46 protein-coding genes (2 of these 46 only partly in view) are annotated in these 57,671 nt (G+C 43.5%); 28 read left to right on the forward strand and 18 right to left on the reverse strand.

The window, feature by feature from the left end; all coding sequences use genetic code 11:
* On the forward strand, nucleotides 1-655 hold the 3' portion of the coding sequence (locus C6Y02_RS09455) for a glutamate-5-semialdehyde dehydrogenase (RefSeq protein ID WP_066030789.1). It extends 614 nt beyond the left edge of the window; only the last 655 of its 1,269 coding nucleotides appear in the window; its start codon lies off the left edge, out of view; its stop codon occupies nucleotides 653-655.
* A gap of 63 nt (nucleotides 656-718) precedes the next feature.
* Here C6Y02_RS09455 and C6Y02_RS09460 read toward each other — a convergent pair whose 3' ends face one another.
* Nucleotides 719-1,288 (reverse strand): GNAT family N-acetyltransferase, encoded by a 570-nt coding sequence (locus C6Y02_RS09460; protein ID WP_106031109.1) that lies wholly within the window; start codon nucleotides 1,286-1,288, stop codon nucleotides 719-721.
* Nucleotides 1,289-1,378: 90 nt separating this feature from the next.
* Here C6Y02_RS09460 and C6Y02_RS09465 point away from each other — a divergent pair, with 90 nt between their 5' ends.
* Nucleotides 1,379-2,200, forward strand: coding sequence for a MerR family transcriptional regulator (locus C6Y02_RS09465; RefSeq protein ID WP_060596522.1), 822 nt, complete (start codon nucleotides 1,379-1,381; stop codon nucleotides 2,198-2,200).
* A 49-nt stretch (nucleotides 2,201-2,249) separates the two neighbouring features.
* On the opposite strand, the gene C6Y02_RS09470 is transcribed toward C6Y02_RS09465, so the two are convergent.
* From C6Y02_RS09470 to gltC, 3 genes are all read right to left on the reverse strand, one after another.
* Nucleotides 2,250-4,079, reverse strand: a complete 1,830-nt coding sequence (locus C6Y02_RS09470; RefSeq protein ID WP_106031110.1) for an ABC transporter ATP-binding protein — start codon at nucleotides 4,077-4,079, stop codon at nucleotides 2,250-2,252.
* A complete protein-coding gene (locus C6Y02_RS09475) occupies nucleotides 4,076-5,809 on the reverse strand; it encodes an ABC transporter ATP-binding protein (RefSeq protein WP_106031111.1) in 1,734 nt (577 codons plus the stop codon). The genes C6Y02_RS09470 and C6Y02_RS09475 overlap by 4 nt, the downstream gene beginning before the upstream one ends.
* Nucleotides 5,810-5,903: 94 nt before the next feature.
* Nucleotides 5,904-6,806 carry a glutamate biosynthesis transcriptional regulator GltC gene (gene gltC / locus C6Y02_RS09480; RefSeq protein WP_034660886.1) on the reverse strand — a complete coding sequence of 301 codons (903 nt, stop codon included), beginning with the start codon at nucleotides 6,804-6,806 and terminating at the stop codon, nucleotides 5,904-5,906.
* A gap of 153 nt (nucleotides 6,807-6,959) precedes the next feature.
* On the opposite strand from gltC, the gene gltB reads away from it, so the two are divergent.
* Both gltB and gltD read left to right on the forward strand, forming a co-directional pair.
* Entirely contained in the window at nucleotides 6,960-11,531 is a 4,572-nt protein-coding gene (gene gltB, locus C6Y02_RS09485) for a glutamate synthase large subunit (protein WP_106031112.1), read from the forward strand.
* A 16-nt stretch (nucleotides 11,532-11,547) separates the two neighbouring features.
* Nucleotides 11,548-13,032 carry a glutamate synthase small subunit gene (gltD, locus tag C6Y02_RS09490; RefSeq protein WP_034660884.1) on the forward strand — a complete coding sequence of 495 codons (1,485 nt, stop codon included), beginning with the start codon at nucleotides 11,548-11,550 and terminating at the stop codon, nucleotides 13,030-13,032.
* A gap of 62 nt (nucleotides 13,033-13,094) precedes the next feature.
* Here the strand turns inward: gltD and C6Y02_RS09495 are convergent, their stop codons facing one another.
* Nucleotides 13,095-14,297 (reverse strand): nitrate/nitrite transporter, encoded by a 1,203-nt coding sequence (locus C6Y02_RS09495; RefSeq protein ID WP_106031113.1) that lies wholly within the window; start codon nucleotides 14,295-14,297, stop codon nucleotides 13,095-13,097.
* A gap of 169 nt (nucleotides 14,298-14,466) precedes the next feature.
* Between C6Y02_RS09495 and nirB (C6Y02_RS09500) the strand changes: the two genes are divergently transcribed.
* The 9 genes from nirB (C6Y02_RS09500) to C6Y02_RS09540 all read left to right on the forward strand — a co-directional run bounded on the left by nirB (C6Y02_RS09500) (nucleotide 14,467) and on the right by C6Y02_RS09540 (nucleotide 27,167).
* Nucleotides 14,467-16,725, forward strand: coding sequence for a nitrite reductase large subunit NirB (gene nirB / locus C6Y02_RS09500; RefSeq protein WP_106031114.1), 2,259 nt, complete (start codon nucleotides 14,467-14,469; stop codon nucleotides 16,723-16,725).
* Complete coding sequence (nasC, locus tag C6Y02_RS09505) at nucleotides 16,722-18,860, forward strand: assimilatory nitrate reductase catalytic subunit NasC (RefSeq protein WP_106031115.1); 2,139 nt, start codon at nucleotides 16,722-16,724, stop codon at nucleotides 18,858-18,860. Before nirB (C6Y02_RS09500) ends, nasC begins: the two co-directional genes overlap by 4 nt.
* An 87-nt stretch (nucleotides 18,861-18,947) precedes the next feature.
* Entirely contained in the window at nucleotides 18,948-21,362 is a 2,415-nt protein-coding gene (gene nirB, locus C6Y02_RS09510; protein ID WP_223256533.1) for a nitrite reductase large subunit NirB, read from the forward strand.
* Between the two features lie 23 nt (nucleotides 21,363-21,385).
* Nucleotides 21,386-21,709: a nitrite reductase small subunit NirD gene (gene nirD / locus C6Y02_RS09515; RefSeq protein ID WP_034660879.1), complete on the forward strand. Its 324-nt coding sequence runs from the start codon at nucleotides 21,386-21,388 to the stop codon at nucleotides 21,707-21,709.
* 27 nt (nucleotides 21,710-21,736) lie between these two features.
* Complete coding sequence (locus tag C6Y02_RS09520; protein WP_189318255.1) at nucleotides 21,737-22,480, forward strand: DUF421 domain-containing protein; 744 nt, start codon at nucleotides 21,737-21,739, stop codon at nucleotides 22,478-22,480.
* An 82-nt stretch (nucleotides 22,481-22,562) separates the two neighbouring features.
* Complete coding sequence (locus C6Y02_RS09525; protein WP_060596514.1) at nucleotides 22,563-23,543, forward strand: pectinesterase family protein; 981 nt, start codon at nucleotides 22,563-22,565, stop codon at nucleotides 23,541-23,543.
* Nucleotides 23,544-23,670: 127 nt separating this feature from the next.
* Entirely contained in the window at nucleotides 23,671-25,155 is a 1,485-nt protein-coding gene (dacB, locus tag C6Y02_RS09530) for a D-alanyl-D-alanine carboxypeptidase/D-alanyl-D-alanine endopeptidase (RefSeq protein WP_106031118.1), read from the forward strand.
* Nucleotides 25,156-25,174: 19 nt separating this feature from the next.
* The gene (locus C6Y02_RS09535) at nucleotides 25,175-26,542 is read left to right on the forward strand and encodes an MATE family efflux transporter (RefSeq protein ID WP_106031119.1); all 1,368 of its coding nucleotides are present in this window, start codon (nucleotides 25,175-25,177) and stop codon (nucleotides 26,540-26,542) included.
* Nucleotides 26,543-26,606: 64 nt separating this feature from the next.
* Nucleotides 26,607-27,167 (forward strand): CatB-related O-acetyltransferase, encoded by a 561-nt coding sequence (locus C6Y02_RS09540; RefSeq protein ID WP_106031120.1) that lies wholly within the window; start codon nucleotides 26,607-26,609, stop codon nucleotides 27,165-27,167.
* Between the two features lie 20 nt (nucleotides 27,168-27,187).
* On the opposite strand, the gene C6Y02_RS19475 is transcribed toward C6Y02_RS09540, so the two are convergent.
* Nucleotides 27,188-27,523: a BclA C-terminal domain-containing protein gene (locus C6Y02_RS19475; protein WP_106071668.1), complete on the reverse strand. Its 336-nt coding sequence runs from the start codon at nucleotides 27,521-27,523 to the stop codon at nucleotides 27,188-27,190.
* A gap of 415 nt (nucleotides 27,524-27,938) precedes the next feature.
* Nucleotides 27,939-28,235 carry a hypothetical protein gene (locus C6Y02_RS19480; RefSeq protein WP_223256523.1) on the reverse strand — a complete coding sequence of 99 codons (297 nt, stop codon included), beginning with the start codon at nucleotides 28,233-28,235 and terminating at the stop codon, nucleotides 27,939-27,941.
* Nucleotides 28,236-28,464: 229 nt separating this feature from the next.
* On the opposite strand from C6Y02_RS19480, the gene C6Y02_RS09550 reads away from it, so the two are divergent.
* Nucleotides 28,465-29,484: an LLM class flavin-dependent oxidoreductase gene (locus tag C6Y02_RS09550; RefSeq protein WP_060596504.1), complete on the forward strand. Its 1,020-nt coding sequence runs from the start codon at nucleotides 28,465-28,467 to the stop codon at nucleotides 29,482-29,484.
* A 38-nt stretch (nucleotides 29,485-29,522) separates the two neighbouring features.
* Here C6Y02_RS09550 and C6Y02_RS09555 read toward each other — a convergent pair whose 3' ends face one another.
* Nucleotides 29,523-30,143, reverse strand: coding sequence for an acetate uptake transporter (locus tag C6Y02_RS09555; protein WP_060596503.1), 621 nt, complete (start codon nucleotides 30,141-30,143; stop codon nucleotides 29,523-29,525).
* 142 nt (nucleotides 30,144-30,285) lie between these two features.
* Between C6Y02_RS09555 and C6Y02_RS09560 the strand changes: the two genes are divergently transcribed.
* The gene (locus C6Y02_RS09560; RefSeq protein ID WP_060596502.1) at nucleotides 30,286-31,107 is read left to right on the forward strand and encodes a uroporphyrinogen-III synthase; all 822 of its coding nucleotides are present in this window, start codon (nucleotides 30,286-30,288) and stop codon (nucleotides 31,105-31,107) included.
* A gap of 40 nt (nucleotides 31,108-31,147) precedes the next feature.
* Here the strand turns inward: C6Y02_RS09560 and uptA are convergent, their stop codons facing one another.
* The gene (gene uptA, locus C6Y02_RS09565; RefSeq protein WP_095285257.1) at nucleotides 31,148-31,750 is read right to left on the reverse strand and encodes an undecaprenyl phosphate transporter UptA; all 603 of its coding nucleotides are present in this window, start codon (nucleotides 31,748-31,750) and stop codon (nucleotides 31,148-31,150) included.
* 357 nt (nucleotides 31,751-32,107) lie between these two features.
* Here uptA and C6Y02_RS09575 point away from each other — a divergent pair, with 357 nt between their 5' ends.
* Nucleotides 32,108-32,338, forward strand: coding sequence for an excisionase family DNA-binding protein (locus C6Y02_RS09575; protein ID WP_034660863.1), 231 nt, complete (start codon nucleotides 32,108-32,110; stop codon nucleotides 32,336-32,338).
* 79 nt (nucleotides 32,339-32,417) lie between these two features.
* A complete protein-coding gene (locus C6Y02_RS09580; RefSeq protein ID WP_223256525.1) occupies nucleotides 32,418-33,407 on the forward strand; it encodes a hypothetical protein in 990 nt (329 codons plus the stop codon).
* Between the two features lie 12 nt (nucleotides 33,408-33,419).
* On the opposite strand, the gene C6Y02_RS09585 is transcribed toward C6Y02_RS09580, so the two are convergent.
* The 6 genes from C6Y02_RS09585 to C6Y02_RS09610 all read right to left on the reverse strand — a co-directional run bounded on the left by C6Y02_RS09585 (nucleotide 33,420) and on the right by C6Y02_RS09610 (nucleotide 41,151).
* Complete coding sequence (locus tag C6Y02_RS09585; protein ID WP_106031121.1) at nucleotides 33,420-34,520, reverse strand: Ger(x)C family spore germination protein; 1,101 nt, start codon at nucleotides 34,518-34,520, stop codon at nucleotides 33,420-33,422.
* The gene (locus C6Y02_RS09590; RefSeq protein ID WP_106031122.1) at nucleotides 34,517-35,617 is read right to left on the reverse strand and encodes a GerAB/ArcD/ProY family transporter; all 1,101 of its coding nucleotides are present in this window, start codon (nucleotides 35,615-35,617) and stop codon (nucleotides 34,517-34,519) included. Before C6Y02_RS09590 ends, C6Y02_RS09585 begins: the two co-directional genes overlap by 4 nt.
* A gap of 12 nt (nucleotides 35,618-35,629) precedes the next feature.
* Nucleotides 35,630-37,117 (reverse strand): spore germination protein, encoded by a 1,488-nt coding sequence (locus C6Y02_RS09595; protein ID WP_106031123.1) that lies wholly within the window; start codon nucleotides 37,115-37,117, stop codon nucleotides 35,630-35,632.
* Between the two features lie 73 nt (nucleotides 37,118-37,190).
* Nucleotides 37,191-38,534 (reverse strand): (Fe-S)-binding protein, encoded by a 1,344-nt coding sequence (locus C6Y02_RS09600; RefSeq protein WP_106031124.1) that lies wholly within the window; start codon nucleotides 38,532-38,534, stop codon nucleotides 37,191-37,193.
* On the reverse strand, nucleotides 38,531-39,940 hold the full coding sequence (gene glcD, locus C6Y02_RS09605; protein ID WP_106031125.1) for a glycolate oxidase subunit GlcD: 1,410 nt from the start codon (nucleotides 39,938-39,940) through the stop codon (nucleotides 38,531-38,533). The genes C6Y02_RS09600 and glcD overlap by 4 nt, the downstream gene beginning before the upstream one ends.
* Before the next feature lie 77 nt (nucleotides 39,941-40,017).
* Nucleotides 40,018-41,151: a CdaR family transcriptional regulator gene (locus C6Y02_RS09610; protein ID WP_106031126.1), complete on the reverse strand. Its 1,134-nt coding sequence runs from the start codon at nucleotides 41,149-41,151 to the stop codon at nucleotides 40,018-40,020.
* Nucleotides 41,152-41,276: 125 nt separating this feature from the next.
* Between C6Y02_RS09610 and C6Y02_RS09615 the strand changes: the two genes are divergently transcribed.
* A complete protein-coding gene (locus C6Y02_RS09615) occupies nucleotides 41,277-41,855 on the forward strand; it encodes a branched-chain amino acid aminotransferase (RefSeq protein WP_106031127.1) in 579 nt (192 codons plus the stop codon).
* A 24-nt stretch (nucleotides 41,856-41,879) separates the two neighbouring features.
* Here the strand turns inward: C6Y02_RS09615 and C6Y02_RS09620 are convergent, their stop codons facing one another.
* Entirely contained in the window at nucleotides 41,880-42,650 is a 771-nt protein-coding gene (locus C6Y02_RS09620) for a DeoR/GlpR family DNA-binding transcription regulator (protein WP_066030806.1), read from the reverse strand.
* Between the two features lie 122 nt (nucleotides 42,651-42,772).
* Between C6Y02_RS09620 and C6Y02_RS09625 the strand changes: the two genes are divergently transcribed.
* The 10 genes from C6Y02_RS09625 to C6Y02_RS09670 all read left to right on the forward strand — a co-directional run bounded on the left by C6Y02_RS09625 (nucleotide 42,773) and on the right by C6Y02_RS09670 (nucleotide 54,884).
* Entirely contained in the window at nucleotides 42,773-43,579 is an 807-nt protein-coding gene (locus C6Y02_RS09625; protein WP_060596491.1) for a tyrosine-protein phosphatase, read from the forward strand.
* A gap of 24 nt (nucleotides 43,580-43,603) precedes the next feature.
* Nucleotides 43,604-45,142, forward strand: coding sequence for a glycoside hydrolase family 10-like protein (locus tag C6Y02_RS09630; protein ID WP_106031128.1), 1,539 nt, complete (start codon nucleotides 43,604-43,606; stop codon nucleotides 45,140-45,142).
* Between the two features lie 142 nt (nucleotides 45,143-45,284).
* Nucleotides 45,285-46,427, forward strand: coding sequence for an acyl-CoA dehydrogenase family protein (locus tag C6Y02_RS09635; RefSeq protein ID WP_106031129.1), 1,143 nt, complete (start codon nucleotides 45,285-45,287; stop codon nucleotides 46,425-46,427).
* Nucleotides 46,428-46,469: 42 nt separating this feature from the next.
* Entirely contained in the window at nucleotides 46,470-48,107 is a 1,638-nt protein-coding gene (locus tag C6Y02_RS09640; protein ID WP_106031130.1) for an AMP-binding protein, read from the forward strand.
* An 8-nt stretch (nucleotides 48,108-48,115) separates the two neighbouring features.
* Complete coding sequence (locus tag C6Y02_RS09645; protein ID WP_060596487.1) at nucleotides 48,116-49,465, forward strand: acetyl-CoA carboxylase biotin carboxylase subunit; 1,350 nt, start codon at nucleotides 48,116-48,118, stop codon at nucleotides 49,463-49,465.
* A complete protein-coding gene (locus C6Y02_RS09650) occupies nucleotides 49,462-49,677 on the forward strand; it encodes an acetyl-CoA carboxylase biotin carboxyl carrier protein subunit (protein ID WP_106031131.1) in 216 nt (71 codons plus the stop codon). Before C6Y02_RS09645 ends, C6Y02_RS09650 begins: the two co-directional genes overlap by 4 nt.
* Nucleotides 49,678-49,688: 11 nt before the next feature.
* Nucleotides 49,689-50,597, forward strand: a complete 909-nt coding sequence (locus tag C6Y02_RS09655; protein ID WP_060596486.1) for a hydroxymethylglutaryl-CoA lyase — start codon at nucleotides 49,689-49,691, stop codon at nucleotides 50,595-50,597.
* 14 nt (nucleotides 50,598-50,611) lie between these two features.
* A complete protein-coding gene (locus C6Y02_RS09660; RefSeq protein ID WP_106031132.1) occupies nucleotides 50,612-51,394 on the forward strand; it encodes an enoyl-CoA hydratase in 783 nt (260 codons plus the stop codon).
* An 18-nt stretch (nucleotides 51,395-51,412) separates the two neighbouring features.
* Nucleotides 51,413-52,936, forward strand: coding sequence for an acyl-CoA carboxylase subunit beta (locus C6Y02_RS09665; RefSeq protein WP_106031133.1), 1,524 nt, complete (start codon nucleotides 51,413-51,415; stop codon nucleotides 52,934-52,936).
* A 13-nt stretch (nucleotides 52,937-52,949) separates the two neighbouring features.
* Nucleotides 52,950-54,884 carry an AMP-binding protein gene (locus C6Y02_RS09670; RefSeq protein ID WP_106031134.1) on the forward strand — a complete coding sequence of 645 codons (1,935 nt, stop codon included), beginning with the start codon at nucleotides 52,950-52,952 and terminating at the stop codon, nucleotides 54,882-54,884.
* A 29-nt stretch (nucleotides 54,885-54,913) separates the two neighbouring features.
* On the opposite strand, the gene cysI is transcribed toward C6Y02_RS09670, so the two are convergent.
* Both cysI and C6Y02_RS09680 read right to left on the reverse strand, forming a co-directional pair.
* The gene (cysI, locus tag C6Y02_RS09675; protein ID WP_106031135.1) at nucleotides 54,914-56,632 is read right to left on the reverse strand and encodes an assimilatory sulfite reductase (NADPH) hemoprotein subunit; all 1,719 of its coding nucleotides are present in this window, start codon (nucleotides 56,630-56,632) and stop codon (nucleotides 54,914-54,916) included.
* Nucleotides 56,633-56,669: 37 nt separating this feature from the next.
* Nucleotides 56,670-57,671 carry the 3' portion of an assimilatory sulfite reductase (NADPH) flavoprotein subunit gene (locus C6Y02_RS09680; RefSeq protein ID WP_106031136.1) on the reverse strand. It continues 819 nt past the right edge of the window, so the window shows 1,002 of its 1,821 coding nt (coding positions 820-1,821); its start codon lies beyond the right edge, outside the window — the gene reads right to left on this strand; its stop codon occupies nucleotides 56,670-56,672.

Here is a 57,671-nt window from a genome sequence, read left to right on the forward strand (position 1 = left end):
CTTAATTCCGCGAGGGGGAGCTTCTTTAATCAAAACAGTGGTTGAACAATCCACTATTCCCGTCCTTGAAACAGGGACAGGAAACTGCCATGTCTTTATTGATCAAACAGCCAATGTAAAAAAAGCCATTGAGATTGTCATCAATGCAAAAACGAATCGTCCGGCTGTATGTAATGCACTTGAGACGCTGATCATCCATCGCGATTGGCTGAAAGAGAATGCGGCATCATTGAATGAAGCCCTGCTGGAGCACCATGTCACCGTACATGGTGACGAGGCAGCATTGTCTCATTTTTCAAACGCCATTCCTGCTGAGGAAGTGGACTGGACAGATGAGTATTTAAGTCTTGATCTTGCAGTAAAGGTAGTCGATTCAATCGAGGAAGCCATACACCATATTGATCAGTACGGTACAAAACATTCAGAAGCCATCGTGACAGAAGATGAAAAGCAGGCACTCACGTTTTTAAACGCAGTCGATGCGGCGGCGGTTTATCATAACGCATCTACCCGCTTTACAGACGGCGGCGCACTTGGATACGGGGCTGAAATTGGCATCTCCACTCAAAAACTGCATGCAAGAGGTCCAATGGGACTTCCTGCACTCACGACAACGAAGCTGCTTCTATCTGGCGATGGCCAGATTAGAGGCTAGAAGAGATGCAAAAAACACTACCTTTTTTATGGGGTAGTGTTTTTTAGTGTATGATGAAGATTTTCATTTGCTAGAGCAAGTTTTCTTCATGACTTTCTCAAATTTAAAGAATTCAAATTCCTCAGGTGCTGAAAGCTCATTTTCTTGATCATCTGCATGAGGTGCGTTCGGATCTGGATGTTTCATGTGATAAAATTCAACAATTTGAAAGCCGCACTTATTGACATAAAAATGAATGTTGCGTTTTTCAAAATAGGGGGTCACAACCTCCCATACAATCGTTTCTGGATATTGCGCCTCGATGGCTTTCCATGCTGCCTGACCAATGCCTTTTCCGTGTGAGGATGAAGAGATGTATAACAGGTCAACTGAGTTGCGCTGTGTCTCTTGATTGATTTTGATGACAACGCCGCCTGCCTTTTCACCATTTAGCATAATATGATAAACAATGTGTACATTTGATTGAAAAGATTCATCAATCACTTCATCTGGAGGAATCGGTCCATCATGCGCATCGCCAAATGCGTCGATCACGCCAGCTGTAAAAGCTTTCTGCAGCTCTTTTTTCATAAAAGGGAAATCCTCTTTATTTGCATGTGCTAATGTCACTTCATGTTGAGTTATGTTGTTCATATTTTTATCCTTTCCCAGCGTAGTGGTGGTTCTGCATGTTATCATGATAAAGGGTGGAGTAACTCCATAGTCAAGAGAGGAGCCTTAATCATGATCAATGATGTGCAAAAAACGTTTTTCACTGGAGAATTTGCCAAGCTATTTGATGTAAAAAAAGATACCCTGTTTTATTACGATAAAATTGATTTATTTAAGCCAGCTGGTGTCCATGAAAATGGGTACCGTTACTATACACTCGAGCAATTTGATCATTTTATAGCGATTCAATCCCTTCGAGCTGTTCAATTTCCGATAAAAGAGTTAAAACAATATTTTACAGAGCCTTCCCGCGAAAGGCTTCAAAGCCTAGCAGCCGAACAAATAGAAAAGGTCAAACAAGAGATTGAAAAACTTCAAGATATCCAGTCTTTTCTTATGCGGGTGATGGAGACGACGCAAGAACTATCATCTATAAAAATAGGGGAGGTTCAGTTTCAAGAGATGCCAGAAGAACCTGTTGTATTAAGTGCATCGAACCCAATTGACATGAATACATCCGTAGAAGAAATATCACGTATTGTTGGAAAATTTCTAAAGGGAATTGGTATAAAAGGTGCTGCGGCAAATGGTGCTGTCTTAAAAAAGGAGCAGTTTCTTCAGCGTCACTATCATCAGTCAGATCGGCTGTTTTGCCGAATGGAAGCGCCGGGAGCAGTTAAAAAACCTGCCGGCCTCTATGCGGTGATGTATGATCAAGGATCATATGAGGAGATTGAATCTGCTTATTCGCGCTTGTTAGATGAAATCGAGAAAGAGGAAATGATGCTGGATGGAGATGTATTTGAGGAGTATTTGCTTCATTCACTCATGTCTAAAGATGAAGCAGAGTATATAACGAAACTCAGTGTAAAAGTGAAAAAGCGAGCTGATTAACAAAAAAGAGGATAGACCGCATGAGCGCGTGTCTATCCTCTCTTTATATTTAACCCACTTGATTCTCCGAAAATTGGCTCATATATAAGTCTGCATAAAAGCCTTTTTGTTTCAAGAGTTCACTGTGCGTTCCTTTTTCAATGATGGTGCCATCTTTCATGACTAGAATAAGGTCTGCATCCTTGATCGTCGACAGCCTGTGTGCAATGACGAAGCTCGTTCTGCCTTTCATCAATTCATTCATCGCTTTTTGAATGTGCATCTCTGTCCGTGTATCCACACTGCTCGTCGCTTCATCTAATATCAAGATCTTTGGATCAGATAAAATCGCACGGGCGATGGTTAACAGCTGGCGCTGACCTTGGGACAGATTGCCGGCATCTTCTGTTAAGAGTGTGTCATATCCGTCTGGTAGTGTGCGGATGAAGTCATCAGCATAAGCATGTTTGGCGGCTTTGATGACATCCTCTTTTGAGACGTTCTGCCTGCCATAGGCAATATTGTCGTGAATCGTTCCTTCAAAAAGCCACGTATCCTGAAGAACCATCGCAAATAAGTCGCGTACTTGCTGACGGCTGAGGTCAGTTGTTTTGACGCCGCCGATGCGGATAGAGCCTTGATCTAATTCATAGAAACGCATTAAAAGATTGATGATGGTTGTTTTTCCAGCGCCTGTTGGTCCGACAATGGCAACCGTTTGACCTTCTTGCACATCTAAAGTCAAATCTTTAATAATCGGATGGTCTTTTTCATATCCAAATTGAACTTGTTCAAAGCTCACATCGCCTGAAAGTGATTCAAGATCAACTGCTGCATCTACTTCAGTGCTTTCTTCTTCCTCATCCAGGATTTCAAATACCCTTTCAGCAGAAGCAATCGCTGATTGAACCAAGTTGGCGACGCTTGATGCTTGCACGAGCGGTTGAGACATTTGCTGCGTGTATTGGATAAACGCCTGCACATCTCCGACACGAATATTCCCATTAATGACAAGAATACCGCCGGCTACACTGACTGCCACATAGCCAAGGTTCCCGATAAACGTCATCAGTGGCATCATTAAACCAGAAATGAACTGCGCTTTCCTCGATGATTCATACAGCTGTTCGTTTAATTGATCAAATGTATCAATCGCTTTCTTTTCGTAGCCATACGCTCGAACCGTTTGATGCCCTGAGAACATTTCATTAATATGTCCGTTGATCATCCCGAGCTCTTTTTGCTGCGCTTTAAAATGCTTTTGAGAAAATGACGTGATGCCGCGAATCGCAAACAGGCTGAGCGGCAGCGTTAAACAAACAAGCAAGGTAAGCAGCGGACTAATCAATAGCATCATGACGACAATCCCAATGACCGTAATGACAGATGTAATCACTTGGGTGAGTGCCTGCTGAAGCGATGTATTAATATTATCGATATCATTCATCACACGGCTCAGCGTGTCCCCATGGGTTGTTTTATCAAAATACCGAAGGGGGAGACGTGTGAGCTTGTCATTTGCTTCTTGCCGTAATTCAGCAATGGTCTGTTGGGAGACACCCGCCATCACATATTGCTGAACGAATGAAAAGAGAGAGGCAATGACATATAGCGCGACAAGCAGTAATAAAATACGTGAAATGACATCAAATTGAACAGCTGTTCCTTGAGTAAAGCTGTCAAACAGGGAAGAGGTGGCATCCCCTAGCAGCTTTGGACTAATGACGTTAAAGACGGTTGAACCGATCGCTGCAATGAAGACAATGATCAATTGAATTTTCCTCGGTTTTAAATAACCAATCAAACGAAGCAGTGTTTTCTTAAATTCCTTCGGTTTTGCGACAGGTCCTCTAGGGTGGCCGCCTTTATGGCCCATGCCGGAAGACATTTTCTTACTCATCCTCGCTCCACCTCCTGACCTTCCTGGGATGCAACAATCTCTTGATAGACAAGATTGTCCTTCAGTAATTGTTCATGTGTTCCGATACCTGCGATTTTCCCATCATCTAGTACGATGATTTTATCACTATGCTTCACTGTGCTGATTCTTTGCGCCACAATGATGAGGGCTGCATGTGTTTTTTCGGCTTCTAATGATGCCCGAAGCTTCGCATCTGTTTTGTAATCAAGTGCTGAGAAACTATCGTCAAACAGATAAAATGACGGCTTTCTCACTAGCGCTCTTGCAATAGAAAGACGCTGCTTTTGACCGCCAGATAGATTCGATCCACCCTGGTCAATTTCCGCATTGATTCCGCCATCTTTTTGCAAAACAAATTCTTCTGCCTGCGCCGTTCGCAGCGCCTGCCAGACGTCTTCATCGCTTGCATCCTGCCTGCCAAAACGCACATTATCGGCAATGGTGCCGCTAAATAAAACCGCTTTTTGAGAGACATAGCCCATCTGGCTTCTTAGTTTCTCCTGAGGCAGCTCTCTAATGTCTACACCATCTAGTGTAATCCGGCCATCTGTTGCTTCATAAAAGCGTGTCATCAGCTGGAGAAGGGTGGTTTTCCCTGAACCTGTACTTCCGATAATAGCTGTCGTTTCGCCAGTTTTGGCTTCAAACGTAATGTCTTGAACTGCCGGTTTCTCAGCATTTGAGTAATAAAATGACACATCCTCAAAACGAATGGATTGGGCTGGCGCGCGCAGGTCAGTAACAGTTCCTTCATTGTCTTTAATCTTCGGTTCCATGTTTAACACTTCGTTCATGCGTTTAGCTGATGCTTGTGCTCTTGGAACCATAATAAAGCTCATCGACAGCATAATAAGTGCCATTAAAATCATCATCGCATATTGAATGAAAGCAATGAGATTCCCAACTTCCATCTCTCCGGCATCAATTCGATTTGCACCTAGCCAGACAATACCGATATTCGTGAAGTTCATGATGATCAGCATAAATGGAAACAAGTAAGCCATTAATCGGTTGACTCTAAGGCCAGTATCCTTGTAGGATGTGTTGGCTTCTTGAAAACGCTCCTTTTCATCATCTACACGGTTAAAAGCACGAATGACCCGGATGCCTGAAAGAGATTCTCGCATAATTAAATTCAGCCGGTCTGTTTTCTTCTGAAGCTGGCCGAATAATGGAATGGCTTTTCTCGATACCAAATAGATAAATCCGCCAAGAAGGGGAAGAGCTGCTAAAAAGATGAGAGACAGGACAGCATCTCGGGATACAGCCAAAATAATTCCGCCCACAAGCATGAGCGGTGCTCTCGTCATCATTTGTAAGATCATGATCGTGACATCTTGGACTTGTTTCACATCATTTGTTGATCTTGTAATAAAGGAAGACGTCCCGATCCTTTGAAATTCTTCTAGTGAAAATTGTTCGACATGCACAAACAGCTGTCTTCTCATATCACGCCCGAAGCCAAGTGCAGTCTTTGATGACAAGTAAGACTTCCAGATCGTGAGCAAGATGGCAAGTAAAGAACAGGCCACCATCCAGCCGCCAACCTTCCATATGTAAGCAATATCTCCTTGGACGATCCCGACATCGACGATATCTGCCGTAAGCGTCGGTAAATACAGCTGGAGCATGCTGCTTAAAAAGGTGAGGATAACAATGGACACAACGGACAGCCGATACGGCTTTAAAAACGATAAAATTGATTTCATACGAATACCTTTCTTCCATAAAGTGTGTTGTTCTGTAACCCATCATATACAAAGAGGGATTATTTCCACAAATGAAATGTCCTGTTTTAATAAATTATTTATATTGTTCAATTTTAGAAAAGAAATCCTTCACGAACACATAAAAATCATGAGCAGAAGGTGACATTTCTCGTGACTTAGACGCAATAATTCCAACCGTTCTTCTCACTTGCGGAAAATCGATCGGAATTTTCGCTGTAAATCGCGGTGTGGTTTCATAAAAGGCGCTTTCGGGTAATAAGGTAACGCCCATACCCGCTGATACAAGACCTTTAATGGCGTCTAAATCCTCTCCTTCAGATGAAATGGTTGGCTTATAGCCTGCCTGCTTGCAAGCATCAACTGCAATTTGTCTCAGCACATACCCTTCAGGAAATAACACGAAATGATCCTTTCTTAAATCACTTAAATGAATACTCTTTTGTCCGCTAAAGGGGTGGCTAACCGGCAAAAGGGCATAAATGCTTTCTGAAAATAAAATATTTCCTTCTATTTGAGGATCGTTTGTCGGTACGGGTCCTAAAAAGGCGAGATCAATATCTCGATTTTTTACAGCTTCAATAAGAAATTTATAGGATCCTTGACGAAGTAAAAAATCGACCTCTGGATATTCCTGCTTAAAGGCGGAAATGACAGATGGAAGCACTTGGCTTGCTAGACTTGTAGGAAAGCCGATATTCACCGTTCCTTTGTGCGGATCTAAGTATTCATCAATTTGCTCTTTCGCATAATCAATGGCTTTTAGTGCCGTTCTGACATGATCTAAAAATTGTCTGCCGATCTTCGTTAATTTGATATTTCGGCCTTCTCGTTCGAATAAGGCCACTCCAAGTTCTTCTTCTAAATTCGCAATCTGCCGGCTGATAGCAGATTGGGCGACATGTAAGTTTTCAGCCGCTTCTGACACGTGCTCACGGTCTGCGACTTCTACAAAATAACGTAACTGACGAAGCTCCATTTTTACACTTCACACCCATCTATCTCAAAAAGAGATTGTTTTGATCTAAATTATATATTGTTTATATTAATTTGAAAACTTAAAATAAGTTACAGAGTTTGTGAGATTTTATGACTGTGAAAAAACGGATCTTTTAAACGGGGGAGAGAAACGATGACTTATAATCAACTACCACAACCACAAGGTCTCTACCGTCCTGAATTTGAACATGATGCATGTGGAATCGGACTGTACGCTCATTTAAAAGGGGAAGCGACACACAGCATCGTCAAAAAGGGATTACAAATGCTGTGCCAGCTTGATCACCGCGGCGGGCAAGGCAGTGATCCGTATACAGGTGATGGTGCCGGCTTAATGGTACAGCTGCCAGACGCTTTCTTTAGAAAGAACTGCAAAGACTTTGCACTTCCTGAAAAGGGCCGTTACGGGGTAGGAATGGTCTTCTTTTCAAAAGAGGATGACGAGAAAACGCGTCAAGCCATCGAGCAAAAAATCAACGGATTCATTAAACAAGAAGGTCAAACATTAATTGGCTGGAGAACAGTCCCTGTCGATGCCGGTAAAATTGGTACTGTCGCAGCGAAGAGCTGTCCGGTTGTGAGGCAAGTCTTTATTGGGGCAAACGACAACATCACAGATCGTTTGTCATTTGAAAGAAAATTATATGTCATTCGTAAGCAGGCTGAGAACTGGGGAACAGCAGAGGAAAAGCAATTTTACTTTGTCAGCTTGTCGAGTCAAACCATTGTATACAAGGGGCTTTTAACATCAGATCAAGTCGATGCTTTTTATCTTGATCTTCAGGATGAAACATTTGTTTCTGCATTTTCACTTGTTCATTCACGATTTAGTACAAATACATTTCCTACATGGGAAAGAGCCCATCCAAACCGTTACTTGATTCACAACGGTGAAATCAACACATTAAGAGGAAACATCAATTGGATGAGAGCAAGAGAACAACAATTCGTATCTGAAGCTTTCGGAGACGATTTAGACAAGATTTTGCCAGTGCTGAATGCAGACGGAAGTGATTCATCCATTCTAGACAATGCCTTTGAATTCTTTGTGCTTGCAGGCCGTACACCTGCTCATACAGCGATGATGCTGATTCCAGAGCCTTGGACTGAAAACACGCACATGCCGAAAGAGAAACGGGCATTTTATGAATACCATAGCTCTCTCATGGAGCCGTGGGATGGACCAACAGCCATTTCCTTTACAGATGGTAAACAAATCGGTGCCATCTTAGACCGAAACGGATTAAGACCGGCAAGATATTACGTCACAAATGATGATCATATCATTTTCTCTTCTGAGGTCGGCGTGATCGACACAAATGAAGAGGATGTCAAATACAAAGACCGTCTCGAGCCGGGCAAAATGCTGTTAATCGATTTAGAAGAAGGACGAATTATTTCTGACGAAGAAGTGAAATCGACGATTGCGAATGAACTTCCTTATCAAAAATGGCTTGATGAAGAAATGGTTCATGTCAATCGCTCAGAAGAAAATTCAGAAAATTCTAGTATAATGGATGATTTATTGACTCGTCAGCGTGCGTTCCATTATACGTACGAAGACATTCAAAAATATTTAATTCCTTTACTAGAAGAAGGTAAAGACCCAATCGGTTCAATGGGAAGCGACACACCGCTTGCTGTGTTATCAGATCGTGCGCAGTCTCTGTTTCATTATTTCAAGCAGTTGTTTGCACAGGTGACGAACCCGCCGATTGATGCCATTCGTGAGCAGCTTGTGACATCAACCATGACTTGGTTAGGTGCTGAAGGAGATATTTTACATCCGAATGAATATTCATGCCGAAGAATTAAACTTTATACACCGGTCTTAACGAGTGGACAATTTAACGGCTTGAAAACGATTGTTCATAATGCCTTTAAAAGCAAAACGATTCATACTCTATTCACCGATGATTTAAAGCGCGGATTGGATGCGATGTTTGAAGAGGCGGAAAAAGCGATCCGCGAAGGCGTATCTTTATTAATCCTTTCAGATCGTGAAATGACAGAACAAAAAGTGCCGATTCCACCGCTTCTAGCGCTCAGTGCACTGCATCAGCATCTTGTACGCCAAGGCTTACGGACAAAGGTTAGTCTGATCGTTGAATCTGGAGAAGTCAGAGAGGTCCATCATTTTGCCGCACTGATTGGCTACGGAGCAGATGCGATCCATCCTTATCTTGTGTATGAAACGTACAAACAGTTGATTGCAGATGAAGCGATCTCTTTCAGCTTTGATGAAGCAGTCACAAAGTTTGGTAAAAGCGTGACCGAAGGTGTCGTCAAAGTCATGTCTAAAGTGGGAATTTCCACTGTGCAAAGCTATAGAGGAGCGCAAATCTTTGAAGCTGTCGGCATTAGTGAAGATGTCATTCAGGCGTATTTCACGGGAACAGCTTCTCAGCTTGGCGGGATTGATCTTGAGACCATTGCACACGAGGCAAAACTCCGTCATGAAGCAGGGTATCAGGCAGCGACTGACCAAACACTCGAATCAGGCAGTGATTTCCAGTGGAGAAAAAATGGAGAGCACCATGCCTTTAACCCAAAAACGATCCATACGCTTCAGTGGGCATGCCGCAATGAAGATTACGATCTATTTAAGCAATATACAAAGGCAGCGGACGAAGAAAGAATCGGCTTCCTCAGAAATTTATTTTCTTTCCAGCCAAAACAAAAGCCAGTTCGTCTGGAAGACGTTGAATCTGCTGAATCCATCGTGCGCCGATTCAAGACAGGTGCCATGTCATTTGGATCTTTAAGTAAAGAAGCGCACGAAGCGCTTGCGATTGCCATGAACCGAATTGGCGGTAAAAGTAACAGCGGAGAAGGCGGAGAAGATCCTGCACGCTTTACAGTTGATGAACGCGGCGATGATCGCAGAAGTGCGATTAAACAAATTGCTTCCGGCCGCTTTGGCGTAAAGAGTCATTATTTGGTCAATGCAGATGAACTCCAAATTAAAATGGCGCAGGGAGCAAAACCTGGAGAAGGCGGACAGCTGCCAGGAAATAAAGTATACCCTTGGGTTGCCGATGTACGCGGCTCTACACCAGGCGTCGGATTGATTTCACCACCGCCGCATCATGATATTTATTCCATCGAGGATTTGGCGCAGCTGATCCATGATTTGAAAAACGCGAACCGTGATGCCCGCATCAGCGTCAAGCTTGTGTCTAAAGCCGGCGTTGGGACGATTGCAGCAGGTGTAGCAAAAGGGACGGCGGATGTCATTGTGATCAGTGGATACGATGGCGGCACAGGAGCTTCGCCGAAAACGAGTATTAAACACACAGGACTTCCTTGGGAGCTCGGTTTGGCAGAAGCACATCAAACCCTTGTGTTAAATGGTCTTCGCGAGAGAGTCGTTCTTGAAACGGACGGCAAGTTAATGACTGGACGCGATGTTGTCATGGCTGCGATTTTAGGAGCAGAAGAATACGGCTTTGCAACAGCTCCACTTGTCGTATTGGGCTGTGTGATGATGAGAGCATGTCATTTAGATACTTGCCCAGTCGGCGTCGCTACACAGAATCCAGAGCTTCGCAAAAAATTCATGGGGAACCCTGATCACATTGTGAATTTCATGATGTTTATTGCAGAGGAAGTAAGAGAAATCTTAGCGGAACTTGGCTTTACATCAATGGATGAATTAATTGGACGCACGGATGTTCTAGGAGTCAGTGAACGAGCAAAAGCACACTGGAAAGCAGGGCAGCTAGACCTTGAAACACTGCTTTATCAGCCAGAAGGAGCTCGTACATTCAGAACACCGCAAAATCATAAAATTGATGAATCACTGGATATGAATGAAATCCTCCCTTATGTACAGGAAGCGCTGAATCATCAAACACCGGTTGATCTATCATTGAATATTCGCAATATCAACCGTGTGGCCGGAACCATTACTGGAAGTGAAGTGTCTAAGCGCTACGGGGAAGAAGGCTTGCCAGAGGATACGATCACACTAAGGTTCACTGGTTCCGCAGGACAAAGCTTCGGCGCATTTGTGCCAAAGGGCATGTCTCTCTATTTAACAGGCGATTCAAATGACTATATCGGCAAAGGACTCTCTGGAGGCAAAATTGCGGTCAAAACCTCTGATCACTTTGTACAAAATGGACATGAAAACGTCATTGTCGGAAACGTCGCATTCTACGGAGCGACAAGCGGAAAAGCCTTTATTAACGGGCGTGCAGGTGAGCGCTTTGCCGTTCGTAATTCAGGTGTGCATGTGGTCGTTGAAGGAATCGGTGATCACGGCTGTGAATACATGACTGGCGGACGTGTCGTCATTTTAGGAGACGTCGGAAAAAACTTCGGCGCAGGCATGTCTGGCGGCGTAGCTTACGTCCATACATCCGATGCGAAACAGTTCAAAAGAATGTGCAACATGGAAATGATCATGTTTGAAAAGCTCACAGATCATGAAGAAGAACAAGAAGTGAAACAGCTGATTAAAGAGCACCTTCATTATACAAACAGCTCAAAAGCATCGGCACTTCTAGAAAACTGGGCGCAAGAAAAGGATCAATTCATCAAAGTTATTCCGAGAAATTACAAAATGATGCTTCAAAGCATTGAAGAACAAAAACAAGCGGGCCTCAGTCATGAAGAAGCGGTCATGTTCGCCTTTGAAGCAAACACAAAACCGAAAAATCAAGAAACGGCAAACGGGCAAAAAGCAGCCCTCGCTCATTAAGAAAGGGGAGAGGACAATGGGCAAAGCAACAGGTTTTATGGATTATAAAAGAGAAAAGCCAAATGAACGTGACCCTCTCACTCGTCAAAATGACTGGAAAGAATATTCAGCTCCTTATACAGATGACGTATTGAAGAAGCAGGGCGCTAGATGTATGGATTGCGGCACACCGTTTTGTCAAATTGGGATGGAGATCAGGGGCGGCGTCTCAGGCTGCCCGATCTACAATTTAATTCCAGAATGGAATGACCTTGTGTACCGTGGGAGATGGAAAGAAGCGCTCGAAAGGCTGCAAAAAACAAATAATTTCCCTGAATTTACTGGGAGAGTATGTCCAGCACCTTGCGAAGGGTCATGTACAGTTGCCATCAATGATCCAGCCGTTTCGATTAAAAATATCGAACGCACGATCATTGATAAAGGCTTTGAAAATGGATGGATCACACCAAGAATTCCTTCAAGCCGTACAGGCAAGAAGATTGCCATTGTCGGCTCAGGGCCAGCAGGACTTGCAAGTGCGGATCAATTAAACCAAGCAGGCCACGCCGTAACAGTGTTCGAACGGTCTGACCGCCTTGGCGGGCTGCTGACATACGGCATTCCAAACATGAAGCTGGACAAAGAAGTGGTGGAGCGAAGAGTCAAACTGTTGAGACAAGAAGGCATTGATTTTGTAACGAACACAGAAATCGGCGTCGATGTCACTGCCGACGAACTGAAAGAACAGTTTGATGCGGTCATCCTTTGTACAGGTGCACAGAAGCAGCGTGACCTGTTGATTGAAGGCCGGGAAGCTAAAGGGATTCACCTTGCGATGGATTATTTAACCCTCGCAACAAAAAGCATGCTTGATTCAGGATTTAAAGACAAAAACTTCATTGATGCAAAAGGAAAAGACGTCATTGTCATTGGCGGGGGAGATACAGGTGCGGATTGCGTCGCAACTGCACTTCGCCAAAAAGCAAAAAGTGTTGTTCAGTTCGGGAAGCACCCAAAACTTCCGGATACACGTGTAGGGGATAACATGTGGCCTGAACAGCCTTACGTCTTCTCACTGGATTATGCTTATGAAGAAGCACAAGCAAAATTCGGAGAAGATCCGCGTCAATATTCCATTCAAACCACAAAAATTGTGGCAGACAAAAATGGGAAATTAAAAGAGCTTCATACCATTCAAATGGAAAAGGTGAAAAACGAACAGGGGAAGTTTGAATTTCATGAGATTCCAGGGACAGAAAAGGTATGGCCTGCTCAGCTAGTCTTTATTGCAATTGGTTTTGAGGGAACTGAACAGCCACTCGTGAAACACTTTGGCGTGGACAGCAAAAACAATCGCATTGACGCAAAGTATGGGGAGTATACAACAAATGTAGAAGGCGTATTTGCAGCGGGAGATGCAAGACGCGGGCAAAGCTTGATTGTCTGGGCGATTAATGAAGGCAGACAAGTGGCGCACGAGGTAGACCGTTATTTAATGGGGAGTTCGGTTCTGCCAAAATAGGTCATACAAAGGGTGTTTACACATATAAAGAAAAGCCATGGCCAAAGAGTGGTCATGGCTTTTTATGATTCAGAAATGGTGTGGTTGATGATGACTTTTTTGCGTTTAAGCTGCGATATGACTAAACAAATAAAGACAACTAGAACAAAAAGAGAAATGGTCAAAAAGCCAAACATATATGAGCCCGTCACTTCTTTTAAACTGCCCAGAATATTAGGTAAAAAGAAGCCGCCAATGCCCCCAGCAGCACCAACAATTCCGGTCACGATCCCAATTTCTTTATGAAATACTTGAGGCACCAGCTGAAAAACTGCGCCATTCCCCATCCCAAGACACATCATCCCGGTAAATAAAAGGGTAATGACCAAAGGTAAAGCTGGAAGACTGCTCACCCCTCCTAAGCAGATGCCGATGACTGCGAATAATCCAAGCAGTACTTTCATTCCACCTATTTTATCCGCAATGAGACCACCGATGGGGCGAAAGAAGCTGCCCGCCGCCACACAAAGAGTCACAAAATCACCTGCATGAATTTTCGAGATACCATATTGATCCACAAAGAAAATACTGAGAAAACTGGAAAGCCCGACAAATCCTCCGAATGTAATCGCATAAAGCAGGCAGAAAAACCATGCCGATTTCACCTGAAATACTGAAAAATACGACCGTAGCGGCTTTGGAGCGGGCTGATTTGGTGCATCTTTTGCTGTGAAAATAAAAAACAAAAAGACAAGACTTAACGGAATCAGGGCGAGCCCCATGACTGCATGCCATCCATAAATCTCGGCAAGACGTGGACCAAATAGTGTGGAGATCAGTGTTCCGCTGTTACCGGCACCTGCAATCCCCATGGCCACGCCTTGTAAATGAGGAGGATACCACCGGCTTGCCATTGGCAAAGCAACAGCAAAGCTTGCTCCTGCTACTCCTAACAAAATACCAATCAGCACGAGCTCGGAAAGGGTTGTACCAGCGATGAACCCCCAGATGAGCGGGATGGTGGTGAAAAGCATGCCAATTACCGCTGTCTTCTTAGGTCCTATACGATCAGTGAATAAGCCAAGTACAATCCGAAAAAAAGAACCAGATAAAATCGGAATGGCAACAATCATGCCTTTCTCTGCGGTCGATAAAGCAAAGTCTTGCGCAATAAAAGCACCCAGTGCCCCTAATAAGACCCAGATCATAAAGCTCACATCGAAATATAAAAAGGAACTTAGCAATGTCTTAGGGTGACCACTTGATTTTAACTCTGAGAGTTTCATAAAATGCCTCCTCTATTTTGAATTTTCTGACTTAAAGATAGCGAGTTATCCTAAGTAATAAAAGTATCATGTTAGAAAAAATGACATGAATACACACTTTTTTACAGGCATGTGCCATAATCTATCCATACAATGTGTTGGGCAAGAAGCTTAGAAAGGTTGATTTCATATGGCAAAACGCAAACTCGTGTTTATCGGAAACGGCATGGCGAGTATGAAATGTATCGAGCAGATGATTCAAAAACAGCCAGAACACTATGCCATAACAGTTATTGGAAAAGAGAAGCGCCCTGCCTACAATCGAATAAAACTTTCATCGATTTTACAAAAAAGCGACTCATTATCTCAAATTGAACTCAAGGAAAAAGAATGGTATACCGCGCATGACATCATCATGTACAAAGGAGAAACAGTCGTCCATATCGATACAAACAAGAAGTGTATCATGACAGATGCGCGCCGGGAAATTTCCTACGACAAGCTCGTCATCGCAACAGGATCATTGCCGTATTTTCTTCCTATTCAGGGCGTATCCAAAAAAGGGATTTATGCGTTTCGTACAATTGATGATTATGAGGCCATTTGTGCGGATGCGATGCGTTATCAACGAGCAGCAGTGGTCGGAGGCGGTGTGCTTGGTGTAGAGGTGGCGGCTGGCCTGCAGATTGCGGGACTTGAGACAACCATCATTCATCATGCCGAGTGGCTCATGCAGCGCCAATTAGATGAAACGGCTGCTAGTCTATTACAGCAGCAATTAACGCGCAAGGGCATTCAGGTGAAAACAAATGCCCATACAATTGCATGCTTAGGAGATGAGAGGGTAGAAGGCGTTCTACTGAAAAATGGAGACATCGTGGATGCTGATCTTGTTGTTTTCACAACAGGTATCCGTCCAAACATACAGCTTGCAAAGAATCACGGCATTCATACGCGAAAAGCCATTGTCGTCAATGATATGATGCAAACAAATGTCCAAGATATTTATGCCATTGGGGAATGTGCAGAGCATAAAGGAATGGTGCATGGCCTTGTTCAGCCCATTTATGAACAAGCAAATGCACTTGCCAATCATCTATTAGGCGAGCAAATTACATCTGTACCTCATCCCATTTACTCAACAAAATTAAAAGTACCTGACATGCCTATCTATTCTGCGGGATGTATTGAACTCCATTCCCCGTATACGTCAGTGGTGACATATTTAGATGAAGAGCAAGAAGTGTATAAAAAATTCGTCTTTGAACGCGAGGCACTAGCAGGTTTTTTATTAGTTGGAGAACTGGAGAAAGCCGATCAGCTTTTGCAAGATGTGAAAGTGGGGCGTGATAAAAGTGTCGTCATGAAAGCTCTTCATGAGGAGCAGCCATCTCCTCTAGATTCATTAAAAATGGACGATCTCGTCTGCCAATGTCAAAGCGTTACAAAAGGGACGATTTTGAACACCATATCCGCCCATCAGCTGACAAGCTTAGAAGAGGTTCAAAAACAAACAGGGGCAGCAACGGGCTGCGGCGGCTGTCAAGAGCTCGTCCGTGCCTGCTGTCAGTTATCATCACATGAACAAATAGATGCGCCGGCCTCTTTTTGTTCATGTACAGAAGCTGATGAGCAGACCATTTTTTCGTTTATCAAAAAGCAACTGCTGCTGAATGTGGAGGAAATCAGAAGACATTTTCATTGGAAAACGGAGAACGGCTGCAGCAACTGCAGGTCTGCCATTCCATACTATCTCGAGCAATTCCAATCACCGATTGAAAAAATCAGCGATGCTGATCAAGAAGACATGTTGCCTCAGCTATACGGAGGGCGTCTTGAACTGGATTTCCTGAAAATCATTACGTCTTTGTTAGAACAAAAACTGATTGATCAGGCAGAGCTGACAGAGCATAAACGAATACGGCTCATCGGCGTGTCAAAACAGGCGGCACAGATCGTCAAAAAACATTGGCCCATCATGGCGAAAGAGAAAAGAAGACTATCTCATGTCCTTACATGTGATTGTAGTCACGATCCAGCTGTCACAGCACTAGTAATGGAGTTTGAAAGACAAGTAGAAGACACACTTTTACCAGCCGTCACCTCTATTCATGTCGCCGGCTCTTCCTGCACGTGTAAACTATCTCCAATATATGACATTTGCATGAAGAAACAGCTGGGGGAATGGAACATTTATATAGGAGGTGACGTATGTCAGCCGAAGGCCGGCCAGCTTTTTTACACTTTGCCTCAATCAAGTGAGTTGATCCCTTTTTTAAAAGCGCTGCTTGAAGATTATAGAAAAAGTGCATACTTTCAAGAATCCATCGGCGATTGGCTTCTCCGTTATGGACTCATTTCTATTCGAGAAAAATTGCTTGATGAGGAAAGAAGAAAAGAGCTCTGTGAACAATTTGACCAAAGCAGACAAAAGGATGTGAAGGTATGAGTCAGTCTTTTTTACGATATGCCCAGCAAATATCAGAGCAGGAAGAACGAAAGCGAGTGTATCCATCCCAATGTCCATTTTGCAGTATGCAGTGCAAAATGCAGCTAGTAGAGCAGCATGTGGAAGGACGAACCAGATATCAAACGATTGGCGTACACAATCCAACTACGCACGGGAGACTTTGTATAAAAGGGCAGCATGCACACCAGCACGCACTGCACAAAGAACGTTTGAATCACCCGCTCATCAAAAGAAACGGGCAATTTGTAAAAGCGTCATGGCAGGAGGCACTTGTTGAAATCAAAAAAAACATGGAATCCCTTCAGATGGCACATGGGCATGATGCCATCAGTGTGTACGGAAGCGCATCTATTACAAATGAGGAGGCGTACTTACTCGGAAAGTTTGCGAGAGTGGCGCTGAAAACGAAATACATCGATTACAACGGGAGACTTTGTATGTCGTCAGCAGCAACTGCGGCGAATCAAACATTCGGACTTGACCGGGGTCTTACGTTTCCTCTCAGTGACATCAAGCATACACGGGTATTGATATTGGTTGGAACGAATATAGCAGAATGTCAGCCAACCTTCATGCCGTACGTCGAAGAGGCGAAAAAAAACGGTGCTTTTCTCATCGTCATCGATCCGCGCAAAACACCGACAGCCCAATTAGCCGATGTACATGTCAGCCTGAAACCAGGATCAGATGCTGCACTGGCAAACGGCATCTTGCACATTATGCTTCATGAACATTTAATAGATGAATCATTTATTCGTCATCGAACGTCAGGGTTCCAAGAATTAAAGGAGCACGTCTCGCGCATGTCCCTCTCAAACATTGCTGAGCAAACCGGTGTGACGATTGAAGTTCTGCAGAAAATAGCAAGGAAATTCGCACAAGAAAAGACAGGCATGATTTTCACAGCAAGAGGCATTGAGCAGCAAATAGACGGGACAGCATCTGTACGAAATTTCCTGAATATTCTGCTTGTTACTGGGAAGATCGGCCGCGTTGGGTGCGGCTATGGCGCAATAACCGGGCAAGGAAATGGCCAGGGGGCAAGAGAGCATGGACAAAAAGCAGATCAGCTTCCAGGGTATCGAGATATCACAAATTCTGCTCACAGAAAAGAAATAGCTGACATATGGAACATTGATGAAAAAGAACTCCCTGGAAAAGGCGTGTCTGCTTTTGAGATGTTTGAAAAAATGCAGGAAGGAGAAATAAAAGCGCTCTTTTTAATGTGCTCTAACCCCGTTCAGTCAGGCCCGCACGCGCGCTTTATTCAACAAGCCATCAAGAAATTGTCCTTTTTTGTAGCTGTTGATTTATTTATGTCTGAGACAGCTGCGCTGGCAGATGTAATTTTACCTACTTCGTCATATTTAGAGGATGAAGGTACGGTGACAAATGTAGAGGGGCGCGTTACGCTTAGAGAAGCAACCTATCCACTTAAGCATCAAAGAAAACACGATTGGCAAATCATTTGTGATATAGCAGCTGTATTAGGCAAAAGCGGCTATTTCTCCTTTTCATCCGCAGAAGAGATTTTTGAAGAATTAAGAGCCGCAACGAAAGGCGCAAAAGCGGATTACTCAGGCATGACCTATGAAAGACTGAGGAAGGAGCAAGGCATATTATGGCCTTGTACGCATCTAGAAGACCCAGGAACCGAAAGATTATTTGAACATGCATTCTCACATTCTGACAGTTTAGCAAAGTTTGCCGTCGTCACACACGGAAAAAATGTGGCAAAGGAACCAGTCAGTCAAGAATATCCTCTTTATTTAACGACGGGCAGAGTGATGGCTCACTACCAAACGGGCGTTCAAACAAGAAAAAGTACCTCTCTTGTTGCCCGGCAGTTTGAATCTTATGCAGAGCTTCATCCTGACACAGCAAAAACGTATGGACTTCAGCACGGGGAGCTTGTGACCATCCAGTCAAAAAGAGGAAGTGTCATCATGAGATGCCGCATATCAGACACCATTCGAAAAGATACCGTGTTTGTTCCATTTCACTGGAGTAAACATCAATCCATTAATCAATTAATTAGTGAACAACTAGATCCGCACAGTAAAATGCCAGGCTTTAAATATTGTCCTGTACAGCTGTCAGCCTATGTGAATTAAAAAATATGTGAGAAATCATAACATGTATTTTCCATCTGTGTTTAGATGATGGTACTTTCTAAAAAATGATCACATGAGGGGTGTTTTATCGTGAAAGAAAAACTCGTATTAGTGGGGAACGGTATGGCTGGCATTCGAAGCCTCGAAAACATTTTAAAAACAGACAGCGAACGATTCGACATGACGGTATTTGGAAGTGAACCGCATCCTAACTATAACCGGATTCTTTTATCGAAGGTGCTTCAAGGAGATACGAAGGTTGAAGATATTACACTAAACGATTGGAATTGGTATCAGGAGCATGATATTCAGTTGTTTACAAATGAGACCATTGTGAAGATCGATACAGATAACCAAACAGTCACCAGTGATCAAGGACGGACCGTGCATTATGACCGATTGATTTTAGCAACAGGGTCACTTCCGTTTATCCTGCCGATTCCAGGGAGTGATAAAAAAGGCGTGACGGCCTTTCGTACATTGCAAGACACAGAGGAAATGGTCAATGCCTCTAGCAGGTACAAAAAAGCAGCAGTCATTGGAGGCGGCCTACTTGGACTGGAAGCAGCACGCGGCCTACTCAACTTAGGCATGGAAGTGAATGTCATTCACCTCAGCTCTCATTTAATGGAACGCCAGCTAGACCCTATTGCAGGTCAGCTTCTACAAAAAGCATTAGAAGAACAGGGCATGAACTTCCTGTTAGGAAAACAGACAACTGAGATTTTAGGAGATACAAGAGTTGAAGGATTATCATTTTCAGATGGCACGACACTTGAGACAGACCTAGTCGTCATGGCTGTAGGAATTAAACCAAGTAAAATGCTTGCAGAGATAAGCGGCCTTGAAGTGAACCGAGGTATTATTGTCAATGATTTCATGGAAACGAGTGTCCCAGGCATTTATGCCGTCGGAGAATGTGTAGAACACAGAGGACAAACGTACGGGCTTGTCGCTCCTTTATACGATCAAGCGAATGTGCTTGCTGGGCATGTATGTGACATGAATCCTGTGCCATATGAAGGCTCTGTTCTGTCAACGCAACTGAAAGTATCGGGGGTTGACGTGTTTTCAGCTGGTGACTTTATAGAAAACGATGAGAAAAAAGCGATCAAAATCTTTGACGAACAAAAAGGCATCTATCAAAAACTAGTCTTCCAGCAAAACCGATTAGTTGGTGCCGTCATGTTTGGAGAAACAAGCGATGGACCTCGTCTATTCTCGTATATTAGAGAAGGGGTAGATATGTCGGTTATGGAGAAGGTATCTGTCTTAACCTCGAATGATCCGGCGCAAGAAAGCACGATTGAAAGCATGGCAAATGACCATATCGTTTGCGGCTGTAATGGTGTCTCAAAGGGTCAGATTGTGGAAGCCATTCAAAAAGAAGGCTTAACAACGATTCAGGAAGTGAAGCAATGTACAAGTGCCTCACGATCATGTGGAGGCTGCAAGCCCGTTGTCGAAGAGATTCTTTGGCACACGTTGGGCGATGATGCGAATCGAACAGCCCAAAAAGAAACCATCTGCGCCTGCACCACTCTTTCACGAGATGAAGTCATTCATGAAATCAAAGAGAAGGGCCTGCAGCATGTCAAAGAAGTGATGAACGTACTTGACTGGGAGACAGAGGAAGGCTGTTCAAAATGCCGACCTGCCCTGAATTATTATTTAGGCATGCTTCAACCTCTTGAGTACAAAGATGAAAAGAGCTCACGATTTGTGAATGAACGCATGCATGCCAATATTCAAAAAGATGGCACCTATTCGGTTGTTCCGCGGATGTACGGCGGCGTGACAAATGCAAATGACCTGAGAAAAATAGCTGATGTCGTCGACAAATATGAAATACCGCTTGTGAAAATGACTGGCGGCCAGCGTATCGACCTTCTAGGTGTCAAAAAAGAAGATTTACCTAAAGTATGGGCAGACCTGGATATGCCATCTGGTTATGCATACGGAAAATCTTTAAGAACGGTCAAAACTTGTGTTGGAGAACAATTTTGCCGGTTCGGCACACAGGACTCGATGGCTCTTGGCATTGCACTTGAAAAGAAATTCGAAGGTCTTGCGACACCGCATAAAGTCAAAATGGCTGTCTCTGCTTGCCCTAGAAACTGTGCAGAATCTGGCATTAAAGACCTTGGCATTGTGGGAATTGATGGAGGGTTTGAATTGTACGCCGGCGGAAATGGCGGCACACACTTGCGGGCTGGAGATTTATTGATGAAGGTCAGTACAGAAGAAGAAGTAGAGCAAGTGGCGGCTGCATACCTTCAATATTACAGAGAAACGGCAAATTATCTAGAAAGAACCTCTGCTTGGGTTGAACGACTTGGATTAGATCATATTCAATCAGTACTCCTAGATGATGAGAAACGAGAAGCCTTAATCCAAAGAATGGACATCGCACTGTCAACGTATGAGGAGCCTTGGCAGGAGCTGCGCGAGAGTCAAAAAGACACGAAACAATTATTTCAAAAAGCGACGGCTTCTGTATAAATCAATTGAAGGGATGAGATCATATGACAGTTTCAGTTGTAAAAGTTCACATTGGCACCCTTTCAGATTTTCCGCTGCAGCTAGGGAAAACAGTCGCAGCCGGTACTCTTGAATTAGCTGTCTTTCAAACCTCTAATAAGCAGTTCAAAGCCATTGAAAACCGCTGCCCTCATAAAGGCGGTGTTCTGGCTGAAGGAATGGTAAGTGGAGACCATGTCTTCTGTCCAATGCATGATTGGAAGATTGATCTTTCGTCAGGGAACGTTCAAGCACCAGATCACGGATGCGTTAAAACGTATGAAACATTGGTCGAGGGGGACGATGTCTTTATTTTATTGCCCTCATAAATAGTTTAGATCCTTCCTTTCATGTATATGCTGTATGTTAATGCAGCAAGAAAGGAAGGAATTTCTGTGCCGTTTTTTAGTATTTTGATTGAACTATTTATCGGGTTTTCCGCCTTATTTTTTATTACAAAATTATTAGGGAAAACACAGTTTGCACAAATCACGCCGTTTGATTTTATTTCTGCACTGATTTTAGGCGAAATGGTCGGAAACGCCATTTTTGACCCAGAAGTCAAGATTCAGCACATTTTGTTTGCTGTTGCAGTGTGGGGCGTTCTCATCTATACAGTTGAATGGTTTTCACAACGCTTTAAAGGTATTCGAGCCTTTTTAGAAGGAAGACCTACGCTTGTCATTGATAAAGGGAACATTCACTACAATCGTTTGAAGAAAAATATGCTTGATCTCAATCAGCTGCAGACACTGATTCGCGCGAAAGGTCATTTTGCCTTGCATGAAATAGAATATGCCATTTTGGAAACAGACGGCTCTGTCAGTGTTCTTCCGAAAATGAAATACGCAACTGCCACAACAGAAGATGTGAACGTGAAGGGAAAAGAAGTCAAATTGCCTAGAACATTTATTATTGATGGCGAAATTTTAAAAGATGACCTACAAGAAGCTGGCTTTGACGAAACATGGCTGAGTGAGCAATTAAAAAAGCAGCACATTTCTTCTCATCGAGACGTTCTATTTTGTGAATGGATTGAAAATGAAGGGATTTATGCGATAAAATATGAAAAATCTAAAAAACATCCACAACAAAATTAAGTGGGTGTTTTTTTTGTGTGTCATGAATAGGATCAAAAAGAATGTTTGATTGAAAATGTTCACAAAGAGGAGGAGATGTGCGATGAAGTATGGAAAGGTATGGCTTGTATTCGTTTTGTCTTTATTACTATTTGACTCAGCTTCACTTCAAGCAGCCGGACATCAGAATCAAACAAACCGCGTCCTTGTGGTCGATCATAAGGGAAATGGCACGTTTCGAACCGTTCAGTCTGCCATTGATGCGATTCCAGCGAACAATCAACAGCGCGTAACGATCTATATTAAAAATGGTGTGTATAAAGAAAAGATCCTGCTTCCGCAAAATAAACCGCACGTGTCCTTTATCGGCGAAAACCAGCACAAGACGATTCTGACGTATGATGATACAAATGCAAGAACTGGCAGCACAACAAATAGCTCCAGCACTATGATTCGTTCGAACGACTTTTACGCAGAAAATATCACCTTTCAAAATACAGCTGGCAGACATGCTGGTCAGGCGGTTGCGCTGTATGTGTCTGGCGACCGGGCTGCGTTCAAACAAATACGGGTCTTAGGGTATCAAGATACACTTTATGCAACAGGCTCAGGCCGGCAATATTATGAAAACTGCTATATCGAGGGCACGGTCGATTTTATTTTTGGATCAGCCACAGCTGTGTTTAAAAGAGCTGAAATAAAAAGTCTTGGAAATGGGTATATTACTGCAGCATCCACAACAGAAGCACAAAGGTATGGCTATGTATTCATCGATTCTACGTTGAAAAAGGGGACGGCAGCTGCTCAATCGGTTTATTTAGGACGTCCGTGGAGGCCTCATTCCGCTGTGACATTCCTCTATACAAAAATGGATGAACATATTAAGGCAGAGGGATGGCATAACTGGGATAACCGTGATAACGAAAGAACAGCAAGATATAAAGAATATGGATCGACTGGGACCGGAAGCAATGTAGCAAATCGCGTTAAATGGTCCAACATTTTAACGAAAAACGAAGCAAGTCAAATCACGGTGCAAGCTGTTCTTGGCGGAACCGATGGCTGGAATCCAGAAAAGAGGTAAAGGGCTTGTCAGTTTTCGTCAAAGAAAGCTGACTTTTCTGTTTAAAAAACCTTTGAGAACAAACGTTCTTTTGTGTATAATGAACATATTCTTCTAAAATTGGCTGCGATAAAAAAGGAGGGATTGCGTGAAGCGTTTTTCACAGCTCTTGTTTTTACAAATATGTATCCTGTCGATTTTATTTCTCCCTTTTTCAGCAAAAGATGATCAACTTACAGCTCGTGACGACTCACTGCCGTGGATGACAGCTTTAGATGAATTCATACGAACAGCACCTGATTTAGAGGGCGCGATCTCCGGCGTCAGCGTCCGCAATACTTCTGACTCCTCTCTTCTTTATGAACATCAAGCCGATATTCGTCTTACTCCTGCTTCTAATATGAAACTGCTCACATCAGCCATCGCCCTTGATATACTAGGAGAAACACACACATTCCTGACAGATATCTGGATGGATGGTTCTATTCAAAAGAAAACGTTACATGGCAACCTGTATCTACGCGGTACCGGGGATCCGACTTTATTAGAGGAGGATTTTGCAGCACTTGCCAAACAAGTGAAAAAGGCCGGAATACATACGATTCGCGGACAGCTTGCGGCAGATGACACTTGGTATGATGATACGCGATATTCTATTGATTTGCCTTGGAGTGATGAAGATCAATATTACGGTGCACAAATCTCTGCTCTCACAGCTTCACCGAATCAAGATTATGATGCAGGAACCGTGATTCTCGAAGTAAAACCAGGAAAGAAAGCAGGGCAAAAAGCGACCTATGACATCATCCCGAAGACTTCTGTCCCTCAAGTCATGAATCAAGTAAAAACCGTGCCAGAAGGCGGGAAAAAGAAGATTTCTTTTAAGCGCTCTCACGGCACCAACAAGATCACTTTGACTGGCACCATTCCGGTGAAAGCGAGTGTATCTAGACAATGGGTAGCGTTATGGGAGCCAACCACTTATGCGTTAGATTTAATGAAACGAGCGTTAAAGGCGGAAGGGATTCAAGTAAAAGGACCGCTTAAAACAAAACAAGTTCCTAAAAAAGCCAAGAAAATTGCCACCCATTCATCGATGCCTTTATCAGATCTGCTTGTTCCCATGATGAAACTCAGCAACAATACCCATGCAGAAATTTTGCTAAAGGAACTTGGAAAACAAGTGAAAAGCAAAGGGAGCTTTGAGGATGGACTGGATGTCATGTATGAACAGCTTCCCGCGTTTGGCATCAATCCTTCGCATGCAGTGCTGCGAGATGGGTCGGGCATATCACCTATTAACCTTGTTTCTGCCAACCAGTTCACGTTATTTTTGACAAACATTCAAAAGGAAAAATGGTTTAAGACCTATGAACATGCGCTTCCGTTAGCAGGGGCAAGTGAACGAATGGTCGGAGGGACGTTAAGGAACAGATTGAAAGAACCAGCTACACTAGAAAAAGTACGTGCAAAAACAGGTTCATTAACAACGGTTAGCACACTTTCTGGATATATTGACACGAAGAGCGGAAAGACGGTCGCCTTTTCCATTTTATTAAATCATCTTGTTGATGACGAAAAAGGGAAAGAGATAGAAGACCATATTGTCAGCATTTTAGCTGAGAATCTTTAGATAGAGAAGGAGTACCATCATGACGTTAGATAACAATCAATCTTTAGTAAAAACCATGTCCATTTTTCTCGTCCCGCTTTTGCTTAGCAATATTTTGCAATCAATCGGACAGCTTGTATCCATCGTTCTTGTCGGTAGATGGATTGGAGAGGATGCAGTAGCTGCTATTTCTGCATTCTTTCCGCTTTTCTTTTTACTCGTTTCTTTTTCCATTGGAATTGGATCGGGAAGTTCCATCCTTATTGGACAAGCGTATGGAGCGAAAAATGACCAGAGATTAAAAGAAATTATTGGCACAACGCTTTCATTCACCTTTTTAATCGGACTTTCTTTAGCGATCATTGGAGGTTTATTTGCAACAGACATCCTAAATCTCATGGGAACACCTGCAAATATTGTGGAGGAAAGTGCGGCATATGCCAGAATTCTATTCATCTCAATGCCGATCTTATTTCTTTATTTTGTTTACACGACCTTCCTGCGAGGAACTGGGGATTCAAAAACGCCTTTTTATTTCTTAATGATTAGTACGGCAACGAATATTTTAATGCTGCCCATTTTATTATTTGGCTGGCTGGGACTGCCGGCATTTGGTTTATACGGCGCTGCATATGCTTCTGTGATTTCAACCATTGTAACGTTTATTATTCTACATATCTACTTATATAAGACAAAGCACCCGCTTCGCATTGATGCATCAGTGAGAAAGCATTTATTGATGAAAGGGGATCTACTAAAAACATTATTAAAGCTCAGCATTCCATCGAGCATTAATATGATCCTTATTTCTTTATCAGAAATTGCTGTTATTTCTTTTGTCAACGATTATGGATCACAGGCCACAGCTGCTTATGGTGTTGTCAATCAAGTCGTGAGCTATGTGCAGATGCCGGCAGTGAGTCTTGGCATTGCAGTCTCTATCTTTGCAGCACAATTCATCGGTGCAGGGAATATCAACCGCTTGAAAGATGTGATAAAAATCGGGTTAGGGCTCAATTTTGCCATAGGCGGATTCATTATTATCATCGTTTATCTCTTTGCACCACAGATTTTATCTATCTTTTTAACAGATTCTAAGACGATTGACATTGCCTATAGCTTGGTCGTCATTACATTATGGAGCTATCTTATTTTTGGAACGGCCCAAATTGTTGCAGCCACGATGAGAGCAAGTGGAACAGTTTTATGGCCAACAATCTTTAGTATTTGCTCCATTTGGCTTGTAGAAGTACCAGTCGCTTATGTGCTATCGCACTACACATCCCTTGGCATCAAGGGCATATGGATTGGCTATCCTGCGGCTTTCTTTGTGAACTTACTCCTTCAATACGGCTACTATCAGCTCGTATGGAAGAAAAAACAAATTGTAGCGCTTGTTCAGTCATAATGTGAAAGTATGAAGCAGCATATACATACGAAGATCTATCACTTTTCAGGAGGTCTGATCTTCTATGTTTTTGAATCAAAGAAGTGAACTGAGCTCGCACAATATCGGTGTTTTTTCTTATGCCGGACCAGATTTCCAAGTGCTGACTTGGGGGGAAGGAGCGACATTAAACATTGGGAAGTTTTGTTCCATTGCAAACGAAGTGAAAATTTTCCTTGGCGGTGAACACCGGACAGATTGGGTCACAACGTATCCGTTTAATCAAATTTTCAAAGAAGCTGCCCACATCAAAGGACATCCCAAATCGAAGGGAGATGTTCATATAGGACACGACGTATGGATTGGATATGGCGCGACGATTATGTCAGGAGTATGTATAGGGAACGGAGCAGTGATCGGAGCAAATAGTGTCATCACAAAAGATGTGCCGCCATATGCAATTGCCGCAGGAAATCCGCAGCAGTTCATGAAATATCGGTTTTCATCGGAAATAATTGAACAACTTCAATTATTAGAATGGTGGAATTTAGAGTTTGCAATCATCCAATCTATTTTTCACCTCTTACAGTCTCATGATATTGAACATTGTATAAATGTAATAGAAGACATAAAAAAGAAAGGCTGAAAAAGCCTTTCTTTTTTCGTTTAGCTGAGCCGTATAATGGTCAAGGCAGCACCTGCAGCAGCACCCCCGCCAACTAAAACAGCTGTGGCAACAGCCCCAAAAAACTGCAGTGAAATGATGCTTCCAGCTGTTAAATTAACGATTACAGTATTATGGATAAACGAAGTAGAGATAACAGGTGATTGAACAGAACCAGGCACAGTGGTTGCTCCATTTAAAAGCAAACATGTATTAATTAAAAGAGCTGCAGTGGTGTTGACTTGATACGTAATATAATATTTATCAGTTTGCAGAACGGTAAAAACAGTACTTGTGCCGTTTGCTGTAAAACCAGTAATGTTTTGAAAGTTTGGCAAAGGAATATTCGTTCCTCCGGCTACAGTAACAATGGTAGGGCCAGAACTATTAGCAGCATAAAGTGCTGTATCCGTAAAACCACCTGTTCCAGTAGCACCGGTGATTCCCGTTTCGCCAGTAGGTCCAGCAGCACCTGTGCTACCTGTTGAACCTGTAGCACAGGTGCTGCCAAAAGCGTATAATCCGGTGACGTATCTGGCGTACCTAAAGGTGGAGCAGAGTCCACAATATACGTACCACCTTCATAAGTGACCACTTGACCCACTGAATATGTTGATGCTATTGCAGGATCATATGCTTTAGCACCACTTAATTCTATCCCTGTAGGGCCAGTCGGACCAGTTTCCACAGAAGCTGCCAAAAGTGTATAGTCGGGGGAAAGCCCAGGTATTCCTGATGGAGCATCTACATTGGCTATATAAATACTGCCATTAAACGTGACACCTGACCCGCCTCGTAATCTTGTGATTGTGAGGGGTTAAAAGGGAGGGTGCCGGTTAATCCGCCAGCAGGTCCAGTTGGTCCGGTTGGCCCAGCGGGACCTGCTGGGCCTCTTCGTCCAACCCTTTGAATTGTTTTTGATTGTTTTTCTCCTTTTTCACGGGGGATTCCCTCGAGACCTGTTTTGTTTAGAATGTTCTTGATTGATAAATGGACAGTCTCTTCTTTGAGGACGGTCAAGACGTAATCTTTTGTAATGAGGCTGCTCATGATATTTACCGCAAAAGGGACATTTGTGATCGAATTGATTGTACAAATTGCCCATCTCCTAAAATTGATATTTCATTCTATGTGCAAATTTTCAAATTTGAAGTAAAACCTAGAAACTCATCATTTCGAAAATCATCGAATCAAATCATTTAAATGTTTCATGATTTTATGTTATGGTGTTGAAAGTATATGACTAGTATGATTTTTGACAGAAATGGGGACATCATTTATGAGTCAATCAGTTTTACAGCGCACAGCTTATTCCGTTTTAAATTTATCCTCTGTGACAGAAGGAGGCACCATTAAGGAGTCTTTTGAACATAGTATGGATTTAGCAAAAAAGGCGGAGAAGTGGGGTTATCATAGATACTGGCTAGCAGAACACCATAATATGGAAGGTGTTGCGAGCTCTGCAACGTCCGTTTTAATTGGATATATTGCTGGGGGAACCGAAAAAATTCGAGTAGGATCTGGCGGGATTATGCTGCCAAACCACTCTTCACTTGTCATTGCTGAACAATTTGGGACACTTGAGACATTATATCCGGGGAGAATTGATTTAGGTCTTGGAAGAGCACCAGGGACAGATCAGTTAACGGCAAGAGCTCTCAGACGTAACCTTCATAACGGAGAAGATTTCCCTGAGCAGCTAGAAGAACTTCGGCAATATTTTAAACCAACCGGACAGGTCAAAAAACATGTAAGAGCCGTTCCAGGAGAGGGTCTAGACATTCCGATTTGGCTGCTTGGTTCAAGCGGTTTTAGCGCAAGACTTGCAGGAGAGCTTGGATTGCCATTTGCCTTTGCGGCACATTTTTCACCTAAAAATACAATTCCTGCTTTAGAGTTGTATAGACAGTCATTTAGACCTTCTGATGTGTTAAAAGAGCCTTATGCCATGGTGGGTGTGACAGTTTTTGCTGCAGATCAAACAGAGCGAGCTGAATATTTGGCGACCTCTCATTATCAGCGGTTTTTGAGTCTCATTCGAAATACTCCAGGAAAACTCAAAGCGCCTGTTGACAGTATGGACGGCCTTTGGAGTCCGTATGAAAAAGCGATGGTGGATGAACAATTAAGTTCGACAATGATCGGGGATAAAGAAAAGGTGAAAAAAGAATTGGAAGCCTTTATTGAAGCCACTCAAGCAGACGAAGTGATGATTAATTCGGATATGTTTGACCATCAAGAAAGAATGCGCTCGTATGAAATCATCGGAGAGATCTTCCAAGAGGCACAAGAAAAATAAACATGAAAAAAGAACTGCACAAAGCAGTTCTTTTTTATTTATGCTTTTGTAAAAATACGAAATGGTTGTCCAATTGGCAGCACAGTACGGCCAAAATGAGTATTGAGCACAACTGCTGCTGAACCATAAAACGAAAGCAGGGAAATGATCAATTCTGCGATACCTGCAATGGTATGAGTCACATCGTACATCACACCAAACGAGCTAAGGGAAAGACCAAGGAATAAGAAATCAATAAAGACGAAAATCAAAAATAATACTTTATGTGTTTCCATTGCACCAATCGTCATAAACAAGCTGAAAATCAAATAACCGATAAACGCAAAACCTAGTTGTTTTGGATCTGCTGCTCCCGCAAGCGTTTTCCCAAAAACGCCGGCTTGAATGAGCCAAGTCGTTCCAACGCCCATCCAAAAAAGACCGAATGCGCCAAAGGCAGTGGCTCCAAAAATATTATGATGCTTTGAATCTTGTATGGACGCGATTAGCTGCGCGATGCCTCCAAGGAAGATAGCCCAAGGTAAAATAAGGGAAGTGCCATCTGTAATTCCTAGTTTTTGTGAGGACGCAACGAGCGTCACCATTGCTAAACCAAACAAACCAAGTGGTGTTGGGTCTGCAATTGATAATCGAATAGCTTGAACATTCTGTTTTTCCATAATGACCTCCTACAATTTGCACTTACAAAAGATACTCGAATTAGACCGAAACGTCAAGCTCTTTTTTAGTAGACACTTGCAACGTCTTCCAAATAAATCTATATTTAATACATATCAAATGTGATAGAAAAAGAGGGATAAAATGAGTAAAGGCTTAGCTGGAAAAACGATTGCCATTTGTGGAACGAGAAAAACAGAAGAAATGCGTACACTTGTCGAAAAGCAAGGAGGACAAGCCGTTATTCGTTCTCTTCAAGGAACTGTATTTTTAGCCAAAGAGGAGTTAAAGCCAGGCATTGAAACCTTTGTGAAGCAAGGTGCGGATTGGGTGATTTTCACAACAGGCATCGGGACAGACACATTGATTGAGAGTGCAGAAGAGCTTCATCTGGGGGAAGCATTTATGCACATTCTATCAAATGCGCATATTGCTTCAAGAGGGTATAAAACCTTTGCAGCACTCAAAAAACGCGGAATTCAGCCAGACGTATCTGATGAAGATGGAACGGTTCGTGACATGATCTCAAAGCTTGAAGACAAGGAGTTTCATGGCAAACGCGTCATGGTGCAGCTTCACGGGGAAAACGCTCCGGCTCTCATCCAGTTTTTACATGACAAAGGGGCTGATGTTTTGCCGCTTTTACCTTATCAGCACACACCTCCTGAACCAGAGGCCGCAGAAACATTGCTTCAAGAAATGAAAGATGATAAAGTCCATGCCGTCTGTTTTACAACCGCTGTTCAGGTTCACGCCTTTTTCACACTAGCGGCAAAATGGGGTAGAAAACAAGAACTCCAAGAGCTATTCGAGCAGCACGTACTGGCAGTGGCCGTCGGAAAAGTCACAGCTGAAGCTTTAAAAGAAGAGGGAATAGACAGAATTCTAGCTCCGTCACTTGAGAGAATGGGTGCAATGATTATGGAATTATCCCAATATATGAAAAAACAATCATCACATTCATAGAAAAAACGCCTTTCACCCGATCAGTGGAAGGCGTTTTTCATTAGATTGTCCGTTTTCGGTTCGTACGAATTTTTTTGAGGACGAAATAGAGAACGATCAGGACGATCGCAATGGCCATAATAGGGGTTGTATAAGCGTGAGCAACACTTTGAATGTGATCCCACTTTGTCCCAAGCTGCATACCGAGATAGATAAATAAGATCGACCAAGGGATGGCAGCTAATCCTGTCAAGAGGACAAATTTCAAAAAAGGCATTTTGGCAATACCTGCTGGAATGGAGATGGCGTGGCGGACAACAGGAATAAAGCGCGCTGTAAACACCACACCGGTTCCATATCGGTCAAACCAGCGCTCTGCAGTTGCGATATGGTGTTCATGGATGAATAAGTATTTTCCGTACTTTGTTAAAAAAGGTCTTCCGCCATAAAGACCGATCCAGTATATAAAACACTGTGCGAGCGTACCTCCGATGACGCCAGCGATAACAGCTCCAACAAAACCGATTGTTCCTGTTGACACCATATATCCGCCATAAGCAAGAACAATTTCGCTCGGAATGATTTCAATCATCAGACCTAGTGCTACACCTACATAACCAAGGCTTGTCAGCCAGGTTAAAATTTCATTGAACAAGGTTCCCATTCATTTCACTCTGCCTTTAAATACGAATTTTCTTCAAGCATCCTTATAAAAGCCTATGCTTGTTTTGCTTTTCTCATGAGTATGCTTTCCGCTTACCTCCCACGGCTAAACCGAAAGACGCCTCATGAATGCCTGGCTTTTCCACCAAGTCTGTGACGATAAACTCTCGTCTAGCAAACTTTATCATACCATATTTGCTTGTACCTAGACGATCTACTTGCTGAACACTTGTTATGTGAAGAACTATCATGATGTCAGTGGTCAAAACAGTAAAGAAAATATGAACAGGCTGCATCCGTTTTTTTCAACAGATCATGATATAATTTGTTAGATGAAACGAACGGGTGGTGCACAAACATGTATTTAACAATCGCAGAAACAGCTGAATACTTAGAAGTAGCTGAAGCGTATATTGAGAAATTAATCCAGCAAAAAAAGATCCGCTATGTATTTGACGGCGAATCCTATCTGATTTATCAAGGACAGTTTCAAACGCATATGAAGCAGCTTGAACAATACAAAGAGCTCGTCCAAGAGATTTTAAATGAACCGATTCCTGAAGATCCAGATGTAAAGGACGAAGATTAGAAAACATTGTTCTTTTCACATGATTCAATGATGACAAATATAAAAGATCATACATATGCAATAAAAGGAAGTGAATGGAGTGGAAAAAGCCGCTTTATGTGAAGCCTGTCAAAAAAACGCAATGAATGTAGTAGAGAATTCTGATGAGCCGAAACAGCCTTATCAATTATGTCATCCGTGTCACAAGAGACTACTCAACTATTCATTACGACCTATTGAATGGTATAACTTAGCCGTTCTCCATTCTCCTAAACAATTCTTACTGCACTATGACTTTTATGGAGAGGACGGACAGGCTTTCCAATTAGAGGATGATGTCATCGTCACCAAAGAAGATAAAGCACCCACATTACAAGACGTTCGGCAAGATTTGGCGTCTTTATTAGACTTTTCAATCACTAGGTGGTTTCTTGAGGGTGATGTCATCGATGCTCTGAAACAGCACGATGAGAAAAAGATCTTAGACTCTGTTCAAAGTCTGTTTGATGAAACTCGGCATGTCGAAGTGAAATCACGAATGATAGAAATCGCGGCTGATGTTTTAGGTACATCTGCCGCTGGGTGGGTTAGGGAACTTTTGGATCAGGCTGACGAAGAATTTCTTTATCCACTTTCCTGGGCAGCAGCCAGCAGCCTGCCAGAAGATGAGGGTTTACAACATGTGATAGAGAAATTGAAATCGATCAGTGAAAAAGAATTGCCGACAGCTGCTTTTATCTGCCTGTACCGTTTCCGTTCTTACAAAATCATGGATTGGATGGAGTCTGCCTGTACCCAATTTCACGATCATTGGGGAAGGCTGGCAGCCGTAAGCTGTCCAACCTGGGATAGAATGAAAACATGGCTCGACAAAGGAAGACCTTTCAGCTTAATTGCACTGGATACAATGGCAAACTGCGCTAAAGGGAATAGACCAGTCCTTGTGGAACAATGTTCACCTAAAATCCTTAGAACAGATAAAAATGAAGTAGAGAACACTTTAAATGACTATCTTCAAAAAGATCGAGTGCCACGAGTCAAAATGAAAGTGTCTAAAATAATGAATAACAAAGAAGACATTTTCGAATAATTTTTCACTCATTTATTGACTGACACCGGTTTGAACAATTTTCCTATGGCATTTAATTTGTACATCCGCATCAGGATAGATTTCCTGCCATTTTTCTGGTGTCATTGCTTTGTCTTTTGATCGATACCTCAAACCCAGCCCAAGCGGATCTATGTTTTGCTTTTTAAAGGACTGAACAAGGTCTTGTCCTTGCTGAGCGACACGTTTTTCAACTTTTCTTTCAACATGGTCCAATATAGAAGGTTTATCAATTTTTTTGGACTTCATAAATTCTTTTAATTCACCTTTCAGCTTGATATCAATCGTGATATGAGGCTTTTTTGTTAGGTTTTTCGTTGGTTTGATCTGGTAAGACACATGTGATTTGATATTTTCAATGACGACATGGGTCTTTGCTTGATCATCCAATTGAAACTCGTAGATGCCATTTTTATGATTTTCAATCATCGCTTTAAATGTGAACGTTTCTTCTCCAGGGATATGACCCACCATTTTTTCTTGATCAAACAGAGCGACTCCTGTGACCTTGATGGCATTGCTTGTTTTTTTGATGTAAGGGAGGTAAGCATCGACCCCTTTTGCCAGCATCTGATTCATAAAAATATGCTGATTGGTCACAGGTTCATTGCCATTTCGCATATTTTGGGTTAACAGATCAGAGAGATACACGCCAATATTCAAGTTCGTTTGATTCATTTTTGTGTATAATAACTCTTCAACTTCTCCGCCTACAATCGCAAACACTTGGCGTGAACCAATGATAGGATCACGATAAATGTAATTCATTAAATCGATCATGCCTACTTCTTTTGCTAATTTTTCACTGATTAAAATAACGAGCACCTGGCCCATGACCACTGGAAAAGGTGATTTTTCTGACACGAGAAACTGAATATTACTAATGGTGTTTGACCTCGCACTTAATATTTGATAACTTCCTTGCTCTTCACTTTTAAAGACAGGGAAGACGAAGAAGCCCTTCATTTCGCCATCTTCTACTAAATCAAATCCTGCCGCCTGAGAGATATTTAATTCATCTAAAAGGCGAGGCTGTGCACAGCTAGTTAACAAAAGACTAAACAACATGAGACCCATGAGTATATAACGTTTCATGCTCGTTTTTTCACCCACCTTTTTTTCAGCATCAGCCCAATGACCATACAGACAATCAATCCATATATAAGAATGTATCCGCTATATTCCACCCATTGATTAAAGGCTTCAAAAGAGGTTGCCCCGGCAAAAAACGAAAACATGACCAAAATGAGGATGCTGAGACAGATTAAAGTGACGCGCTGACTCGTATGAAATACTTGTTTCGCCATTCGGCTCGCTGCCCATAATGGAATGGCGATATTTGGAATGATCAGAAGCAGCCAGAGGGACACTTCAATAAATTCAAAGCGCTGGATAAAGGGAAGTTTCACAATACTTGTTAACGTTAATGTCGGCCATTTTGTTAATTTGAGCTGAGCACTAGAGTAATACGCAATGGAGACGAGAAAGACAAGTAAATTTAAGCATGTCGTGAATAATGCCCCCATGTGGGCAAATTTTTGTGACGTCTGTGCTTGTTTAATAAAGGGATAATAGACAAGCAGCGTGCCAAAACCAAACATGGATAAGGAGGCATCTTTGACGCCCATTACCAGCTGCGAAAATGTATGATCAAACATCGGAAACATGAAGCGAATGTGACTATATTTCATGACATAAAAGCAAATAAACGTCATCCAATACGTCAGTACAATGCTAAAAAATGCCCATCCAGCAATGGTTCTAAAGCCGCCGGTATGAATGTAATACACAAGCAGCAGCAGTACAGACGCAAACAATAGACCAGGAATTTCTTTAAACAGCCATACATGGATCACATCCATATAGTGGACGAGAACGGTCAACGACAAAGAAGCAAAATATAAGATATAGAGTATGTTGAATAATTGCCCAATCCATTTGCCAAATACGTATTGCGTGATATCACCAAATTCATCCGAAGGGGCCTTTCTAAACATCAAGTACATCAGAAAGATCATCACATTGACGCTGAAGCCAGAAATAAGAATGGCGATCCATCCATCATTATTCATAGAACGAACAAGGTTTGTTTGAAAGTTTAAAATGCCGACACCTACTTGATTGGCATTGATGAGAAAAAACACAAAAAAAGGGGAAACTTGAAATTTTTCTTTCACAGAAGAAGAACTCATGCTTTCACTTCCTTATTCATAAAAATCATTTTTCCCCTTACGGCCTTGCTTAGGCTTTTGCCGGTGAATGGTTTCATTTTGCGGGCGTAAATTTTCCGGTCTTTTATTCAAAAAGCGGAGCTGAGGACGAATCAAGCTACCCTTTAAATCCGTCAGACGCAGCGGAAAAATAGGCTCTAGATACGGCCTTCCAATAGACGTTAATTTCATTAAATGGGTGAGTAGGAAAGATCCCATCACGGCAATGCCTAATGCACCCCAAATCTGTGCTGCAAATAGAAATGGAAATCTCAGCAGCCGAATGGCACTGCCCATTTTGTAAATAGGGGTGACAAATGAGGCAAGAGCAGAAAGGGCGACAATAATGAGTAAAATATTACTTGTTAAGCCTGCTGCCACAGCAGCCTGTCCAATGACAATCCCGCCAACAATCCCGAGCGTCTGCCCGACTTTAGCTGGGAGCCTCGAACCTGCTTCTCTTAGTAATTCAATCGAAATCTCTAAAAATAGGGCCTCAATAATCGGAGGAAATGGAACAAGATAGCGCGAGGACACAATGGTTTCTAATAAATCCTTTGGGATCAGCTCATAATGAAAGGTTAAAACGGCTACATATAAAGGTGTCGCAAAAATGGAGAATATCACTGCAAATATGCGTAACAGCCGAAAGCAAGAAGCCGCCATCCACGACATATTGTAGTCTTCCATTGTGGAAAAATACTCAAGTAGAAAAGTCGGGGCAAGCAAGACATGAGGCGATCCATCGACTAAGATGGCAATTTTCCCTTCTGTTAAACCTGACGACACGCGGTCGGGTCTTTCTGTATTTAAAAACAATGGAAAGATCGTATTGGATACATCATAAAGCATTTGAGCGAGGTAATTCGCATCTAAAATCTGATCATAATCAACGTCCTCAATGCGCTGGAGAACGGTTTCGATGTTTTGCGGGTTGGCGATTTCTTCAATATATAACACCGCTACTTTTGTTTGAGATAGCGTGCCAACTGTCTTTTCTGCCACTTTCAGGTTCGGCGTCGGCAGCCGCCGCCTGACCAAATTTAAATTGGTGTCCAAAACCTCCACAAATGCTTCCTGGGCACTGATAATGCCAAATTCAATCTCGGGGGGCCCAACTTGTCTGCCTTTCTTTTCTTCAATCGGTATCAGAAGTGCTTTGCCCCAGTCCGTTTCGAGCCGAATGGCCATATTGCCCAGATGAAGGGCTTCTTCCACTTTTTGAAGATCGGTCGTGATGACAGACTGTTCAATGGGGATTCGTTCTTTCAGCTCCTCAAGAGTGGGGGTGAGGTGCAACTCTTTCATGCAGGGCAAAATTTGTTCATGGAGTAGATGACCATTAATTAAAGAACGAAAAAAAGAGATTCGATAAAGAAAACCTTCACTTCGTGACAATTCGTTTGTAAAATCAGAGGAACGTGACAATGCCTCAAATACTGAATTTGGGTCCTTTTGATGTTGTTTGTTTTTCTTCAGCACTTGAATCATCTCCTTCCGCGATTTGCCTCAATTATCCAACTAATTGTCTGAAGATATGCATGAAAAAAAGCGTTCAGCTTGATGAGCTAGACGCTTTTTTTCCATATTGAACGGCTTCTAATAAAAAATCTGCGAGATGGACGGCACGCATGCTGGGCGATTGTCCTGAACGTTTGATACCCGCTGCCATTTGCAAATGACAGCCTGGATTAGACGTGACAATGGCAGCCGCCGCTGTTTGACTAGCTTCTGTCATTTTATGATCTAAAATTTGCATCGACATCTTTGGTTGCAAAATATTATAAATTCCAGCGGATCCGCAGCAGCGGTCGGCATCCTTCATTTCTTTAAATGATACCCCGTGAATCGCCTTCATCAGCACCCTTGGCGCTTGCTCTACACCCATTCCATTTCGTAAGTGACAAGAGTCTTGATAGGTGATGATCTGCTCTGGCAAGGCAAGCGATGTACGCCGGTGAAACTTAAGCTCCACGAGAATATCTGATATATCCGTCATTTTATTTGAGAAGGCTTCACCTCGCTTTTGAAAAGCCGGATCATCCTTTAGCAAATGATCATAATCACTTAAAAAGGCACCACATCCGCCCGCATTCATGACAATGGCATCTGCCTCAATCTCCTCAAATGCTTCAATATTCCGCCTTGCTAACTGTTTCGCTTGCTCCTTTTCTCCGCTATGGCCATGAAGTGCACCGCAGCAAGTCTGAACAGGAGGGACGACAACGTCACAGCCGGCCAGCTGCAAAAGCTGGATGGTCGCTTCGTTTGTGCTGGAAAAAACGGTGTCCATTAAACAGCCAGTAAAAAAGGCCACACGCTTTCTTGCCGTGCCAATGGCTTTGTATTCTAACGCACGGCTTTTTTGTTGACGCGGCACCTTTGGAAGGGCCTGCTCCATCAGCTGTAAATGCGGCGGAAGCACCTTTAGCATGCCAGACTTGCGGGCGGCCGTTTGCAGACCAGAGGTTTGATAAAATCGCAGAAGTCCAGCCGCTTGACGCATTCGGCTTTGTGAAGGAAAGAGTCCTTTAAACACAACACGTCTCACAAATTTGACAGGAAGAGATTGTTTTTTGTGCTGCTGAAGGATGTCTCTCGCATCCTCAAGTAAACGTCCATATTTGACGCCGGAAGGGCAGACCGGTTCACATGCACGGCAGCCAAGACAAAGGTTCAGTGAATGTTCGACATCTTCATCCGGCTCAATCACGCCGTCTCTCACCGCCTTCATTAAAGCAATCCGGCCGCGGGGAGAGTGAGTTTCTTGTTGACCGGATTCAATATAAGTAGGGCAGGAAGGGAGGCAGAAGCCGCAGCGCATGCAGTTGAGCAGCTCCTTTTCATCCATTTGCTGCTGAAAGTTTTGCTGAATCTCTGATTGTTTAGAGGAATTCATGAGACCACCACCCGCTTTCTTGCTGCTTTTCCAAACACCTTATCAGGATTCATGATATTTGCTGGATCTAGCGCTTGTTTGATTGCTTTCATTGCAGCGATTCCTTCTTTTTTGACCTTTAGCTCTAAATAGGGGGCTTTCATCAGACCCACGCCATGTTCACCCGTAATGGTGCCGCCAAGGGAGACTGCTTTTTCAAAAATGGCCTGAAAGGCTTCTTCGACCCGCTTCATTTCTTCTTCATTTCTTGCATCGGTTGCACAAGTAGGATGTAAATTCCCGTCACCTGCATGACCAAATGTACAGATTTTCACTTCGTACTCTCTCGCAATGTCTTCGATCGCCCGCACCATGTTAGCAATTTCAGACCGGGGGACTGTAGCATCTTCTAAAATCGTTGTGGGGCTTAAACGGGCGAGGGCAGATAAAGCGGCTCGTCTCGCTGTTAAAAGGGCACTTGCCTCTTCTTCAGAATGTGCGATATTTACTCCTTTTGCACCGTGCTGCTGACAGACCTTTGCGATGTTCTCTATATCACGGGAAACGGCCTCAGGGTTGCCGTCCTGTTCGATTAATAGCACCGCTTGAACGTCAGTCGGCAGGCCGATTTTGGCAAAGTCTTCGACGACTTTCAGTGTCGGCTGATCCATAAATTCTAATGTGGCGGGGATAATACGCTCTGCAATAATCGCCGAAACTGAAGCGGCTGCTTCCTCTAGGCTTTCATATAAGCAAAGCATCGTTTGTTTGGTTTCTGGAAGCGGCAAAAGCTTCAGCGTGGCTTCTGTGACAATTCCGAGCGTTCCTTCTGATCCAACAAATAAACGGGTCAGATCATATCCGGCCACGTCCTTTGCGAGCTTGCCGCCCGTTTTGATGATGTCACCGTTTGGCAGAACCACTTCAAGTCCAAGTACATAATCTCTCGTCACGCCATATTTTAACCCCCGGAGACCACCTGAATTTTCATTAATATTGCCGCCTAACGTGGAGATTTTCATCGAGCTTGGATCTGGTGGGTAGAAGAGACCTCTTGCCTCTACTTGGCGAATAAGTTCCTGTGTGATCAAACCAGGCTGGACCGTTGCGGTGAGGTTTTCTTCGTCTATTTCGATTAATTGGTTCATTCTTGTAAACAACATCACAAGTCCGCCTTGTGTAGGACAGGTTCCTGCACAAAGGTTCGTTCCTGATCCTCTTGGCACGATCGGCACCTTATATGAAGCGCAGAGCCGGACAATTTGCTGGATGTCCTCAGCCGCGCGCGGGCTTACGATGACATCTGGCATATGCTGAAAATTAGGTGTTGCATCATAAGAGTAGGCAAGCCGATCGGCTTTACTGTCTTGTACACAGGGCGCCCCGACAATCTTTTTTAATTGACTTAAAAATTCAGAATTTAACATGCGCATTCACTCCTACTGATTAGACATACCGTTTCTTTCAGTATAAAAAAAGAATCGCCTCATGCCTATGGACGATTCTACAAAATATTGGGCTGTTCGCCTCGTTTATTTGGATGATGATCTAATAGCATCAAGGCTAAATAAAAGAGCATCGCATCTTGCATGCGTTTTGGATCAAGTGTCGTTAAATCTTGGATACGTTTTAGTCTGTAATGCAGTGTATTGATATGTACGTGCATCGCTTCCGCGGTATACTTCAATGAGTAATCTGATGTTATGAGTACACGCAATGTTTTCACTAGTTCAGGGTAGGGGAGAAGTGGGGCGATCGTTCGATCAAGGAACACTTCTTTTGTTTCCTGACTCACTTCTTCTATAAAAAGTTCAAGTGTTAAATCCTCATCAAACACAATCGGTGTATCCACATTCGCCAATTTTAAGGCACGAAAGGCTTGATGAAAGGATTGCTTCATCATATGTCCAGCTGCTGGTTTTCCCGCACCTATCAAAGCCTTTGACGTGGAACGTGAGGTGAGGGAAGCATGGATGTGAAAAAGACGCTGCTGCAAGGTATCACGATCATTTGCCGAGGTTTGCAGCATGAGCAAAAAGCGGGCATGTCCCCAGCGGACGATCATTTCCTGATTTGTGAGATGCAGCATTTCCTTAACTTTTTTATATTGATCCTGCTTCATAAATGATTCATCGTGACAATCAATGAGGACGACGATACGCTGCTTGTTGACATCAAGCTGAAGCCGCGCTGCTTTTTCAGTGAGATTGATTGCTGTCTCTGGCAGATGAAGCCAGTCGAACACAAACGCTTCAAGCTGCCGTTCATCGGTTTCCGTTTCTAGAAAAAATTCATGCTCTTGAATAAGCAGTTCGGTCATTTTTCGTAATATTTCGCCAAATGGAGAGACATGGACGGGATTTCCTGTCATCCCAATCACCCCAATGACCTCTTGCTTAAAATAAATAGGCAGATTGATGCCGGCTTTGACCCCTTTCATTTGCTGCTCATCATCCTTTGTGAGGATTCGTTTTTGTCCTTCAAAGGATGTCAGATACGCCCCTTCATGAAATTGACCAATGCGCGCTGGATCTGTTGCCGCAATGATGGTGCCGTTTGTTTGTGCGATGATGATTTCCTCAGTCAGCACTTTTTTGACCTCGTCTACGATTTTTTCTGCCAGTGTCATTGTGAGCAAAACGTACCCCTCCGAGATGTTTCTTTTGACACTATCATACCATCATATGCTGAGTCATATCTTTCTTTTCATGAGTTATGCTAAAATAATAAACGCACATGAAAGAGAAGAAAGGAGACATAGCCATGTCATTGCAAAATCGCTTACAAGATCTATTGAAAGAAGGACAAGCGCTGACAGACTTTGAATATGACGAAGCGGCGCGCCACAATTGGCCTTTAGAAGGTGCAAGAATAAAGGAAGAGGCACGCTTTAACGATGTATATATAGAGCGTGTAGACAAAGAATCCGAGGACATGATTCAAACAGAAGGCGCCTCATTTCTAAACACACCGCTTACATATGTAAAACAACATCAAAAAGAATTCATTTATATCGAATCGAAGTGGTTTGATGTGGTGAGAGTCGATGGATTAGCCATTGAATGGGACGAAGTGTTTCAAACGTATACCGTGTTATTCGGTTTAAAACGTCCTAAAAAAGACACAGGCATTTTAAAAGACATGCTGGCTCCATTAAATGGTGCGCAGCTTCAATTTAATGGGCAAGACGGCTTATTCGATGTGAATTTACAGCTTCTTGAGCTTGAGGACATCCACGAAGATATGCCTTTCATTGAAGTCATCTCAGCCGTATACCTTTTTTTATTCCGCATGATCATGCAGCTTGAAATGAATGAATCAAAAAACGGCTCAAATTCCTGAGCCGTTTTTTTGTGATCCATTTATTTACGTCTGCTCATTTGATGAAGGCGTGGCAAACCGTACATCATGCTCTTTTCCATATTGAAGATAATCTTCACTTGGCTGTTTATTCGTCACGACGACATCAAGATCGTGTAAATCACAAAACGTGGTCAAAGCGTAGTGATCGAACTTACTATCATCAACTAATAAAAACGTTTTGGCACTTTTTTCAACAACTGTCTTTTTAATATCCGTTTCAAGCGGGGACGAATTCGTGACTCCGTGATCAATGGATAAACCAGTTGATGCGATAAAGGCTTTATTGACATTGTAAGCTTTCAAACGCTCTACACTTTGATAGCCAACGAAAGAATTCGTTTTTCTCTCAAGCATCCCGCCAGTGGAAAAGATAGTGAGATTTTCATAAGGCATCGCCTGTGTAATAAAATCTACATTATTGGTCACAACGGTCACCTGTTTCTCAGTCAAATAGGGAAGCATCTCAAGTGTTGTCGTACCAGAATCAACAAAAATCATATCCCCATTTTCCACAAAAGCAGCAGCCGTTTGACCGATCAATTGCTTTTTACTCAGCTGACGAATCTTTCGTTCCTGATACACCACTAACGTTGAGTGGTTCACAGCCACTCCGCCATATACTTTTTTGAGCACGCCGGATTCGACCAATGCTTGTACATCTCGGCGTATCGTGTTTTTTGAGACGCCAAAATGCGCCACAAGCTCATCAAGTGAGGCAGATTCCCGGTCAAACACATACTCTTTGATTTGCTGAATCCGTTTTGTTTTGATCATGCTTCATATCTCCAATCCATCCGAATCTCCTTTTTCCATTATACCAAATGGCTTCTCTTTTCCCCATCTCAATAAAAGCGTATGATAGAGAAAAGAACGTAACGGAAAGGATTTTCACTTCTATGAATCAATCAAACAACCCATTTTCAAAGCTTGCGAATTTTAGAGAAGTAGGGGGACTTCAAACAACAGGTGAGATGGTGATCAGGCAGGGAATGATTTATCGATCCGCAGATCTATCGCGTCTCACAAAACAAGATATGTTGACGTTCTCAAAGCTTAGGATTCAAACCATTTGTGATCTCCGAACAAGCTCAGAACGCAAATCACATCCGCCAAAAATCAAGGAACACAACAAAATCGTTCATATCCCGATGCAGCCTGACAGTAAGATGCCAAGTAAGTGGACCATGTTTCGTATGCTGACAACTGAAGGGAAATCTCTTTCATTTGCACCGATTATGAAAGATTTATATCAAAGTATGCTCACAGAGCGTAAAGAAGAGATTCAGCAGCTGTTCTCGCTGCTTTCAGATAAGAGCAATTACCCGCTGATGCTTCACTGCACGAGCGGTAAGGACCGGACAGGCTTTTTATCTGCCCTCATTCAATTAGCAGCAGGTGTACCGATGCCGGCCGTTTTAAGTGAATATATGCGTTCCAATGAAGGTGTGAAAATGCTTGTCAGAAGGCAGCAGCGATTTGTCCGCATGATGAGTTTATACCGGGTGTCAAAAGAGCAAATTCAACCGCTTCTCGGTGTGCAGCAAGATTATCTGGAAGATGTGCTAAACGAAATGATGGACACATACGGAAGTGCAGAGCGGTATTTAATCGAGGCTTGCGAAATACCTGAAGCTCAGCTCAAGGAAATGAAAAACATCCTGCTGACACCATCTGCTGGCATTCGATCTCAAAAAGCGGAATAAACTGAATATGAGGTGATGCAAAAAATGCTGAAAAAAATCAGTATGACGTGTCTAACACTAATTTTGATGTTTGTATTCTTATTGATTCCTTCTAGCAGTCTAGCTCGTCCAATGCCAAAAGGGAAGCTTGAAAGCACAAGAGAGATGCGCGCGGTATGGATCGCATCGGTTTATAACCTAGATTGGCCTTCAAAGAAAGGACTGCCTGTCAAAGAGCAGAAACAAGAGTTTATTCATTTGTTAGATGAGATCAAAGCGATGAATATGAATGCCGTGATCATGCAAATTAAACCGACAGCAGATGCCTTTTATCCTTCGGCATACGGCCCGTGGTCCGAATATTTGACCGGGACACAAGGGAAAGATCCCGGGTATAACCCGCTTGAATTCATGATCGAAGAAGCTCATAAACGCGGGCTCGAATTTCACGCTTGGTTTAACCCGTATCGAATCACAATGAATCATACCGACCTCAGCCGTTTATCAGCCGATCACCCTGCAAAAAAACATCCAGATTGGACTATTGCGTACGGTAATCAGCTTTACTACAATCCAGGCATTCCTAAAGCTCAGGAGTTCATTGTCGGCAGCATAGAAGAAGTCGTGAAAAACTACGATATTGATGCAGTGCATATGGATGATTATTTTTACCCGAATAAAATAGCCGGTGTGCCGTTTCCAGATCAAGAAACGTATGAAACATATGGAAAAAAGGCATTCACGCATATAGAAGATTGGCGAAGAGATAATGTGAACCAATTGGTCAAGCAAATCAACGACACCGTGAAGAAAGTAAAGCCGTATGTGAAGTTTGGTATTAGCCCCTTCGGAGTCTGGCGCAACATAAAGGATGATCCGACTGGTTCAAACACCACAGCAGGGATGACCAACTATGATGATTTGTATGCTGATACAAGAGAGTGGATTCAGCAGCACGATATCGATTATGTCACCCCGCAAATTTACTGGAGCATCGGCTTTCAGGCAGCCGCATACGATGTGCTAACAAAATGGTGGTCAAATGAAGTGAAGGGAGAGCCTGTTCACCTGTACATTGGTCAGGCGACGTATAAAATTAATCAAAACAGTGATCCTGCTTGGTCTGATCCAGAAGAATACTTTCGGCAGATCAAACTGAACAGACAGTCGCCTCTCGTGCAGGGAAGCATGCACTTTAGCCTAAAGGATATCAATCGCAACCCTTTGAATGTCAAAAATCGATTGATAGAAGATGCTTACCGTAAACCGGCTCTCATTCCAGAAATGCCTTGGCTTCATCAGAAAGCGCCAAAAAAACCAATCATTCAATCTATTAAAAAGACAGCAGAGGGTGCGGCTTTACAGATCAAAAATGATCCGCAATCTACCGCATCCTATTACGCGGTCTATCGCTTGACGACGAAAGGAACATATGAATTGCTGCAAACCGTTAGAAAAGAAGCCGGCACGCTGACATCTGTCAAAAATCTTTCAGTTCATCAGAATAAGAGTGATACTTACAAAGTAACGGCTCTCAATCGACTTCATCACGAAAGCAAGCCTTCTACAATAAAAGTGAGATAACGAAAAAGCATGAATGAGGATTTTCTTCGTTCATGCTTTTTTCTATTATTTTTGTTTTAATTTTCTGAATTCAGCCAAGCTTGGCATGAAGCAGCCACTTGATTAATAAATATGATAGAAAAGAGCCAAAGGGGGAAACAAGATGGATTTTGAATTAACGAAAGAACAACAAATGATTCGGCAGATGGTCAAAGAATTCGCCAAGGAAGAAATTGCACCACTCGCTCAAACCATTGATGAACAGGCCGTATTCCCGGTCCAAACTTTTCAAAAAATGGGAGAACTCGGCTTGATGGGCATTCCTTTTCCAGAGAAATACGGAGGCTCAGGAGGAGATACGATCTCATATGCGCTCGCTGTAGAAGAAATCGGAAAACAGTGTGCCAGTACAGGTCTTAGCTATGCCGCAGCCGTTTCCTTAGGCGCAAGCCCGCTTTATTACTTCGGTACAGAGGAGCAAAAGATGGATCACCTTGTCCCGCTGGCATCTGGAACAGCACTCGGTTCCTTCGGATTAACAGAGCCAAATGCAGGATCAGATGCAAAAGGGACGAAAACAAAAGCGGTCAAAGACGGACAAGAGTATGTGATTAGCGGGGAGAAGTGCTGGATCACAAATGCCAATTTTGCCAGAACCATTATCGTCACAGCTGTCACGGATCATGATGAGAACGGTCGCCCGATCATCTCCGCCTTCATTGTAGAAAAAGGTCAAAAAGGGCTGTCCATTACAAATCCATACGACAAAATGGGGGTGCGCGGTTCAGATACGGCTGAAATCATTTTAGACAGCGTACGTGTACCAGCACATCATATATTAGGAGACCCAGCCAAAGGCTTCAAGCAATTTTTATATACATTAGACGGGGGACGCATATCAATTGCTGCCTTATCTGTTGGTATCGCGCAAGCTGCACTAGATGCTTCTCTCTCCTATGCAAAGGAAAGAAAGCAATTTGGGCAGACCCTCTCGTCCTTTCAAGCCATTCAATTTAAACTGGCAGATATGGCGATGCAAATAGAACTTGCTCGTCAAATGGTGTGGAAAGCCGCTTGGCTGAAAGATCATGGAAAGCCATTTACAAAAGAAGCTGCCTATGCCAAGCTTTTCGCTTCGGAAATGGCCACAAAAGCAAGTCTTGATGCTGTCCAAATTCACGGAGGAACAGGCTACATGAAAGAGTGCGGGGTAGAACGGCTTGTGAGAGATGCCAAGCTCATGGAAATCGGGGAAGGCACCTCTGAAATTCAGCGTCTAGTCATCGCGAGACAACTGCTATCATAACCCTTTTATGAAAACGCTTACCACTGATGGAGGAGGAAAATCATGATGTCGATTCATCCACAAACGATCGGCTCCCTATTAAAAGAGAAAAAGGAGCAGCACCCAGCACATGAAGCCATTGTGTATCCAGAACGTTCATTACGTTATTCATACGAAGCGTTTTTTAGAGAGGTCAAGGAAACAGGGAAAGGTCTTATGGCATTAGGGGTTCAAAAAGGGGATCATATCGCCATCATGGCACCTAATGTCCCTGAATGGCTCATGCTGCAATTCGCCTGCGCCTCCATTGGAGCCGTTCTTGTCACCGTGAATACGAACTTTCAATCACAAGAACTCGCTTACTTACTAAAGCACTCTGATAGCAGCATGCTGTTTATCGTTGACGGGTTTAAAGAGACATCATATGTCAGGATGCTTGAAAACCTCATTCCAGAGCTTCAAACAGGTCATCAAGACGAGATCACTTCATCATCATTTCCATATTTAAAAAGTGTTGTATATATTGGCGAGCACACGCCAAAGGGCATGCGCAGCTGGGACAGTATTCAAGCTGCTGCTAAAAGAATGGAGGATGATGCATGGGAGAAACGAATGGATGAGCTGGCGCCTGATGACGTTATTAATATGCAATATACCTCTGGCACAACCGGCTACCCAAAAGGCGTCATGCTCAGCCATACAAACATCGTCTGCAATGCCAGTCAGATCGCAGATTGCATGAAGCTCACCCATGAAGACCGCATGTGTATCCCCGTGCCGTTCTTTCATTGCTTTGGATCTGTTCTTGGCGTACTTGCTTGTCTCGCAAAAGGAGGCACGATCATTCCAATTGAATCTTTCCACCCAGAGCGAGTCCTTCAAACAGTGGAACAAGAGAAGTGCACTGTTCTTCACGGCGTCCCGACAATGTTCATTGCAGAGCTCGATCATCCGAATTTCCACCAATACGATCTGTCCACATTACGAACAGGCATTATGGCAGGATCTCTTTGCCCATCCCATGTGATGAAAGCAGTCATTGAACAAATGGGCCTGAAGGAGCTCACGATTGCCTACGGTCAGACCGAAAGCTCACCTGTCATTACCCAAACAAGAACAGATGATTCATTTGAAAGGCGGGTTCAAACAGTCGGTCGGGCACTTCCTCACATCGAGGTAAAAATCACCGCCCCAGGTACGCCGGATGAAGTACAAAGAGGAGAACAAGGCGAGCTGTGTACAAGAGGCTATCATGTGATGAAAGGCTACTATAAAAATGAAGAAGCCACAAATGAAGTCATTGATGAGGACGGGTGGCTTTATACAGGGGATTTAGCGGAGATGGATGAGGATGGCTATGTGAAAATCACAGGACGGCTGAAAGATATGATCATTAGAGGCGGGGAAAATGTTTATCCAAAAGAGATTGAAGACGTTCTTTACACGCATCCAGCCATTCTTGATGCACAGGTCGTTGGTATTCCTGACGAGACCTATGGAGAGGAAGCCGCCGCATTCATTCGGCTCAAACAAGGTCACACAGTGACGATTGAGTCATTAACCAGCTATTGTCAGTCACAAATGGCTCGCTACAAAATTCCAAAATATTTTTTCATCACAGACGAGTATCCGATGACCGCATCAGGGAAGATTCAAAAATTTCGTCTGAAAAAACAGGCGCTTGATCTAATAAAGGAGTGAGGGCAGCGATGTTCAAAAAAGTACTCATTGCGAATCGAGGCGAAATTGCTCGTAGAATTATTCGGACTTGTAAAAGGCTCGGGATCAACACCGTGGCTGTTTATTCAGAGGCAGATCAGCATGCGCTTCATGTGCAAGAAGCAGACAGCGCCTATCTCATTGGAGGCGCGAAAGTATCTGAAAGCTATTTAAACATGGAAGTGATCATCGAGGTTGCCAAGCAGACAAATACAGATGCCATCCACCCTGGATATGGCCTTTTATCAGAAAATGCGGGCTTTGCTGAACGCTGCCGCAGCGAAGGAATTATTTTTATTGGACCATCCGCACAGGTCATTCAGCGAATGGGGAATAAAATTGAAGCGAGAAAAACGATGGACCATGCGGGGATTCCCATTGTACCAGGCGTTTCAGCCCCGCTCCATGACGCAGAAGAAGGAGTCAGTAAAGCCCAGTCACTCGGTTATCCGATCATGCTCAAGGCATCAAGCGGAGGCGGGGGAATTGGCATGCAGCTTGTGCGAAATGACGAGGAGCTGCATAAAGCTTTTGAAGGAAATCAAAAAAGAGCGCAAAGTTTTTTCAACGACGGGACGCTTTATATGGAAAAGGTCATTGAAGACGCGCGGCACATTGAAATTCAGGTCCTCTTTGATTCCTTCGGCCATGGGGTTCACTTATTTGAGCGCGACTGTTCACTCCAAAGAAGACACCAGAAAATCATCGAAGAAGCACCTGCCGCCTGTCTCGATGAATCAGTGAGACAACAGATGGGACAGATGGCCGTCAAAGCAGCCAAAGCCATTGGCTATGAAAATGCAGGGACGATTGAATGTTTAGTCGATCAAAACCAACAATTTTATTTTCTAGAGATGAACACGAGATTACAAGTAGAGCACCCTGTCACAGAAGAAATTACAGGTATTGATCTTGTCGAGGAGCAGCTGAAAATCGCTGCATCAGAGCCGCTTTCCTTCATTCAGGAGGATATTCATCAAATTGGGCATGCCATCGAGGTCAGAATCTATGCGGAGGACCCCGTTACCTTTTATCCGTCACCAGGAACAATCACTCGGCTATTTATGCCAGAAGCTCCCTATATACGCCATGAATCAAGTGTGACAAGCGGGAGCGTCATTACCCCATATTACGATCCAATGATTGCGAAGATGATCGTTTACGGTGATACACGAAAACTTGCAATAGAACGATTAAAAAATGCGTTACAAGCATATGAAATAGAAGGGATCAAAACCAACTTACCGCTTTTAAGGGAAATGGCTGGATCTTCTGCTTTCTTACATGGCAGCATCACAACCGATTTTCTCATGAAAAAAAGGGAGGGGAACCGTTCATGAAAATGGTCACGATACAAATGGCCGGAAACTTATGGAAGCTTCTTGTGAAAAAAGGCGATGAAGTGCAAAAAGGACAGGAGGTCGCTATCTTGGAATCAATGAAAATGGAGATTCCAATTGTTGCAGAAGAGGCTGGTGTCATCAGCAAAGTGTATAAGGCAGAGGGGGAATTTGTCGATGAAGGAGAGGTCCTTCTAGAGCTGACAGAATAGGAGGGAGCGAGATGGCATTACCAAAGCGTGTACTTATCAGAGAGGTCGGCCCGCGGGACGGACTGCAAAATGAATCCACTTGGCTGGACACAAGCGAGAAGCAAAGGTGGATTGAACTGCTCACAGCAGCCCGGCTCCCTTATATTGAAGTCACCTCATTTGTTCATCCTAAATGGGTCCCAGCCTTAAAAGACGCCAAAGAGTTAGCTCAATCCTTACACAAAAATGACAACATCACCTATGCAGCACTCATTCCTAATGAAAAAGGCTTGGCTCACTTTTTTGAAGCAAATCTTGACGCAGGCGCTATGTTTATCTCTTCGAGTGAAACACATAACAAAAAAAATATGAATCAATCCATCCACGAAACACTTCCTGTCATCAAACAAATGACAGCTGATTTAAAAGCAGCAGGAAAGATCACGCGCGTATATATTTCTACCGTGTTTGGCTGCCCTTATGAACATCAAGTGCCAATGGATCAAGTTCTGCGGTTAACGGATATTCTGCTCTCTTATGGCATTGATGAAATATCACTCGGCGACACCATTGGAGAAGCCCATCCGCTTCAAGTAGAAAGGCGATTAGACATTTTACTTGAACGTTTTCCTGCTGATAAAATCGCTCTACATTTTCACGATACGAAGGGGATGGGTCTTGCCAATATTTATACGGCATTAAAAGCGGGAATCACAACATTTGACTCCTCTAGCGGCGGGCTTGGTGGCTGCCCATATGCACCTGGCTCTAGCGGAAATGTCGCGACAGAAGATGTAGTGCATATGCTTCAAAAACTAGGAATTAAAACAAATATCGATTTTCCTGCATTGATAAAAGCGGCAGAATGGATCGAAACAAAAGTAGAACGAACCCTGCCTAGTCATTGTTTACGTGCTTTTCACTCTCATACTACTTCATAAAGGATGAATGTGACATGACATCATTGGTTAATTTTATGATACAAGATGAACGGATTGGGATCATGACCTTAAACAGGCCGGAACAAGCGAATTCCCTATCCGCTGCGATGCTTGAGGAAATCAATCAAATCATTCAAGAAATCAAACACGATGAAAGCATCCGCTGTCTGCTCATTACAGGAGCTGGTTCTAACGTTTTTTGCGCAGGAGCTGATTTAAAAGAGCGACGACTGATGACAGAAGAAGAAGCAAAAGCGGCGGTTCTGTCGATTCAGCAAACCTTTACAGAAATTGACTCCCTTCCTGTGCCTGTCATTGCCGTGATGAATGGACACGCACTCGGCGGAGGCCTTGAGCTCGCACTGGCTTGTGATCTCCGCATCGCACGAGCCGGAGCAAGACTCGGCCTGCCAGAAACTGGACTAGCCATCATACCAGGAGCCGGAGGAACCCAGCGGCTTCCGCGCCTGATTGGACTCGGTAAAGCAAAAGAACTGATTTTCACAGGTGGTTCATTACAAGCTGAAGAAGCCATTCAAATCGGGTTGATTGAGCACCTCTCTTTAGCAGATTCTCTTATGGATGACGCCATTTCTCTCGCAAAACAAATCGCCAAAAACGGTCCAATTGCTTTAAAAGAAGCGAAACAAGCGATTCAAATGAGCCTTGATCATGATTTACGTACAGGTCTGATGAAGGAATACGAAGCCTATGTACGGCTCATTGATACAGAAGATCGAATGGAGGGACTTCAAGCTTTCCAAGAAAAACGAACGCCTCATTACCGAGGCAACTAGCAAGAAAGGGGAATGGGCATGATCGAAGAATATGAAGTGAAAAAACAGCGGATTGTAAAAGGAGGAGCCGAACGATACCATCAAAAAAACAAAGAAAAAGGAAAATTGTTCGTCCGTGACCGGCTCCAGTTGTTATTAGATGAGGATTCTTTCATTGAGGATGCCATGTTTGCCGAGTGTAAAGATCAACATTTACCAGCAGATGGGGTTGTCACAGGGACGGGGCGGATGAATGGGCAAACGGTTTGCGTCATGGCGAATGATTCTACCGTCAAAGCTGGATCATGGGGCGTCAAAACGGTAGAAAAAATCATTAGAATCCAAGAAACAGCGGAAAAGCTCAACTGCCCGATGCTGTATTTAGTCGATTCTGCGGGTGCAAGAATCACCGATCAAATTGCCATGTTTCCAGGCAGAAGGGGCGCGGGTCGCATTTTTTATAACCAGGTGAAGCTGTCTGGACGTATCCCGCAAATTTGTTTACTATTTGGTCCTTCTGCAGCAGGAGGTGCTTACATTCCTGCTTTTTGTGACATCGTTATTATGGTCGAAGGGAATGCCTCGATGTATTTAGGCTCTCCGAGAATGGCCGAAATGGTGATTGGAGAAAAAGTATCACTAGAAGAAATGGGCGGGGCAAACATGCATTGCAGCATATCAGGATGTGGTGATATTTTAGCCAAAACAGAGGAAGAAGCCATTCAAATCGCTCGCGACTATTTAACCTACATGCCTGCCAACTATACAGAGAAACCAAAACGGGCAGCCGCCAAAGCACCTCAGCCATCTGAGATGACCATCCAAGACCTTATCCCTAAGGGGCAGAATACCCCTTTTGATATGTATCAGCTCATTGATTTACTCATTGATGAAGGGTCATTTTTTGAAATCAAAAAACTGTTTGCCGCGGAGCTGATTACAGGCTTTGGCCGCATGAATGGTCAGCCTGTTGGTCTTATTGCCAACCAGCCGAGGGTGAAAGGCGGGGTGTTATTCCATGACTCAGCTGACAAAGCCGCCAAGTTTATTCAGCTATGTGACGCCTTTCATATCCCGCTCCTTTTCCTTGCGGATATACCGGGGTTTATGATCGGAACAAAAGTGGAACAAGCTGGCATTATTAGACACGGGGCGAAAATGATCTCCGCTATGTCAGAGGCAACCGTTCCGAAAATATCGGTCATTGTGCGGAAAGCATACGGTGCAGGTTTATATGCAATGGCAGGACCAGCGTTTGAACCAGACTGCTGTCTCGCTCTTCCATCAGCGCAAATTGCTGTCATGGGACCAGAAGCAGCTGTAAATGCTGTCTATGCAAATAAGATTGCCGAGCTGCCTGCCGAAGAGAGAGCTGCATTTATCCAAGAGAAACGTAAGGAATATCAGGAAGATATGAATATATATGAGCTTGCCTCTGAAATGATTGTCGATGGCGTCATCCCGTTTGACCACCTGCGAGCTGAGCTTTGTCATCGATTACAAGCCTATTCCTCAAAAGAGATGACATTTACAAGACGAAAACATCCCGTCTATCCGGTCTAAAGGGGGCATCCTTATGATGAACCTGAAACCAGCATGGGTACCGGAAGAGCAGAAGGTCAAACATACACGTCTTTACAAATGGATGCACTCACTTGGTTTCTCTACTTATGATGCATTCTACAAAGCTAGTATCGAGCGTACCGATTGGTTTTGGAGAGAAGCTGAAAAGGCGGTCGGCATCAAGTGGAAGATGCCGTATGAAGCCGCATTAGGTCAAGATTCATTCATGTGGCCGAAGTGGTATAAAGGCGGTCAACTAAACATAACCGAAACCGCCGTGGACAAATGGGCAGAGAACGAAGAGACCCAGCATCAGCCAGCCGTGATTTGGAGAAATGAAGTTGGGGCAGAGAGGAAATGGACGTATCTCGACCTTCAGGAAAAGGTTAATCGCCTCGCTGCTGGTTTTTTGAAGAATGGGCTTCAAAAAGGAGATGTAGCGGTCATTTATATGCCAATGCTTCCTGAAACGGTTGCCGTCATGCTAGCCTTTGCAAAAATTGGTGTCATCTTTAGCCCCGTCTTCTCCGGATATGGAAGCGAGCCTCTTGCCGTGCGTATTCGTGCGGCAGGTGCAACCATTGTCGTCACAGGCTCCGACATGACGCGACGCGGGAAGACGATCAATATGCGGGAATGTGCGGCAGATGCGATTCACAAAACAGACACTGTCAAAACCGTCATTGTACACACTCCCTCTCATACTGAATATGAAGGAGATATCAGGCTAAACGATTTGTTAAAAGAAGATCCGTTAAGTGAAACGACCTATCTCACAAATGAAGAGCCTCTCATGATCTTATATACTTCTGGAACAACTGGTACGCCAAAAGGAGCTGTCCATACACACGCAGGCTTCCCTGTAAAAGCTGCTTTTGACGCCGGTCTTTGTATGGACGTTGCAAAAGGAGACCGTTTGTTTTGGCTCACAGACATGGGCTGGATGATGGGGCCATTTCTCGTCTTTGGCGGCTTGATCAATGGAGCTGCAATCGTTTTATATGACGGTGCACCCGATTATCCAGATGAACAGCACCTCTGGTCATTCATCCACAAGCAAAAAGTCACCCATTTTGGACTTTCACCTACTTTTGTTCGGTCTGCGATGCAGCAAAACCTTTCAGGTATTCAGCTGCCGCATGTCAAAACCATCATTTCTACAGGTGAGCCGTGGAATGAAGCACCATGGCAATGGCTTTTTGACAAAATCGGTCAAAAGCACATTCCGATCCTAAATTATTCAGGGGGAACAGAGGTCTCTGGCGGAATTGTAGGAAGTACGCTGCTTCGCCCAATCAAACCAGTCCTTTTTAATGCGGCGATCTTAGGAATGGCGGCAGATGTATATAATGAAGCAGGTCAGAGCGTCATAAATGAAGTAGGAGAGCTTGTTGTGAAAAAGCCATGGGTCGGCATGACATGTGGTTTTTGGAAAGATCCGGGGCGATATGAAGACACGTATTTCAGACGATTTGATGGGGTGTGGACACATGGGGATTGGGTGATGCAATCAGCGGATGGCACATTCCATATCACGGGCAGATCGGATGATGTCATTAATTCAGCAGGAAAACGTGTCGGTCCAGCAGAAATTGAATCCATTCTTGTCGGACATCCAGCCGTACACGAGGCAGCTGTAATTGGGGTAAAGGATGAGGTGAAAGGGGAGGCACTCGTGTGCTTCATCGTGACTAGCTCACAATCTTGTGACGAAGCAAAACTGATTCGAGAGCTCAAAACACATGTTGGTTCACACGCGGGAAAAGCTCTCATGCCAAAGGAAATTCATCTCATTTCAACTTTACCGAAAACAAGAAACGGAAAAATCGTCCGGCGTTTATTAAAAGGAGCCTATGAACAGCAGCCCTCACCAGATCTTTCTTCTTTAGACAATCCTCATGTGTACAAAAGCATTTGCGAGTACTTGAAACGGAAACAGAATCCATAGAAAAAGACAGGAGAGTGTCCTGTCTTTTTCTATTGCACATGAAAATTCGTGCCATCTGTTGTTTCTTTGACAATCCCTGCCCGAACGACAAAATCACCGAAATGTTCTTGGTCTTCTCGTTCTTTTGCATAGCGAGGGAGCAGAGAGCCAAGCTCGTTTAAAATGTCTTCCTCACCAACATTTTCACGGTACAGCTTACTTAATCTGCTGCCATCAAACGCAGCGCCAAGATACATGTTGTATTTGCCAGGTGATTTGCCGATAAAGCCAATTTCACCTAACGCATGGCGGGCACAACCATTTGGACATCCAGTCATTCGAATCGTGATTTCTTTATCACTTAAGCCGTTTTCTTCGACAATCTCTTCAATTTTGTCAATCAAGCGTGGAAGGTAGCGTTCTGCTTCTGCCATCGCTAAGCCGCATGTTGGAAGAGAAACACAGGCCATTGAACTGCGGCGCAGTGCAGAGTGCTGCTGGCCAGCTGATAAACCGAACTCCTGAATGAGCTGCTCGATTTGTTTCTTTTTATGAGATGTGACATTTCCAATTATTAAATTTTGATTCGCTGTTAAGCGGAAGTCTCCTGTATGAATCTTTGCAATTTCCCGAATACCTGTCATCAGCGGGTAGTCATCGTAATCCGTGATGCGGCCGCCTTCTACAAACATCGTATAATGCCATCTGCCATTGATGCCTTTTACCCAGCCATAGCGGTCTCCGTTATGATCAAAGTGATAATCTTTTGCATCTAAAAGGGCAAACCCAAGGCGTCGTTCAAGCTCTTCTTTTACATTCTCAAGACCGAGGCGGTCCACTGTATATTTAAAGCGGGCGTTTTTTCGCACCGAACGGTTTCCATAGTCACGCTGAATGGTAATCACTTGTTTCGCAATCTCTACAACTTGTTCCGGTGTACAAAAGCCAATCACTTTTGCAAGCTGAGGATAGGTCGCTGTATCACCATGAGTCATGCCCATTCCACCGCCAATTGCGACATTAAAGCCGATCAATTGCTCATTTTCGATGATCGCAATGAAGCCTAAATCCTGCGAAAAGACATCAATATCGTTAGCAGGAGGGACCGCCACACCAATCTTGAATTTTCTTGGCAAATAAAGCGGGCCATACATCGGCTCAACTTCCGTATCAGGCGTTGCCGCTACCTTTTCCTCATCAAGCCAAATTTCATGATACGCTCTTGTTTGCGGAAGCAGGTCATCACTTAATTTTTTGGCCAGCTCGTATACATCATGGTGCACTTCTGATTGATAGGGGTTTGATGTACACATGACATTCCGGTTCACGTCGCCGCAAGCAGCGATTGTATCTAGCATAGTAGAATGGATGTCTTGAATGGTCTTTTTCATGTTCCATTTTAAAATACCGTGAAGCTGAAAGGTTTCACGAGTAGTCAGCTTTAACGTACCGTTTCCGTATTTGTGAGCAAGCTCATCCATCACTAGCCACTGCTTAGATGTGGCGATTCCGCCAGGCAGGCGTAGGCGCAGCATAAATTGATAGGCTGGCTCAAGCTTTTGTTTTTGCCGTTCATTTCTGAGGTCTCGATCATCCTGTAAATAGCTGCCGTGATGCTTCATCAGGCGGTTGTCATCATCAGGAATTCCCGCTGAAATCGGATCAAGCATCACTTCTTTTAACGTACCCCGTAAATAATCACTTTTTTCTTTGATTTCCTCTACGTCGCTCGGAGGTCCATCCGGCGCTGTTAATGCTGTCTTCACCATGTAAGTAAAAGCTCCTTTCTTTCAAGCATCAAATCAATCAATATACGTCACGCTGATAGCGTTTTTGCTGCTGCAAATTGGCTAAATAGCTTTCTGCTTTCTCCTTGCTCATCGCACCTTCTTCTTGGATGATCGATAGAAGGGTACCATGAACATCATGCGCCATATGCTTTTCATCTCCGCAAACATATACATAGGCACCTTGCTCCAGCCATTCGAATAATTCTTTACTTTGTTTCTTCATTTGGTGCTGGACATATACTTTTTCCTCTGAATCTCTTGAAAAAGCCACATCCATTTTCGTTAAGACACCATCTTTTAACCACTTTTGCCATTCGGTTTGATATAAGAAGTCCGTCACAAAGTGCTGATCACCGAAGAATAACCATGATTTTCCGTTAGCACCGATTTCTTCTCGTTCCTGCATAAACGAACGGAAAGGAGCGATACCTGTGCCTGGTCCCACCATAATGATCGGTGCATCAGGGTTTTCAGGAAGCTTAAAGTTTTGGTTGTGCTGGATATAAACAGGCAGTGTATCACCTGGCTCTAAGCGCTCCGCACATAAGATGGAGCAGACACCTTGGCGTTCTCTCCCGTGTGCATCATATCTCACAGCACCTATTGTCAAATGAACTTCTTCTTCATTGGCTTTCAGGCTGCTTGCAATCGAATAAAGGCGTGCAGGGATTTTTCTTAAAATAGCGGTGAAATCTGCGGCTGTTCCTTCAAAAGGACCAAAATCGCGAGCAGCATCTACTAGATCTCTTCCTGCTATATACGCTTTTAACTTTTCTTCATTCCCTTCTTCTAAAAGGGCATGGAGGGCTTCACTTTTTGTAAAGTCCGCCATCTTTTGAAGAAGGGGTTTTGTTAATACTGTAATCTCAAAGTGCGAGGTGAGTGCTTCTTTCAAAAGAAGAGTGTCGCCGTTTTTATGCACGGTTACGGCTTCCTCTGCATTCCATCCGCATGTCGTGAGCAGTTCATCAACAAGCGCAGGATCATTTGTTGGATAAATACCAAGACTGTCACCCGG

Source organism: Bacillus sp. NMCC4 (assembly GCF_002998555.1).
Classification (GTDB): domain Bacteria; phylum Bacillota; class Bacilli; order Bacillales; family Bacillaceae; genus Bacillus.

What these genes read in the sequence shown, in the direction of transcription:
- C6Y02_RS09460 (WP_106031109.1), bottom strand. Translation starts at nt 1,288, where the DNA reads ATGAACAACATAACTCAACATGAAGTGACATTAGCACATGCAAATAAA.
- C6Y02_RS09465 (WP_060596522.1), top strand. Translation starts at nt 1,379, where the DNA reads ATGATCAATGATGTGCAAAAAACGTTTTTCACTGGAGAATTTGCCAAG.
- C6Y02_RS09470 (WP_106031110.1), bottom strand. Translation starts at nt 4,079, where the DNA reads ATGAGTAAGAAAATGTCTTCCGGCATGGGCCATAAAGGCGGCCACCCT.
- C6Y02_RS09475 (WP_106031111.1), bottom strand. Translation starts at nt 5,809, where the DNA reads ATGAAATCAATTTTATCGTTTTTAAAGCCGTATCGGCTGTCCGTTGTG.
- gltC (WP_034660886.1), bottom strand. Translation starts at nt 6,806, where the DNA reads ATGGAGCTTCGTCAGTTACGTTATTTTGTAGAAGTCGCAGACCGTGAG.
- gltB (WP_106031112.1), top strand. Translation starts at nt 6,960, where the DNA reads ATGACTTATAATCAACTACCACAACCACAAGGTCTCTACCGTCCTGAA.
- gltD (WP_034660884.1), top strand. Translation starts at nt 11,548, where the DNA reads ATGGGCAAAGCAACAGGTTTTATGGATTATAAAAGAGAAAAGCCAAAT.
- C6Y02_RS09495 (WP_106031113.1), bottom strand. Translation starts at nt 14,297, where the DNA reads ATGAAACTCTCAGAGTTAAAATCAAGTGGTCACCCTAAGACATTGCTA.
- nirB (WP_106031114.1), top strand. Translation starts at nt 14,467, where the DNA reads ATGGCAAAACGCAAACTCGTGTTTATCGGAAACGGCATGGCGAGTATG.
- nasC (WP_106031115.1), top strand. Translation starts at nt 16,722, where the DNA reads ATGAGTCAGTCTTTTTTACGATATGCCCAGCAAATATCAGAGCAGGAA.
- nirD (WP_034660879.1), top strand. Translation starts at nt 21,386, where the DNA reads ATGACAGTTTCAGTTGTAAAAGTTCACATTGGCACCCTTTCAGATTTT.
- C6Y02_RS09520 (WP_189318255.1), top strand. Translation starts at nt 21,737, where the DNA reads ATGCTGTATGTTAATGCAGCAAGAAAGGAAGGAATTTCTGTGCCGTTT.
- C6Y02_RS09525 (WP_060596514.1), top strand. Translation starts at nt 22,563, where the DNA reads ATGAAGTATGGAAAGGTATGGCTTGTATTCGTTTTGTCTTTATTACTA.
- C6Y02_RS09535 (WP_106031119.1), top strand. Translation starts at nt 25,175, where the DNA reads ATGACGTTAGATAACAATCAATCTTTAGTAAAAACCATGTCCATTTTT.
- C6Y02_RS09540 (WP_106031120.1), top strand. Translation starts at nt 26,607, where the DNA reads ATGTTTTTGAATCAAAGAAGTGAACTGAGCTCGCACAATATCGGTGTT.
- C6Y02_RS19480 (WP_223256523.1), bottom strand. Translation starts at nt 28,235, where the DNA reads ATGAGCAGCCTCATTACAAAAGATTACGTCTTGACCGTCCTCAAAGAA.
- C6Y02_RS09550 (WP_060596504.1), top strand. Translation starts at nt 28,465, where the DNA reads ATGAGTCAATCAGTTTTACAGCGCACAGCTTATTCCGTTTTAAATTTA.
- C6Y02_RS09555 (WP_060596503.1), bottom strand. Translation starts at nt 30,143, where the DNA reads ATGGAAAAACAGAATGTTCAAGCTATTCGATTATCAATTGCAGACCCA.
- C6Y02_RS09560 (WP_060596502.1), top strand. Translation starts at nt 30,286, where the DNA reads ATGAGTAAAGGCTTAGCTGGAAAAACGATTGCCATTTGTGGAACGAGA.
- uptA (WP_095285257.1), bottom strand. Translation starts at nt 31,750, where the DNA reads ATGGGAACCTTGTTCAATGAAATTTTAACCTGGCTGACAAGCCTTGGT.
- C6Y02_RS09575 (WP_034660863.1), top strand. Translation starts at nt 32,108, where the DNA reads ATGTATTTAACAATCGCAGAAACAGCTGAATACTTAGAAGTAGCTGAA.
- C6Y02_RS09585 (WP_106031121.1), bottom strand. Translation starts at nt 34,520, where the DNA reads ATGAAACGTTATATACTCATGGGTCTCATGTTGTTTAGTCTTTTGTTA.
- C6Y02_RS09590 (WP_106031122.1), bottom strand. Translation starts at nt 35,617, where the DNA reads ATGAGTTCTTCTTCTGTGAAAGAAAAATTTCAAGTTTCCCCTTTTTTT.
- C6Y02_RS09600 (WP_106031124.1), bottom strand. Translation starts at nt 38,534, where the DNA reads ATGAATTCCTCTAAACAATCAGAGATTCAGCAAAACTTTCAGCAGCAA.
- glcD (WP_106031125.1), bottom strand. Translation starts at nt 39,940, where the DNA reads ATGTTAAATTCTGAATTTTTAAGTCAATTAAAAAAGATTGTCGGGGCG.
- C6Y02_RS09615 (WP_106031127.1), top strand. Translation starts at nt 41,277, where the DNA reads ATGTCATTGCAAAATCGCTTACAAGATCTATTGAAAGAAGGACAAGCG.
- C6Y02_RS09620 (WP_066030806.1), bottom strand. Translation starts at nt 42,650, where the DNA reads ATGATCAAAACAAAACGGATTCAGCAAATCAAAGAGTATGTGTTTGAC.
- C6Y02_RS09625 (WP_060596491.1), top strand. Translation starts at nt 42,773, where the DNA reads ATGAATCAATCAAACAACCCATTTTCAAAGCTTGCGAATTTTAGAGAA.
- C6Y02_RS09630 (WP_106031128.1), top strand. Translation starts at nt 43,604, where the DNA reads ATGCTGAAAAAAATCAGTATGACGTGTCTAACACTAATTTTGATGTTT.
- C6Y02_RS09635 (WP_106031129.1), top strand. Translation starts at nt 45,285, where the DNA reads ATGGATTTTGAATTAACGAAAGAACAACAAATGATTCGGCAGATGGTC.
- C6Y02_RS09640 (WP_106031130.1), top strand. Translation starts at nt 46,470, where the DNA reads ATGATGTCGATTCATCCACAAACGATCGGCTCCCTATTAAAAGAGAAA.
- C6Y02_RS09645 (WP_060596487.1), top strand. Translation starts at nt 48,116, where the DNA reads ATGTTCAAAAAAGTACTCATTGCGAATCGAGGCGAAATTGCTCGTAGA.
- C6Y02_RS09650 (WP_106031131.1), top strand. Translation starts at nt 49,462, where the DNA reads ATGAAAATGGTCACGATACAAATGGCCGGAAACTTATGGAAGCTTCTT.
- C6Y02_RS09655 (WP_060596486.1), top strand. Translation starts at nt 49,689, where the DNA reads ATGGCATTACCAAAGCGTGTACTTATCAGAGAGGTCGGCCCGCGGGAC.
- C6Y02_RS09660 (WP_106031132.1), top strand. Translation starts at nt 50,612, where the DNA reads ATGACATCATTGGTTAATTTTATGATACAAGATGAACGGATTGGGATC.
- C6Y02_RS09665 (WP_106031133.1), top strand. Translation starts at nt 51,413, where the DNA reads ATGATCGAAGAATATGAAGTGAAAAAACAGCGGATTGTAAAAGGAGGA.
- C6Y02_RS09670 (WP_106031134.1), top strand. Translation starts at nt 52,950, where the DNA reads ATGATGAACCTGAAACCAGCATGGGTACCGGAAGAGCAGAAGGTCAAA.
- cysI (WP_106031135.1), bottom strand. Translation starts at nt 56,632, where the DNA reads ATGGTGAAGACAGCATTAACAGCGCCGGATGGACCTCCGAGCGACGTA.